This is a genomic window from Thermosynechococcus sp. HY596 (genome assembly GCF_030518715.1).
In the GTDB taxonomy this organism is placed as follows: domain Bacteria; phylum Cyanobacteriota; class Cyanobacteriia; order Thermosynechococcales; family Thermosynechococcaceae; genus Thermosynechococcus.
On sequence record NZ_CP130346.1, the window covers coordinates 563,708 to 620,926 of the forward strand.

Sequence of the window (57,219 nt, forward strand, 5' to 3'; positions counted from 1 at the left end):
TGAGCGGCAAAATCCTGCAATTCCCGTTGCCGTTGTTGCCATACTCGGTAGGCGTCTGCCACCCGCTGCCGCTGGCTCATTAAGGCCTCGCCCCCATAGCGATCAAGCCAATCCCGCTGTTGAGAGGCACTGGCCAGTTGTCCTGCCTGTCCTTGAGCTGTCAGGCGCACAAGGTGCCGCCGCAATTCCTGAAGTTGCTGGCGATTCACTAGCACACCATTGACGCGGCTGCGACTGCGAAAGGTCTCCCCCTTGAGACTAAACTCGCGGCTACAGATCACCTCATCCCCTTCAGCATCAATTTCTAGGGTGGCCAGCCAGTCTCTCACTGGGGGGGTCAGGGTGAAAGTGGCTTCGATACAGCCCTGCTCTGTCCCCGATCGCAATTGCCGCGCCGAGAGCTTCCCCCCAAGGAGAGCATCAATGGCATCGAGGAGAATCGACTTGCCTGCCCCCGTTTCCCCCGTGAGGACATTCAACCCCCGCTGAAAGGTCACCTCTAGCTCCGCAACGAGGGCAAAGTTCTGAATCCGCAGCGTTTGTAGCATTGTGGCTCCACTAGAGCAACGGTTCTAGGGCCATCCTTGAGCAAAGGGCGGTGACCCACTTTTGGAATCGTGCGACTTGATTTTGTACCGCTGATTAGCCTACATAGTATGAAGGTAACATTTTGCAACAATGTGAGGAGCGACCGCGCGGATGATCACGGAGGCAGCGATCCCGGCCACGGTTCCCAAGGAATTTTTAGGTCCCCCGGTGGGCTTTAATCCCACCTTAGTGATGTTTTTTGCCGCATTTGCGATCGCCATTTTATCCACTTGGGGCTACTTTCAAGGTCACTGGCCGGGCTGGGTCTCATTTGTGGCCAATATGCTGGCCTTGCACCTCATGGGCACAGTAATCCACGATGCCTCCCACAATGTTGCCCACAGTAACCGCATTATGAATGCAATTATGGGTCATGGCAGTGCCCTGATGTTGGGGTTTGTTTTCCCTGTCTTTACACGGGTGCACATGCAGCACCATGCCCATGTCAATGATCCCGAAAACGATCCCGACCACTATGTCTCCAAAGGGGGACCCCTGTGGCTGATTGCACCCCGCTTTTTCTACCATGAGGTGTTCTTTTTTAAGCGGCGGCTTTGGCGCAACTATGAACTTTGGGAGTGGTTTCTCAGTCGCTTGACGCTGGTGGGCATTGTGATCTTTGCGGCGTTTAATGGCTATTTAGACTACGTGCTTAATTATTGGTTTTTGCCTGCCGGGGTGGTGGGTCTGATGTTGGGGCTGTTTTTTGACTATTTTCCCCACCGTCCCCATACCGAGCGCGATCGCTGGCACAATGCCCGCGTTTATCCCAGCCGCCTCCTAAACATCCTCATTTTTGGTCAAAACTATCACCTCATCCACCATCTCTGGCCGAATATCCCTTGGTACAAAGTGCAGCCGGCCTACTACGCCGTTAAACCCCTCCTCGATGCCCACGGCTGCAAACAGACCCTTGGTATATTGGAACCAGGGAATTTCTTGCCCTTTCTCTATGATGCTTTGGTGGGTTTGCATTTCCATCGCCCTCGTTCTTCCTGAGGTGAATCTCCGGTATGCTGGCTGACGCTGCGGGCGATCGCCCCCCTGTGGTGGCGGTTGAGAACTTACAAAAGTCCTACCGTAGCGGATTTTGGCTGCGGACGGTGCTCACGCCCCTCAAGTCTGTCTCGCTGCGAGTGTACAAGGGGGAAACCTTTGGCCTACTTGGCCCCAATGGCGCCGGTAAAACCACCCTGCTGAAGATTCTCTTGGGGCTAGTGCAACCCAGTGCAGGGCAGGGTACGCTGCTGGGACATCCCTTGGGGGATCGCGCCGTGCGGCAGCGGATTGGCTACCTGCCGGAAAACCCCTACTTTTATGACTATTTGACGGCTTGGGAGTTCCTAGAGTTTACGGCGGGACTCTTTGGCCTCAGTGCCGCCACCTGCAAAGAACGCATTCCTCTGCTGTTGGAAATGGTGGGCCTCAACCTCAAGGATGCCCGCAAAAAGCAAATGCGCCGCTACTCGAAGGGGATGGTGCAGCGGGTAGGATTGGCGCAAGCCCTGATTAACGATCCCGAAGTGGTCTTTTTGGACGAACCCATGTCGGGTCTCGACCCCCTTGGCCGCTACCAAATTCGCGAGATCATTCTTTCCTTAAAACAGCAGGGCAAGACGATCTTCTTTAATAGTCATGTCCTAGCGGATGTGGAGGCCATCTGCGATCGCATTGGTATTTTGGCGCAAGGGCAATTGATTTGCGCAGGCGGTGTGGATGAACTCCTTGGCAGTAGCGAAGCCTATCACGTGGTGGGCAAAGGCGGTCATGTGGATGGCCTTCAGGAATGGCTCTATTCCTTAGATATTCAGGGCGATCGCTGGCAAGGCGTGATCAAAATTCCCCTACAACGCTTCCTCACCCTCGTTGAAGAAATGGGCGGTAAAATCCTCCAACTGCGCCTTGCTCGCCCCACCCTCGAAGAGTTTTTTGTGGAACAACTGCGTCAACAGGGGATTCAAGTGAGCCATTAGGGATGCAATCCATCTGAAGCCCTCGTCGCAAAAGGTCATCATCTATGCTGAACTGGCGCCGTTTTCTCTGGTTGAGTTGCTTGGCCGCTCTCTTAGTGGTTGCCTGCGGTACCTCTGCCTCTTCTGTGGCCACTGATACCCTCAGCCAGCAAATTGAGCAATTGCGACAGGCGCCCCTCACCGTCGTCGTTGAGAATGCCCAAGGCCGTCCGATTCCCCATGCCCACGTCCAACTGCTGCAGCAAAGCCATGCCTTTCCCTTTGGCGTTGCCCTCGATACGGAGATGTTTCGCCCCAGCCCACCTCCGGCTGCTGACTGGTACAAACAAACGGCTCAGGCAAACTTCAATGCCGCCGTCCATGAAAATGCCCTCAAGTGGTATCAATTGGAGCCAGAGCAGGGCAAGCTGGACTTTACTATGGCTGACGCCCTCTTCAGCTGGGTGCAGGCCCAAGGCTGGCCAATGCGGGGGCATACCCTCTTTTGGGAAGTGGAGCAGTTTAATCCCCCATGGCTGAAAACACTACCGCCGCAGCAATTGCGCGCAGCGGTGAAAAACCATGCCATTACTGTCTGTCGCCACTATCGCGGTCGGATCAACGAATTTGATGTCAACAATGAGATGCTCCATGGCAATTTTTTCCGCAGTCGCCTTGGGGAGGGCATTGTTAAGGAGATGTTTGCATGGTGCCGCGAGGGCAATCCCGATGCGATTCTCTATGTCAACGACTACGGCATCATTGAGGGCGATCGCCTGAACGACTATGTTGAGCAAATTCGCAGTCTCTTGGCCCAAGGGGTGCCCCTTGGCGGGATTGGGATTCAAGCCCATCTGGAATATCCCTTAGATGAGGCCAAAATGCAGCGTGCCCTCGATACCCTCGCCCAGTTCAATCTCCCCTTGAAAATTACCGAAGTGAGTGTGAGTTTGGCCGATGAGCAACAGCAGGCCCAGACCCTGCGCCAAATTTATCGCATTGGTTTTGCCCACTCCGCAGTCAAGGAAATTTTGCTTTGGGGCTTTTGGGCGGGGAACCATTGGCGTCCCCAAGCCGGACTCTATCGCCAAGACTTTTCCGCCAAGCCAGCGGCGATCGCCTACCGCAAACTGCTGTTTGAGGAGTGGTGGACAAAGGTGACGGGTCAAACCAATGCCCAAGGCCAATGGCAAGGACGCGGCTATCTTGGTCGCTATCGCTTAACAGTGACAGCCCAAGGCCAAACCCGCACACAGGAGTTGACACTGCCTCAAGGGGGGACAACCGTCACCGTTCGGCTATGAGCCTAGCCCCGCATCGCCCCCATCAAGAGGGACAGCCAACCCAAGGGATTGCCGCCAGCGTAAATGTCCATGACCGCCTGCGCCAGTTGGGGTAGGCTGCGATGGCCATAGAACCAAGGGGGCGTCACCGGTAACTGGAAGGGAACACGCACCACGGCTTTTTCGGGATAGTCAAACAGGAAGCTATTGTGAACCACGCCCACCCCAGAACCAATGGCCGCTGGTGTATGTCCGGGAAAGGCCCCCCAAGGCGTACAGCCCAACCCATAGGCCAAGGAGACCCACGCATTAATGGCAATAGAACCGTAGCGCAGTTGGGCGATCGCCTGTTCCAGCACTTCTGCACAGCTGGCCTCAGTGCGCGGATCAACGATTAGACTACAGCCGAGGGTACCCCAGAGCCGCTCATTGACAAAGGGCACGGCAGTGGTGAGGTAGGCGGCGGCATCGCTAACGGGCAGTTGCACCTCTGCCAACAGACCACAAAAGACCTCTTCTTGGAAAATGCGGGGATTGGCCGTGGGGGTGAGGCCTTCAATCAGGGTCCAAGGAATTGTGCCTTCGACAGCGGGACTCAGCACCGTGGCTTGGGGATAATCCGCCAGAAACGACTCATAGCGGGCGATCGCCCCCGGATAATAGGCAGGGCGAGGGGGAATCGCTTGCAGTTGTGCCTTCAGGGCGTTGAGGAATGCCTCTCGCTGCGGCCATCCCGCAGCCGTGACGAGGATTTGCGCCCCAATGCAGTTAAAGCTGGCGTTATGGACAAGGGCACTGGCCACTTGGCGGGCTTGGTAGGTCAGTTCTGCTGCTGTCCATTCGCCGGGAACGATCAACAGGGGAGTGACATTTCCCAGTTCTGCTGTCACGGGTTTGGTTAGCTTCCGTTGTTGGCGAGCTTTGCGAATGGCCTGCTCGGCCGCCGTTTCTCCCCAAACAAGGCGATTGTAGGTGTGGTGGGAACCGGTAATGTGAATGTGCTGCGTCAATGGATGATGGCAGAGGGCTTCCCCTAGGGCGGCATCTCCTTCAACAATCTCAAGGAAACCCGCCTCAATTAAGGGCGCACAAATCTTGCGAAAACACTCCGTCAAGGGCGCCAAGAGGGGATTCATCTTCAGTAGTGCCACTCGATTGGCCGCCACCAGTTGATAGAGGGCATCCGCCAAGCACAATGATGTGATATTGCCCGCCCCCAGCACCACAACGACCCCCGGCGGCGGTGGGTTACGGTGGGCACTGCCCTGACTTGGGGGTTGATCGGGTTGGAGCCAAACTTCGGCTTTCACCCCAAACCAAAGTAAACGCTCTTGCCAATTGCGCGGCAGAATGTCAGCGATCGCCTGACCGGTGGGGGCGGTTCGCCAGCGGGGCACTGGGGGGGCGGCTTCGTGACGCAGGGCATAGAGATAGTGATCCAGCTTGAGGATGAGTCCCAAAGGACCTGTTGTCCACTCTTCCCCTGCCCAAACCCCTTGGGGATCAATGCCTTTGATTTGACAGGCCAAGGTCACCCATTCTGAAGCATGGCGACGGGCAAGGGTTTTCATTGCTTGGAGATAGCCCATGCGCTCTCGCGGTGCGAGGGATTGCCAGCGGCTGGCCTGCTGATGGAGGCGTTCCAGTTCGGGAATGGTGGTTGTTGAGAGTGTCATAAAAGGTGGTTGATTTTCTCCTGTGGGCATGGTTTGACAGCGGTGCCGGTGTGCTGTTGTCGTCAATACTCCTCTGCCAAGAAACTCAATCGCGATCGCCAGCCCGCTGCGCTACATTAAAAAATTATGAACGATGCAAGGGAGGTAAGGCGTGATTCGTCCCGACAGCGAAGTCATTTTAGAGGTGCGTGATCTCACGGCCAGTGTGGAGGACACCCCCATTCTCAAAGGCCTGAATCTGACGATTCGCGCTGGGGAAATTCACGCCATCATGGGTCCCAATGGCTCCGGCAAAAGCACCTTCTCCAAAATTCTCGCGGGTCATCCCGACTACACCGTAACTGGTGGCAAAGTGCTCTACAAAGGCAAAAATCTCTTGGACTTGCCCCCAGAGGAACGTGCTCGCGAAGGCGTCTTTTTGGCGTTTCAATACCCCCTTGAAATTCCGGGGGTGAGCAATCTCGACTTTTTGCGGGTGGCCTACAACGCCAAGCGCAAGCATCAAGGTCTCGAGGAACTGGATGCCTTTGACTTTGATGATCTCGTGCGACAGAAAATTGAACTGGTGAAGTTGGATGAAGGCTTCCTCAATCGCGGGGTGAATGAGGGTTTCTCTGGCGGCGAGAAAAAGCGCAATGAAATTTTGCAAATGGCTCTGCTGGAGCCGACTCTAGCCATTCTCGATGAAACCGACTCTGGGCTTGATATTGATGCCCTGCGCATTGTTGCCAATGGGGTCAACCAACTGACTCGTCCTGATAACTGCATTCTGCTGATTACCCACTATCAACGGCTGCTGGACTACATCGTGCCCGACTATGTCCATGTGATGGAGGGGGGACGGATTATCCTCACTGGCTCGAAGGAACTGGCGCTAGAACTGGAAGCACGGGGCTATGACTGGGTTCGCGAAGAGGAGGGGGCTGTATCATGACCATTACAGTCAACGCCAATTCCGATCAAGCGGATCTGCCCAAGGCCAGTCGCGCCAATGAACTCAATGATCTATTGAACTGCGCACCGCCCCCGCGCCATGCTGAGTTAGAAGCACTCCGCCAAGCAGCCCGCGATCGCCTCCATGAGCAAACCTTGCCCACCCCCCGCGATGAGGATTGGCGCTTTACGGATTTATCGGCTTTACGGACGCGATCCTTCCAAGCCCCCATTGCCCCCCTCAATCCAGAAATTGTTGCCGAAGTGCGGCATCTGCTGTGTGAGCGCAGCTTTCCAACCGTTGCCCAAATTGTTCTGATTGATGGCTATTTTTGCGGAGAACTCTCCCGTGTGAATGCCGCTGGGGTTGAGCTATTGCCCCCTTCCCTGCCAGCGATCGCGCCCCCAGAGGTCTTTAGTGATCTCAATGCCGCCATGCTTGCGGATCGGGTTTGTCTGCGTCTATCGGGGACTCTCCCTGAACCGGTGGAGGTGTTCTGTGTCAGTAGTCGGCAGCAGCAGAGTGTGGTGTCACCGCGTCTGACAGTTCAAGTTGCTGCCCACGGTCAAGCTACCCTGATTGAACGCTTTTTGTCCCTCACGGGCGATCAACAGTTCACCAACAGTGTCACGGAACTCTCCCTAGGAGCCAGTGCCCGCCTGCGCCATGTGCGGATTCAACACCAATCACCAACGGCGATTCACATTGGCTGTACAGCGGTGTGCCAAGCCCAAGACAGTGACTACGAGGGGCACGCCGTTGATTTGGGGGGATGCTTGAGCCGCCACAATTGGCAGGTGCAGATCCAAGGCAGTGGCAGCCAGACAATCCTGAAGGGACTGGCGATCGCCATGGATAGCCAAATTATGGACACCCACTCGGCAGTGTTCTTTAATGCTCCCCATAGCGGCAGTGAACAGATTCACAAGTGCATTCTTGGCGATCGCGCCCACGGCATTTTTAATGGCCGTATTGTTGTGCCACAGGTTGCCCAACTAACCGATGCCAGTCAACTGAACCGCACCCTGCTGCTTTCGGACAAAGCCCGCGTGGATACCAAGCCCCAACTAGAAATTGTGGCTGATAACGTCAAGTGCTCCCACGGTGCCACTGTCAGTCAACTGGCGGCAGAGGATATCTTCTATCTGCGCAGTCGTGGCCTTGATGAGCGCCAAGCGCGGGATTTACTGGTGAAGGCCTTTGCCCTTGAGCAACTGGTGGAGATTGAGCCAGACCCCCTGCGGCAGGAAATTGAAGAAGCGCTCTTGGCTAAGCTACACTAACCCCTGTTCTTTGGGCAGCATGAATCTTGGCCAAGAAGAATCAGGTGGCGATCGCGCCCCCACCAGAGCCGCTGTTGCTGACGAAGGTGGTGGAGTAAGCGGGTTACGGTCACCCGAGTAATGCCTGTGTAGCGGGACAGTTGGGCATGGGTGAACCGCACAGGGAGGCGAACACCCGCGGGGGTGCTGACCCCAATCATTTGCCCCAAAACCACTAAAACTTCATACAATCGCTGCACAGCAGTGGGATAATGACCGGCCTTCAGTAACAGATCACTGTAGTACTGCCGATACTGTTGCCCCTCGCAAATGAGGCGTGGCAAGTGGGCAGATGCGTGTACCTCAGCGGCCGTAAATGAGAGGAGGCGACTTGGGCTCAGCGCCTGTATTTCATAGCAAAGATCAGGGGAGCCACAAACGGCCATTCCCGCCGTCCCTAACCCAATAAAACAGAGGTTGCCGTCGCTGTCGACGAGGTTGATCTCAATAATCCCTGTTTCAATCAGCCAAACACGCTCCCGCAGCACGAGGGATGCGTTGCGGCCTAGCTCAAAAGCTGGGTAGGCTTTCGCCACAGTTGTGGCTGGATCAATAGGTGTGTAGAGGGGGACGGACATCATTCCCATACCCAAAAACGGAATGATTACTATTATCAAAATTCAAAAGAGAGGCAACCCCGCATTCACTGAGTTGCCCCAAAACCATCTAGAGACCAAACTCTTGCTTGAGTTGTGCGACCCACTGCTGAACGCGTTGATCCGTAAGATCGGACTGGTTGTCTTCATCAATGAGTAGACCCACAAACCGATCTCCCCGCAGCGCTTGGGAGGCATTGAATTCATACCCCGCCATCGACCAGTATCCTACCGTCTCACCACCCCGTTCACTGATTTTTGCCTCAAGAATACCAATGGCATCGCCAAAGTTGTCAGCATAGCCCACTTGATCTCCTGCGCCAAAGTAGGCCACTTTTTTGCCAGTGAAATCAATGCTGTCTAGCTCCTCGTAAAAGCCCTCCCAGTCGGCTTGAAGTTCGCCCACATTCCACGTTGGACAGCCGATAATCAGACGATCGTAGGCTTCAAAGTCAGAGGGACTTGCTGATGCTATATCATGCAGTTCTACCACCGCAGCATTGGCAAAGGCGGACTGGATTTTCTCTGCAATCATCTGGGTGTTGCCAGTTTGGGTTCCATAAAATAAGCCAATTGTTGCCATCGATAACATCCTCGTAAATTTTTGCTGGCGTTCTCCTAGGATGTTCTGGGGCGATCGGCAGGATTGGGGAGCCTGTGAACACTGTCGTGCTCCCCTATTTATTATTGCAAATTTATTTCAATTGGAAACCTGTTTTAGAAGACTCGCTGTTGATCGTCCAAAAATTTCGAGCCTCTGTTCAGCACCGATTGTGCCCTCAATGGAGTCGTCGTAGTTGGCAATCAAAGCTCCCTTGTACTGAAGCAGCTATGGTCAAGAGGCCAACCAAGGGCAGAAGGTTCTTAGGAATCTGAGTAAGCGATCCCCACCATCTAGGCGGTGCTGCTGGCGAGATCACCCGAAGCGCTTACCGCGCATTTTCCAGCCCGTTAAAAACATCAGGAGCAAGACGCCACTGAGCGCCAAGATGTAGAGAGGCTTGAAGGCAACACCCAAATAGGCTCCTTCATGGATCTGGAGTAAGACAGCCAGCTGCTGTTTTGGCAAATGCAGCCACTGTTGACTCAAGTGGTAAGCAACTCCTGTGATGGCACTCACCAAAAGCGGCAGCAAGACAACAGTAGCTCCATACTGATGGATGAGTCTCAGGGTGCTACTTGGCTGAGCCAGCCTGCGGTACTGCTTGAGTCGTCTGGGATTGATTAACCTAAAACCACTGACGGTCAGTACGACCACCCCTAACCCCAAGCAGAGCACATAGAGCAAACTGAAGGACTCCCCCAAAAAGGTGCCCGTGTGGATTGTCATCATCAATTTGCCAAAGTCTTTGGATAGTCCTAACCAACTGCGACCCAACCGATAGGCCAAGCCTGTCCACATCGTTAACCCCAAGGGCAGCCACAGCGCGATCGCGACTTGACGATGCAGTTGACGTATTTTCATTCTCGCCCGTCCCCATTCAACTCAGTAGATGACTGAAAGGAATACCTTGGCTTAAATATCTGCCCATTTGCGCAGTAAATTGGCGTGCACCTTGCAGAGCAGGTCAAACTCAATGGCTTTCCCCTGTTTTTCAAAAATGCTGCGACGAACAGTATCCAGTTCAAACAGCAGTTCTCGTTCCAAGGGATCGCGAATTAAACTTTGCACCCATGTGACTGCTACAAGGCGAACACCCTGACTCACTGGTTCCACTCGATGCAAAAAGATGGCTGGATACGCAATCATTGAGCCCGCAGGCAACCTAAAGGACTGTTCGCCCAAACTGGTATCGAGAACCAAGGCTCCCCCTTCATAGGTACAAGGATCACTCAGAAAGAGGGTGAGGGACACATCAGAGCGACTCAACTGCTCACCGCTACCCATTAGGGCATTATCCATATGGGTGCCATAGACCATGCCGGGTTCGTAGCGGCTAAAAAGGATGGGACGGATGACCTTAGGTTGTACATAGGCTTGGAAGAGATGATTTCTTGTTAAGGCTGCAAGCACGATTCCTGAAGCCAGCGCATACGCCTCACTGTCTTGCGCCAATTGTTGATTGTCTTTAACCGTTCTTGCATAGAGCCCGGCAGTCAATTTGCCATCTACAAAGACCCCTGCCTCAAGGATGGCATTTAGGCGATGCAGTTCTTCAGAGGTTAAGACTTGATGGACTTGCAGTAGCATTGGCTCGCTTTCCTAGGGGCTGACCCATAAAGACAGCAACTTGGGGGGAGGAAAAACAAGGTTGACCTCCTCCCCGGCCTGAAGGCTGTAGATTCCTTCTTCCTGCTTTAACTTTACGAATGGGAATAGGACCACCAGCGTCGGCGTCGATAACGACCCTCTCCACCTTCCTCGCCTTCGCCCCATTCACCTCCTTCGGCCATCAGGTAAATGCTGGAGCCAATGGTTCGGTTTTTCGTAGCAGCGACAGCAGAAGCACTGGCAGCCGGCGCTGGGAACTCATAGGACACCCCTCCCTCTTCAGTACCGGCACTGGGATTGCTGCAACTCGCCATTGTGCTTGCCAAGCCTAGGGAGACAAATAGGCAGAGGGCTTTTGAACCGTAACTATTCATAGGTTGCTCCTTGTTCAATGGGCTTTTACCCCATGATTGTGCTCAAGAAAAGTAACAATCTAGGGAAGGTTGCTGTACTTAGGAGCGGGCGGGGAGCTTGACTGTAAAGGTGGTTCCCTGATGCCGCTGACTCTGGACGTCTACCGTGCCCCCATAGTGCTCAACAAGCGCCTTCACCACTGCTAAACCTAGCCCTGAGCCTTGGGCATGGTACAACTGTGCCTCCTGAGAACGCCAAAAGCGATCAAACACTCGGCAGATGTCTTGGGGAGGAATACCGATGCCAGTATCCTGAACCTCAACAATCGCAAACACGCCCCTTTTTCTGAGATCAATGGTTACAGCACCATGGCTAGGGGTATAGTGAAGCGCATTATCTAAAAGATTGCTAAAAATCTCATAAATTTGTTCAGGATTGCCATAGACATAGACATTGGTATCACAGTGATAAGTCAGATGAATCTGTTTTTTCTTAGCGCGATCCTGCTGTAGCTCAACGAGTGACTCCAATAGCTCATCCAAGTCAACATTGACCCATTGACTCTGATCAAGTTTATGATGATCCATACGCGCTAGGAGCAATAGCTGATTGATCAAGGTATTCATCTGGTAACAGGCGGATAAAATTACTTTGAATTTATTTGATTGGGATGGTTCAAGATTCTTGGAGTATTGCTCTAGCAAGGAAATCGAAGATTGAATTGCCGTTAGGGGATGTCGCAATTGATGGGAAGCATCTGCAGTGAATTGTTTCAATTGATTGAGTGAAATGAGAATCGGTTGAAGACTTTGATTAGTTAACCAAAATGCTGCCAAAAGGGTAATAATACTAATGCCGAGAATATTCAATAGAAAGATAGATTTTAAGTATTCTAGCTCCCGATCTAACTCAGTGGTTGATTCTATGACACAGACATAGCCAATGGCTTGGCGATGAGGCTCCATTTTGTTTGCTCTGGCATATACCGGCAGAAAGAAATAGCGATATTGATCTTCTTTGACAATTGTTCCAGCGTCAGAAAGATGATTCGGTATACTCACTTGATCCATCTTTCTGCCTTCATAAACAATTAATTTCCTATCCTTGTCATACCATTGAACACTCTGAGAAAAATGACTGGGGAAGTTTGTCATGACTTCATAGACAGACTCAAAATAATACTTGCCCATTAATTGAGAAACTGTAATTGGTTGCAAGTCTCCTGAAACATTTTTAGGAACATACCCTTTGTATTTTGGTTCTTTCTTTAACTCTTCATACTCGTGCTGCAGGATTTCCAAGATACTTGCAGACTGGGTGCCTACTTCTTTTAGATGATCGTCGAGTTGATTGTAGCGGTGATAAACAATCAGAGAGTAAATTGAGAATGAAGAGATAGATAAAATTCCAGTAATCACCAAAAAGTATATAAAAAATAGGCGATGCCGCAGATTACTAACTCGGCGATTCAAAGTTGGGATTAAGCCGATAGCCAAAACCATAGACAGTTTCAATAAAATTAGGAGGAGCCCCGCCTGCGTTCAGTTTGTGCCGCAGTCTCTTTAAGTGTACTTTAACGGCTTCTTCCCCTGGCACTTCCTCCAATGACCACGCATGATCGATAATTGCTGAGCGGCTAAGGATGCGACTGCCGTTACGCAACAACACCTCCAAAATGGCATACTCTTTGGGGGTCAGCTGGAGCTCTTGGTTGTTATAGGTGACTTTGGCTTTGTCTAGATATAGGGTGAGGGCGCCCCACCTAAGGACAGAGGAAAATGGTAGCGACTGACGCCTCAGTAGGGCACGCACCCTAGCCAACAGTTCGGCCAGATCAAAGGGCTTGACTAGGTAGTCATCGGCGCCGGCATCAAGACCCATGACTTTGTCAGTACTGGTGTCTCGAGCCGTTAGGATCAAAATAGGCAGCTGGTAGGCTCTCTGGCGAAGGATTTGGCACAGTCTTAGGCCGTCCATGCGCGGTAAGCCTAGATCTAAAATCAGTAGGTCAAAGGCAGTGGCCTCTAAATACTCAAGAGCTGATTCGGCATCATGTACCACTTCAGGGGTGTAGCGCTGATGGGCCAGGGATTCGGCAATTAAGTTGGCGATGGTTTGATCGTCTTCAACAATTAAAATTTTCATTAAGGCCGGCGGCGTGGGGACACCCCTGTGTTCGTTGCCGAGCTGTAGGACTAGGTGGTGTACTCGGCATTAATTTTAACGTAATCATAGCTGAGATCACAGCCCCAAGCGACACCTCGACCACTGCCATGACCAATACTGACTTCAATCACCACCGGATGGTCGAGGGACTGCTGGCCACTGGGATCGCTACTAGCGGCGGCTTGATTGACTAAGTAGGCATTGGCAGCGGCGCGATCGAAGGGTAAGGGTTGACCGTGGCGCATCATGGCAATCCCCCCAAGGGAAATGGCCAGATTACTGGCATCAAAGGGCACCCCAGCGCGGCCAGCAGCGGCGGCAATGCGTCCCCAGTTGGGATCCCGTCCATAGATGGCTGATTTGACGAGCATTGAACCCGCAATGGTTCTGGCCACTTGACGGGCAGCGGCATCATCACTAGCACCACTCACCTGAACTTCAATGAGACAGGTCGCCCCCTCGCCATCACGGGCGATCGCCTTCGCTAAATGGACACAGACCGCCGTTAACATTTCCTCAAGGCGGCTGGCCACTGCGCCCGGCTCCGTAATCGCAGGGGTACGCGATTGTCCATTGGCCAAAGCAATCACACTGTCATTGGTGCTGGTATCACCATCAACGGTAATTTGATTGAAGGAGCGATCGCAGGCGCGTTGGAGCATCTCCTGCCACAGATGGGGCGACACAGCAGCATCGCAGGTAATAAAGGCCAGCATCGTTGCCATATTCGGGTGAATCATCCCTGACCCCTTGGCCATGCCACCAATGCGAATGGGCTGCCCCTCCCACTCGGCTTCGAGGGCAATTTGCTTGGGCACCAAGTCTGTGGTTAGAATGGCTCGGGCAGCCGCCTCTCCACCGCCATCACTCAAGTTTGCCGTTAGCGTTGGCAGCGCTTGGCGCATCTTTTCAAGGGGAATGGGTTGACCAATGACCCCCGTCGAAGCCACGAGCACCATCTCTGGACTCACCCCCAAGGCCGTTGCCACCATATCCGCTTGGGCTAAAACCGCCTGCCAGCCCTGTTCTCCCGTAGCCGCATTGGCCTGACCCGAATTACACAAAATCGCCTGCGCCGCTCCCTTCGTTTGTAACCGCTGACGACAGTAGGTGACAGGTGCCGCACACATGTGGTTCGTCGTAAATACCCCAGCGGCGATCGCCGGCACATCGGAAACAATCAAGGCCAAATCCAGTGCCCCTGAAGCTTTGAGTCCTGCCGCAATGCCCGCAGCTCGATAGCCTTTGGCGGCAGTCACACCACCCGTAATCCGTTGCCAGTGGCTCATAGCGTCGTCAATAAGAGAATCGTTGCGATTATATCAAGGGTCTTTCCCAAAACAGCGACTGTTAAGGTTTTTGCAGAAGTCTAGGGGAAAATACGACTCAAGGGGAGCTGTTGTTCAGTGATCGGCAGAGCGATCGCTCCCGTCGCGGGCACAATTCGCCGATTCAAATACCCAAAGGTTGTCGGTGTAATTTGCGCTGGTTCACTATAGGCTTCGAGAGTGCGATCCACCAAGTTAAAAAGCCAGTAGTGGGGAATCCCTGCCTCAGCATAGAGCATCAATTTCACAGTGCGATCGTACTCTAGGGAAGAGTCCGCCACCTCAATTAGCAATTGCACTGCCGCTGCTGTCGGATGCGCCGTGGCGTAATCATCCTCCCGATTGTCGACAAGGGTAATGTCTGGCTCAGGTTCACTGTGATCTGCAATTACAATCGGCGATTGACAGCGTAGGGTTGCCCGCTCACCCACCATTGGCATTAAGACCCGCAGGAGTCGGGTGATACAGGTTTCGTGGGCTGTCCCCTTAGCCGCCATCTTAATCAGTTCCCCCCGCACTAATTCGATGGGATCATCCTCGCCCAAAAAGCCGAGTTCAGCTAAACGGTGATAGTCCTCAATGCGGAAGTGCAGCGGGGATGGTGTTAATGTGCGGGTCGTGGGGTTCATGATTGTTTAGCCCGTATTGCGCATACCTGCCGCCACACCATTGATCGTCAAGAGAGCGCCCCGCAGCAACTCACCCCGGCCATAGCGGGAGCGGAGAATCGCCCCAGAGGTGGTTTGGCTGTTGTGCTGGCGTAGCCGTTTCAGGAGAGATACTTGCAGGAACCCCAAGGGAACAATGGTGCGATTGCGCAGTTGCACCGATCGCTGGAGCGCCGGATCCCCATCGAGTAGCCGCTCATGGCCAGTAATCGTGAGCACCAGTTCCGTGGTCAGGCGATGTTCCTGAGCAATCTGATCGTAGAGGCGGAAAAAGGCTTCACGGTTTTGGGGTTGGCTGAGTTCTTGGACATAGTAGCGGGCAATCTCTAGATCCACTTTGGCAAGGGTCATCTCAACTTTGGAGATCACCATGCGGAAGAAGGGCCATTTGTAGTAAAAGTAGCGCAACAGGGAGAGATGCTCAGCGGGTTTTTCCTCAAGGAATTCCTTCAGGGCAGTGCCCACACCATACCAAGCCGGCAGCAGGAAACGGGTTTGCGTCCAACTAAAGACCCAAGGAATTGCCCGCAAACTCTCAAGGGTTTTCTTACCTCCCCGCCGCGTGGGTCGGGAGCTAATTTGCAGTTGGCTAATTTCTTGAATCGGAGTAACTTCGTTAAAGAATTCAATGAATTCTGGCTGCTCATAGATGAGATGGCGATAGCATTGGCGCGATCGCGTGGCCAGCTCCTCCATAATCTCGTGCCAAGGCTCAATTTCATCAATACTACTGCGCAGCAAACTCGCCTGAATCACGGCTGTGGCCACTGTTTCGAGGTTAAAGAGCGCCAATTCCGGCAATGAGTATTTAGAGGCCAACACCTCGCCCTGCTCAGTAATCTTGATTCGTCCTTTGATCGTTTGCTCTGGCTGTGCCAAAATGGCTGCGTAGGCAGGCCCACCCCCCCGTCCCACAGAGCCACCCCGGCCGTGGAAAATCCGCAGTTGGAAGCCAAAGTTTTCAGCAATTTTTTGGAGCCGTTGTTGTGCCTTATAAATTTCCCAGTTGCTACTGAGGAAGCCCGAATCTTTGTTGCTGTCGGAATAGCCCAGCATCACCTCTTGCAGAAAGGGGGTACTGTGGCTGCCCAAATAGCTATGGCAAAAGGGCAAAGAAAAGAGTTCCGTCAGCACTGCGGGGGCGTGTTTGAGGTCTTCAACCGTCTCAAAGAGGGGAATCGCCTGTAGGGTACTGGTGCCTGTGGCGGGATCAAACAGTCCAGCCTCCTTGGCAAAGAGCAGCACCTCCAAGAGATCACTGACCTCGTGGCTCATGCTGATGATGTAGGTATTGCACAAATCCGTGCCAAACTCTTGTTGGAGTTGTCGCACCATACGGAACGTTTCAATGATTTCATTGGTGCGATCGCTAAAGGGGAGTTCCCCCGGAATCAAGGGGCGACGGGTGGAAAGTTCACTGAGGAGCCAGCGAGTGCGCTCCGTTTCCGACAATTCCGTATAGGGACAGGGGAGAATGCCCAAATAGGCGGTAATTTCATTAAGCGCCTCAGCGTGACAGGTGCTTTCTTGGCGAATATCCAAGGCTGCCAAATTAAAGCCAAAAACCTCCACTTGGCAAATCAAATCATCCAGTTCGCGGCAGGCCAGTCCCGTTTCCTTCAGGTTACGCTGAATCAGCAGCAGCTCTGCCAAGAATTCTTGACCGTGGCGGTAAAACTGTCCATTATTTAGCTCTTCCGCATCATTGCGGCGAATGCAGTAGGTTTGCAGCGCTCGGTTGCGATCGCGGGTATTTTGCAGCCGTTTGAGCACATAGGTGAGTTTCAGACGGTAGGGTTCCTGCCGATAGCGCACCGCATACTGGTCATAGACGCTAGGGAGTTGCCGTTGATCCTGCTCAAGGGAATCCAGTAAATCCGGCAGCACATCACACCAGTGCAGGGACAAGCTCAGCAGATTAATCAACCGCTCAACGGATTTAATGTACTCCTCAAGAACTAAGTTGCGCTGATAGCAGGCGGTTTGCCACGTCACTTCCGGTGTCACGTAGGGATTGCCATCGCGATCGCCCCCCACCCAAGAGCCAAAGCGACAGAAATTGTGCCGCGGGGGCTGCAAATAGGGAAATGTTTCATGGAGCGATTGCTCAAGGCGGCGATAGAGCTTGGGAATGACGGCAAAAATGACCTCTTTGAAGTAGTGGAGCGTGTATTCCACCTCATCGAGCACTTCGGGCTTAAATTGGTGCAATTCATCGGTGCGCCACCAGAGGCGAATTTCTTCCATCAGTTGTGCCCGCAGGGTTTGGACATTCCAGTCTGTCAGGTGCGGAGAAGCCCCCTCTAGCACATCCAGTTGCTCGAGTAAGCGGGCAACCCGCCGCTGCTTATCGCGAATCGTTTGCCGCACAATTTCCGTCGGGTGAGCGGTAAAAACCAGCTTAATGTCGAGTTGATCCAGCAGCTTTTGAATATGGCGCGGCGGTACATTCAGTGTATGCAGCCACGGAAAAAGCCAAGCAAAAGAACCATACTGCTGAGTGGCCGGAATGGCTTCGTAGAGACTATGCTCTAGGCGTTCACTCGGCCCACTGCGCACGTCCGTTGCATTGGCAGCATTATGGGGCAAGGGAAAGCCTTCACCACTGACACCGGAAATCGGTTCACTCATGACACTGCGGCGTTGCAATCCCTCTTGGGCAGCTCGTTCGCGATTATATTGTTGCTCGTAGTGCTGCTCGACAATGTTGATAATTTGAAAGTACAGGTTAAAGGCACGGGCAGCGCGAATCGCTTGATTCAGTTCTAGGGACTCAATGACCTTCAGGAGTTCTCCCTCTGGGGCATGGAGGGCATGACCTTCCGGCGAAGAGAGGGCACCCAAGCGCCGCAGTAGATCAACTAATTCCTGACCCGATTCTGCCGCCAAGACATCTACCAAGACCTCTTCCACCAGTCGCAAACGTGCCTGTAGGGTGCGAGCTGCTAAACTTTCACTTTCAATCAAGCGATCGCGATTGGTCGCATCGAGGACTGATGTCATATTTACCCCAGTCTGCAAACATAATACTCCCTACTTTACCCAATCCTGAGCTAGGGCAGTACAACAATTGATAACAGGCGTATTAAGGATTTATTAACAGTTCTAATCTTTTTTGCTGCTGAGAATCAGTTCTAGGTGTTGCAAGCGATCGCGCACGCCATAATTCACCAAAGTCATGCTTTGCAGACGTTCCAGCCAACCAGCACTAATGCCATTGAGATACTGAAGTAGCGGCCAACGCTGGCTCAAGGGAGCAAATAGCTGTGGCCAACGGGCATAGACCAGCCCACGAATCCCTTGCCGCTGTCGCAGGAGGTTCTCCGGCAGCCAAGACACGTTTTTATGCTGGCTAGGGGACAGTACCGATAGGGAGGATGCCAAGATCAGGCGATCGCCCCGTTGCTCATAGGCCGCGGCCACATCAGAGACCAAGCCTTCACTGGTCTGCGGGTCAAGAATTAATTTCACCCAAGCAGTGACGGGTTCTTTATTCAAGACCAAGCGATTCACCGCATAGCCATTGGCCCGGGCAAGATCATCCAATTGTTGCAGCACAGTTGCCGCCTCTGGGGTATTGCGCGTCTGCCACCACCATTGCCACTGTTCATCGCCTTGGCGCCAAAGGGCAAGGCTAAAGCGATCGCTGGCCAAGGGAAAAATTTGCCTCGTCACGTCCAGCGGTATCTCTGCCGTCAAATCCCGCAGCAGTTGGCTGGCAATCTCATCCCCTTGGGGCGTTCTGCCAAAGCGGTAGTCTGCCAAAGCCTCGGTGAGTTGGCTATAGCCCTCTGGCAAGTGGGAACCCGCAACCACCACCGTCGGCATCGGTTCTTGGGCACGGAGGAACTCAAGGTCAAGGGGATCAGCCGCCAATGTCGGATCACTGGTGCGGTGCAGCAGCGTTTCCAGATGCAGCTCGTTGTTTTGCGCCTTCACGGCCAATAGCAGGCGATCGTAGGTGGGTGCCAGTTCGCGATCCTCACGACTTAGGGATTGCAGGTTGACATAGTAGAGGGCCGTAGGTTGAGTGTCTAATTGAGGTCGCGCCGCTTGATAAAAACTCAAACCCGCCAGATTGCCATCCCCAGTCACCGCTGACCCCAAGCTAGCGATCATGGTCTCCACATCGGCAGCGAGGAGCAGGCGATCGCCCAGCCGTGCCGTCACGAAGTCCTTACCCACTTGGAGGGGGATATTTTGATAGACTTGCGCCTCAAAAGGATGGCTCTGCCAGTAGGTCTCTAAGAAAGCCGTTGCTGCGTCTGGGCGCTTCAGGGGCAGAATCCACAACTGCCGCGGGGATGGACACACTTCAGAACAGGGGAACTGGGCAACCGTCACCCCCTCTCCTACCCAAGTACTGACCTCAGACCACGACCAGCCCCAATCAGCCAGTTGGGATGTCCAAAAACGCTCCCAAAAAAAGCGCAGCGGATCGCTACTGGGACGTTGATCGAGCTTGAGGACACTCTGGGCTTGGCGGGGGACAAAGATCAGGTCATCGCTATCGGCAGCGAAGGCTGGCTGGCCACAGGTTAGAACCCACCAGCAGAGGATAAAGACCAAAAACGATGACCATAGCGATCGATGGTGCGGTTGCATCAGTGCCCTCAATGTGGCAGGCCAAATTAGCGGTTGGTGACAGTGGCCACATCCCGCGAGGTCAAGCGCTCATAGGTCGCCCGCATTTTCAGCCCCGTCAGCACTTGGAACAGACCCGAACCATTATCGGAACCCGGATAGTCACGGTGCTTCAGCAGCAGTTCCGTCATTTCACCATAGTGCTTGGTGGAGGTATTGCTCAGGTGACTTTCGATGTAGATCAGTTCATCGAGTTTTTCAAAGCGACCGTCCACTTCTAACACCGAAACGGGGTGACCATAGTATTCATCGGGGCCATAGCTGAGGCGGATGCCCGGATAAGAGCAGGTGAGCTTACGACCGCAGGGAATCCAAGTAATTGTGGAGCCTTCATCAAAAAGATAGACTGGCTCAAAGCCAGGGATGCCTTCCCGTTGCAGCATCCGTACCCGCAGGATATTGCCGACTTTTTCCTCTTTGACCAACTGGGTCGGCAGAATTTGCAAGACCACGTCAGCGTACTGCTTTTGGGGATCGATATAGGCCATGAAGTCGGGGCGACGGGCATTGATCGAGGCAATCACGTCTTCGTAGCTGTGACCCCGCTCGGCCATGTCGCGCTTGATCTTCCAAGCAATTTTTACATCGTCGCTGATGTCGAGATAGACACTAAAGTCAATCAGCGATCGCACCCGTTCATCGTAAAGGGGATGCAGCCCTTCAATCACAATCACGTGGTTGGGATCAACCCTCTCTGGCGGATCAATCGTCCCCGTTTCGTGGTTGTAGATGGGTTTCATGATTGATTCGCCATTTTTGAGAGCCTTGATCTGCTCATACATCAGATCAAAGTTGTTGGCGCGGGGATCAAGAGCCGTAATCCCCGTTTCTTTCCGCTGCTTGCGATCCAGACTGTGATAGTCATCCAAGCAAATCACAGTCATAAACTCTTCGCCAAACAGATCGGCCAGTCGGCGCAAAAACGTTGATTTACCACAGCCGGAGTCTCCAGCAACGCCGATGAGAACCACACGGTCTGGCTTACTGCTCATAGCTGACGATTCCCTTTGCTCGTAGAAGTGGACATCCCCTGATGGGGTGGTTCAGTATTCCCTTACTGATATTACAAGGGTGGTGTCCCTCTGTGATAGTTTTTTGGGCAAAAAGAGGAACATTGCCCTCCATAGGGGGGATTGGTGGTTGCCCTAGGGAAGCGTTTGGGATATACTAGTAGATTGCGAAAGTTAGTCCTAGGGATCATCATGGCCTGCCCCAAGAAAAAAACCTCGAAGTCCAAGCGCAGTATGCGCCGTGCGGTCTGGAAGCGCCAAGCTGCCCTTCAAGCGCAACGTGCCCTTTCCATTGGCAAGTCTATTTTGACCGAGCGCGCCCAAGGCTTCTACTTCCCTGAAGCTGAAGAAGAAAACGAAGACGAGCAGGAGTAATCCATGGCCACTCCCACGGAGCCAAGCCGCACCCCAAAACTGGAAACCCCCAAGTACGGCTTTAATACTTTTGCTGAGCGGATCAATGGTCGTGCTGCTATGGTTGGTCTTGTGGCGCTTTTGTTATGGGAATATTGGACAGGAGAGGGCTTGCTCCACTGGTTGGGCTGGGTCTAGGGGACGCATTTAGCACTTGTTTGCATGATTCCCTACAACCTCAGTGACCCCCGCCTCTTTGGCATTATGGTTGGGGTCATGTTTTTGATGGTGGTCAGCCGCCTCGTGCTGGTGGCCGGCTTTTTTTCGCTTGTATATGTGGTGGCTCGCTGGACGCCCCTGAGGAAACGGCGGGTCAATTTGCGCCCCTACCAGCGGGGGCAGTTTTGGCAGGAGTTTGGCTGGTCGTTGGTGACAGCGGCTATTTTTGCGTTGGCGGGGGCGATCGCCGCAGTGATGTGGCAGCGGGGCTGGACAGCGGTTTATCTAGAGTTAAATTCCCTTTGGGACTACATTTACTTTCCCTTGAGCATTGGCCTTGTGCTGCTGCTTCACGAAACCTATTACTATTGGCTCCATCGCTGGATGCACCAACCGAAAATTTATCGCCGTGTCCATCGGGTGCATCACCATAGCATTGTGGCCTCGCCCTGGACGGCCTTTTCATTTCACCCGTGGGAAGCGTTCCTACAGGCCATTTTCCTGCCGCTGATTATTGTGCTTGTGCCGCTGCACCCCTACGCGATCGTGATTCAGCTCAGCCTGATGACGGTCTCCAGTGTGATTAACCATTTGAATTTAGAGATTTATCCCCGTGGCTTTGCCGAGCATTGGTTGGGACAGTGGTTGATTGGCGCCACCCACCACAGTTTGCACCATAGTCAGTTTCGCTGTAACTATGGCCTCTATTTCACCTTTTGGGATCGGTGGCTGGGGACAGAGAGCCGCGATTACCTACCCCTGTTTCGCGATCGCACCCAAGGCTAAGGCAACGATGAATTCTGCATAGGCCAATCGGCAAAGGCGTAGGACAGTTCGTCTAGTTCAGTGGCAGTGAGATGGTCAAGGCACTTTCCTTTCCGATGATGGCGGAGCGGCAACATCCTTTAATTCAGCCGCTACTCACTTGGTCTGATGAAGCACTGATCAAGGCCTTTCAGGAGGAGCGCGATCGCGGCTGCTACTTTGTTGCCCTTTATTGTCGCTATGCCGCCCTTGTCTATAGTGTGCTGCAACACCACGGGCGATCGCCCGTACAAGTGGACTATCTGTTTGCTAAGGTGTGGCATGGGCTATTTTTTAGCCTTGACCGTTTGGAATTTACTCCTGAAGGGGTGAAAATTGGCGATGAGGAAGCTCGCTCCCTGCGCAATTGGATTGTCAACCGCACCGCCACCCTGATTCAAGAGGAACTCCCCGGCATTGAGCACATTACCTATGTCCTGCAGGATGCGCCACCGCCCCTTTGGTGCTACTTAGAAGGCAGCCTTGCCTACTTGAGTCCCCTGAGCCGCCTCGTGCTAGTGACCACCCAGACCTTTCACTGGAGCCTTGAGCGCCTGCGTGCCTACCTAGAAGTTCAAGGAGAAACCTACAGCCTTGAGGAACTCAACCAGCATTTAGAAGAGGGGCTAGTACGCATCGCGGAGTATCTGCCGCCGGATATTCGCCAAATTTACTTAATGCCCGATCTCGCTTCAGAGGAACCCCCCACCGTTCAACCCACTCTCGAAGAACTCTTTCCCAATAGCGTTGAGGAAGTGGGCACCCACCTTGAGAGTAACCCGACGGACGCTAGTATTGATAACCTACTGGCAGAGTGGGAGCGGATTCTCTCCAGCTAAGATTATTTTTCCACAGATGAATCTCACAACGATCTGGGATGCCCCCAAGACCGTCCCTTGTATGCTAGACTCAATTTGTTGAGAAAAATTTCTAACAAGGTTTGACGTTCATGGGTCTGGGTGTTATTGATTTGCCGACATTTTGCCTTGAGGGCACTGTCGAAGAAGTCTTTTATAAGAAGGGGCGACCCAAAGTCGTGATTCTAAAAACCGCCACAGGAACGGTCTGGATTAAGCTAGAAAAGTCCCTGCGCCGTGAGTTACAGCAAGTTCCCACGGTGGGCGATCGCCTGCGGCTAGAAGGAACGATCAGCGATAAGTACGATGGCTGGGTCAAGCAATACAAGGCCAGTCATTTAGAATTTTTAGCAACGGCTCAACCCTCAGCGGCAAAGCGTTCTCAGCCCTGTAAGGTGCTCATTTGTCAAAAATCCTCCTGCTGTCGGCGGGGTGCCAAGGAACTGTGGCAAGAGCTAGAGGCACAACAGCTCCCCATTGCCCTGAAGGCGACGGGCTGTATGGGGGAATGCAAACGGGGGCCAGCGGTGGTTGTCCTGCCCCACAAGAAACGGCTGACCCGCGCCAATGCCCAACAGATTCGCGAGCTAGTTTGCTCGACTGAGGCTTAGGGAATTCAGGACAACGGCAATCGAACTCACGGCCATACAAGCGGCAGCAATTCCGGGGGTGAGACTGAGGCCCCATAGGGGTAATCCAACACCGGCTGCAAGGGGTAAACCGACGATATTGTAGGCCACTGCCCAAAGAAGATTCTGCTGAATTTTGCGGAAGGTGGCGCGGCTAAGGCTCAGCACAGCGAGCACATCCTCTAGATGATTGCGGGTGAGGATAATATCCGCTGCTTCAATGGCCACCTCTGTACCCGTACCAAGGCTAATCCCCACCTGAGCTGCCGTTAGAGCTGGCGCATCATTCATACCATCCCCGACCATGGCCACGGTTTTGCCTTGGGCTTGCCAACCTTCAATGAGGGCGAGCTTTTGTTGCGGCTGAAGATCGGTGTGCAGATGCGTTGGCGGTAGGCCAAGCGGTTCTAGGAGTTGCTGTGCGGCTTTAGCCGTGTCTCCCGTCAGGACATGGATCGCATAGCCTTGGGCTTGCAGGGCTTGAACGGTGCTCACTGCCTCTGGGCGCAGGCGATCGCGAAAGGTCACAACGGCAATCAACTGGCGATCGCAGGCCAAGGCCACATGGGTTTCCACTTCTAGGGAAGGACAGTCAACCCCCTGATCACGCAGCCAACTGAGGCGACCCGCCTGATAGTAATGCCCCTCAATCCAACCGCTGATCCCCAGTCCGAGGGCAGTTTCCACCTCTGTCACCGTTGCTAGCTCTGTTGTCTGGCCGGTCGCAGCCCACGCCTTCTGAATCGCCACTGCAAGGGGATGGTGACTCTCGCACTCTAAACTGGCTAGCAGATACAGCACTTCCTCTGAAAAGTAATGACCATAGAGGTTGATCTCGGCCACTGCCAGTTCACCGGTCGTCAGTGTGCCCGTCTTATCAAACACAATCGTGTCCAACTGCTGACTGCGCTCAAGAACATCACCGCCTCGAATAATTAAGCCTTTGGCAGCGGCGTGACTGGTGCCCACAAGCAGCGCGATCGGGGTGGCAAGGCCAAGGGCACAGGGACAGGCAATCACCAGAACACTCAAGGCTAGCTTTAAGGGCAATAGGGGTGTGCTATTGGTCATTTCTGGGAAGAAATGGGGGGCGATCGCGCTCCAAAACAGAGCCGTTGCTGCTGCCAAGGCTAGCACCCCATAGCCAAAATAGCCGGCTACCACATCCGCCATTTGCTGCACCGGTGCTTTGCGATTTTGTGCCTGCACCACGAGGTCTAGAATCTGCCCCAAAAATGAGGCACGACCACAGCGTTCCACCCGTAGGGTGACCGCAGCACCAACATTGCGACTGCCCGCCAGAACGGATGCCCCCACCCCCTTGGCCACCGGTAAAGATTCCCCTGTGAGCATGGATTCATCCACCAGGGTTTCCCCGGTCACAATCGTGCCATCGGCAGGAAAGGGTTCTCCAGCATCTACCCACAGCCAGTCCCCGACTTGGATACGACTGACGGGAATGGGCCAGCGATCGCTAGCAGTCAAACTGGGTTGCCATAGCGCCTGTTGTGGCTGAAGCGCAAGGAGCGATCGCAAGTCCCGTTGTGCCTGTTGACGTACCCGTTGCTCCAGCGATCGCCCCAGCAAAATAAAGCCAAGGATCATCACCGGTTCATCAAAGAAACACGCCCACCCCAAGGCCGGCCACAGCCACGCCACCGTACTAATGAGGTAAGCCCCCAAGGCGCCAAGAGCCACCAGCGTATTCATATTCGGGCGACGTTGGAACAGGCCTATCATTCCTTCCCGCAGAATCTCCCACCCCGGTAGGACAAGGGCAATGGTTGCTAGCCCCCAATGCCAGATCATCGCCTCTAACATGGACCAGTGCCCCGGCAGCAGATCAATCCCGTGGCCGACACTAGAGAGAACAAGGAGCACAAGGGCGATCGCTAACCTTGGCAAAGAGGTTTCCTCAGAGGCCGTGGGCAGTTCCAAAAGGGCATTGGCTTCTGCGAGGGTGGCTTGAAAGCGGCCTTGGTTTAAGCTCTCGACAATGGCACTGGGGGTTGTCTCAGCGGGGGAATAGGTGACAACGGCGGTTCCCGTGACCAGATTGACTGCCGCAGCATCTACGCCCGGCTGCTCTTTTAACTGATTTTCCAGCGATCGCACGCAGCCAGCACAACGCAAGCCGCTCACCCGCAGGATGGCTACCTCAGGGGCGTGAGAATCAACACTTGAACTTAGGGACACGTCGCACCCTCTCCAAAAAGAACTACGTTCAATCTCCTAACTGCGTCCCCACCGCCTATTGTGGCACGTTGGCTTTGGGATGTCAGGGAAAGGGCGAGCTATGCTAAAGGAGTGAGGTTTTCACGAGAAATACAGAGAATGGTGACTGCCAAGGAGACGGGCGATCGCTATTTCACACCAGAAGAATACTTCGCGTGGGAAGAGCAGCAGTTAGAAAAGCATGAGTTGATTGATGGTCGCGTCTATGCAATGGCGGGTGGTAGTAAGAACCACAGCATCATTAAACTGAACTTCGGCAATCTGATTAAACCCCATCTACGGGGTCGTGGGTGTCAGGTATTTAACTCTGACTTGAGGGTGAATATCCTTCATACGACCAACTTTACTTATCCTGATCTGAGTGTCACCTGTGACGATCGCGATCGCCAGAGTCCCTTTTTCATCACTTATCCCTGTCTCATTGTTGAAGTGCTCTCACCCGCCACCGAAGCCTACGATCGCGGCAAAAAGTTTGATCTCTACCGTCGTAATCCCAACCTCGTGGATTATGTGCTCGCTAGCTCAGAGGAAATGGCGATCGACATTTACCAGAAAAATGAGGTGGGGGATTGGCTGCTGCGCTGCTACCGCGCGGGCGATCGCGTTGAGTTGAGGAGCATTGACCTCAAAGTGCCTATTGAACAGTTTTATGAAGACGTTGACCTCTCTGCCCCCGCCGTAGATACCACTGCTCCGTGAAACAGCAAGCGGCTCTCCCTATGAACGCCGAGGCTATCGAAAAAGCAAAATTGGGTATTCTTTGAGAGGAGAGTAAATTCAAGGGGTACCAGACATGTTGCCGTTAACGGTGAGTCGCCTCTGGACAATTAGCCGTAATGTTTTCAATGAAATACTGCGGGAGCGGGTTCTTTACGTCACTGCTGTTTTTGCCATTGGCCTCGCCTTAGCGGTTGTGATTTTGGGACAGGTGTCAGCAGGCACCCAAGACAAAATTAGCCTTGATGTGGGAATGGCAGGAATTTCTCTCTTTGGCTTGCTGATTGCTGCCTTTGTCGGGGGTGGTTTGCTCAATAAAGAGATAGAAAAGCGCACGATCTTAGTGATGTTGGCGAAACCCATCAGCCGTGCGGAATTTATTATTGGCAAACATTTGGGCCTATCGGCGGTTCTGCTGGTACTGGTGGCACTGATGACGCTGATTCTGTTTATTCTGATGAGCTTGAATCAGTTTGCCTATCCCGCTGGCCCTTTGATGGTGACCTCCCTCTACATTGCGCTGCAGCTGAGCCTGTTGACGGCAGCTGCTTTGCTGTTTGGCAGTTTCACTAGTTCATTGATTGCCACGCTGCTAACGGTGGCACTGTACTTTATGGGGCACTTTAGCCAAAATCTGGTGATCCTCAGCCAAAAGATGGAGAGTGATGCCGTACGGCAACTGATGCAGTTTCTCTATCTGATCTTTCCCGATTTATCCCGCTTGGATTTTAAGAATACAGCGGTCTATGGCATGCTGCCCTCTGTACCGGAACTCGTGGCCAATGCCTTCTATGGCGTGATTTATACGGTAGCACTGCTGGCGATCGCCACTTGGATTTTCTCTCGTCGCAATTTTTAGCAAAAACTCGCAGCCAACTGTGCAATTGTTCCCCCAATGGGCTATGATAAAGCTCTGGGAATTTTTGCCCGTGTAGCTCAGTGGTAGAGCACACCCTTGGTAAGGGTGAGGCCACGAGTTCAATCCTCGTCACGGGCTTTGTTTGGCAAATCTCACGGCATTTTCCATCTCTGGTGGGGTAGTTTATCGCTGTCGCAACCAGTAAGTGATCGCCAGCACAACGGCCAAAAGAACCACTGTACGGCGTAACAGCAGCGGGTTAACCGCACGGGCAAATTTACCCCCCAAAAGTCCGCCAACAATGGTAGCGATCGCCATCCCCAAGGCAACGGGCCACACCACTTCCCCCGATACAACAAAAAACGCCGCTGCGGCGACATTGATCCCAAAAGCCAACATTTGCTTCAAGCCATTGAGGCGCGTCAAGCTTTCCCCGAGAACAATGCCCAGCACGGCGAGTAGAATCACGCTCACCCCCGCGCCAAAATAGCCGCCATAGACCGCCGCTAGAAACACAAGAGGAATGGCTCCCACTTCAGATACGGCTGGCGCACTGATCCGCTGCAGCAACCAAGCCCGCACCTGCTCCTGAACCCCCAAGAGGACAGCGGCCAAGAGGAGCAAATAGGGAATCAAGGCATTAAACAGTGCCTCGTTAGTGTGCAAGAGTAACATCGCCCCTGTGATGCCCCCGGCCACCGCACTGGGAAAGAGCCAACCAAGGCGCCGTTGCTGACCCTTCAGATCCTGCCGTTGTGCCACGGTCGCCCCCAAGTAACCGGGTACCAAAGCCACCGTGCTGGTGAGATTGGCAACCACTGGCGGCAAGCCGATCGCCACCAAGGCAGGAAAACTAATCAGTGTTCCCCCACCGGCAATGGCATTGACAAAGCCTGCCGCCAGACCTGCAACGGTCAGCAGTCCGATCTCGCTGATCATGCCCTTGACTAGCTAGAGCCTAAGCAAGGTAGCGTTGGATGGTCTCGCGGTACTGACTCTTGGGTTTCATCCCCACGATCACTTCTAGGAGTTCTTTGTTTTTGAAGAGTTGAATCGTGGGTGTACTGGTAACCCCTGCTTGCTCGGCGATCGCGCTATCTTCAGTAATGTCAATTTCAATGAGCTGTACTTTGCCATCGAATTCATCCACCAGCCGATCCAAAATGGGCTTGAGGGTATGACAAGGGCCACAGGTGGGGGAAACATATTTCACTAGCAGCAGGCGATCGCTCTCGTGAAAGAGTTTGCGCAAGGCATAGCTGCCGCGGTGTTTGATGGCATTGGGATCAAACGCCTGTTCTGGGGATGTTGTAGGTGGCGTTGTTTCTGCGGGTTTGGTTTCGGTTTCCGTTTGGTGAAACTCCTGAATTAGCCCCCGCGCCGACAGCCAACGTTCGGCATCAAGGGCGGCCATACAACCACTGCCTGCCGCCGTTACTGCTTGGCGGTATTCATGGTCTTGAACATCCCCTGCGGCAAAGACCCCTTCCACATTCGTTTGTGTCCCGTGGTGGGTGACGATATAGCCCACACTATCCAATTCCAGAAAATCTTTGAAGAGTTGGGTGTTGGGGGTATGACCAATGGCGTAGAATAGGCCGCGCACCGGCAGGACGGATTCTTCCCCTGTGGCTTTATTGATAATCTGCAGACCCGTCATTAAATTGCCATCGCCAAGGATTTCCCGTGCTTCAGTTTGCCAGTGAACCGTAATTTTAGGATTGGCAAACACGCGATCCTGCATCGCCTTACTAGCGCGCATTTTGTCACTGCGCACAAGGAGATGGACATGGGAGCCATATTTAGTGAGATAGACTGCTTCCTCCGCTGCACTATCACCGCCGCCAATCACCGCCAACTCGACATCCTTGAAAATCGGCGTTGCCCCATCACAAATGGCACAGGCGGAGACCCCCTTGGTCCAATACTGTTCTTCCCCCGGCAGATGGAGTCGTTTGGCCGTGGCACCCGTACAGATAATCACACTGTGGGCATAGACCTGCCGCTCGGCTGAGCTAATGAGAAAGGGGCGTTGACTAAAATCCACCTGAATCACATCTTCAGTGACCATTTCTGTGCCCCAGCGCTCCGCTTGCGCCTTCATCCGTGCCATCAGTTGCGGCCCTTGAATGCCTTCCGGAAAGCCGGGAAAGTTTTCCACTTCGGTGGTGGTCATGAGTTGTCCCCCCGGCAGCCCCCCAATTTGATAGCCTTCAAACATAAAGGGCTTGAGGTTGGCGCGAGCAGCATAGATGGCTGCTGTGTAGCCCGCAGGGCCAGAACCAATAATGACAACGTTTTCAATCCGTGGCGGTGTCATGGCTAAAACAAACTCGAAACGACTATGAGTTATTTGATTTTAGCTTGATTTTCCGTGGCAAACAAGGGGAGCATCTTTAGGCATAATGAAACGGTTAGGCACGCTCCTTGGCTGTGTATATCAAGCAGTTGGAACTCACGAATTTTAAGTCCTTTGGCGGCACAACCGTGATTCCGCTGCTGCCGGGGTTTACGGTCATTTCTGGTCCGAATGGCTCTGGAAAATCCAACCTGTTGGATGCGTTGCTTTTTGCCCTCGGCCTTGCGGGGTCTAAGGGGATGCGGGCAGAACGGCTCCCAGATTTGGTGAACCATAGCCAAACGCGGCGCGGCCATAGTGTTATTGAAACGCGAGTCACGGTGACCTTTGCGCTGGATGCTGAAACGGAATGGCGGGTGACGCGGCGACTGCGGGTAACCAAGCAGGGCACCTATACCTCGACCTATGCGGTAAATGATCAACCCTGCACGCTGAATGAACTGCACGACCAGTTGCAGGCGTTTTGTATCTATCCCCAAGGCTATAACGTGGTCTTGCAGGGGGATGTCACCAGCATTATCTCGATGAATGCCAAAGCACGGCGGGAAATTATTGACGAATTGGCGGGGGTGGCGGATTTTGACCGCAAGATTGCCCAAGCTCGCGAAAAATTAGATACAGTCAAGGAGCGCGCAGAACGCTTTCGCATTGTTGAGCAGGAACTCATCCAACAGCGCGATCGCCTGCAACGGGATCGCCTGCACGCGGAAAAATATCAAGCCCTACGACTGGAACTGCAAGAGCGAGAGCAATGGCTGCTGGTGCGCCAATGGCAAGCCCACGAAGCGCAAAAGGTGCAACTACAAGCACAGATTCAGACGCTACAAAAAGAACAAGCTGAACGCCAAGCCCAACTGCAACAAAAGGCACGGGAGATTGAAGCGGCAACGGTTACGCTAGAACAACTCAATCAAGAGGTGAAAGCCCTCGGCGAAGAAGCGTACCTCCGCCTGCAAGCAGCGTTGGCGGATCTCCACGCCCAAGAGCGGCAGTGTCAACGTCAGCAAACGAGCTACCAACAGCAGCAGGCACAGTTGGCAGAACAACTCCAGCAACGGCAAGCCCAGTACCACAGTCAACGGTTGCAGCAACAGCAACTTGCTCAAGAGCTAGAACAGCAACAGGGCGATCGCCCCCCCTTAGTGACAGCCGTTGCCACCAGCCAAGCCACCCTCGACGCCCTACGGCAGCAAGCTCAGGAGTTGAATACGGCAGCCCAAGCTTGGTTTCAGGAGCACAGTCAGCGACGGCAGCGGATTGATGCCCTGATCCACGAACTGGAACCGAGTCGCAGTGAACTCTCTCGCCTGCAGGAGCGATCGCAACAATTGCGGCAACGGCAGGGGGAATTGCACCAAGCAGCCACCAGCTTAGAAGCTCAACAATTGGAATTGCAAGACGCGCTCACAAAAGCTGCAGCAGCAGTCCAACAAGAGGAGCAGCAACTACAAACCCTCGCCCAACAACTGGCCACAGCGCAGCAACAATTGAGCTTAACAGAAGAAACCTATCAACGCCTTGAGCGAGAACAGCGCCAAAAGCAGCGGGAGCTGGATCAACTGGAAGCACGGCAACAGGCGGTTCAGGAAAGTCAAGGGAGTTTTGCGGCGCGGCTCATTTTAAGTGCTGATCTCCCCGGCGTGTTTGGGCTGGTGGCACAGCTCGGTCAAGTGGAACCCCGCTATCAACTGGCCTTGGAAATTGCGGCCGGGGCACGCCTAGGCAATATCGTTGTGGCGGATGACAGTGTGGCGGCAGCAGCGATCGCCATCCTGAAGCGGGAACGGGCCGGTAGAGCCACATTTTTGCCCCTGAACAAGATGGCACGTCCCAAGACCCTACCCCTTATCTCTTTGGCAGGCTGTATTGACTATGCCTTGAATCTTGTGACCTTTGAGCCGCAATATGCCCCCATTTTTGCCTACGTGTTTGGCAGTACGCTGGTCTTTGAGAGCCTTGAGGCGGCGCGACTCTACCTAGGGCAATATCGGATGGTCACCCTAGAGGGAGACTTGCTAGAACCCTCAGGGGCAATGACCGGGGGTAGCTATAGTCGCACCAATACCCTCCGTTTTGGTCAGGGGGTCACCCCCCAAGAATCGGCAGAAGTCCAACAGGTGCGCGATCGCCTTGGGGAACTGGAACGCCTGTTAGATTGCCTCATTCAAGAGCGCACGCAAAAACAGGGGAGAGTGAATGAGCTGAGCCAAGCCCTGAGTGAAGCCCGCCAAAGCCATCGCGATCGCCAGCGGCAATGGGAGCAACTTCAGCAGCAACAGCAGCACCTCAACCGCCAGCAAGCAGACTTAGCGCGCCAACAGCAGCACCTTAGCCAAGAGTTAACCGCCGCAGAGACTGAACTCGCGCACCTAGAGGCTCGTCTTCCTGAACTCGAAGCAGAACTCGCCGCCGAACGCCTTACCCTCAATGCCCTTGAAGCCAATCCCAGCCATCAGCAGTGGCAGCAGCTTCAGGAACAGCTTCAGGCACAGGAAAAAATTCACGCCGACCATGTGGCCGCCCTGCAAGCGGTGGATCAAGCCTTGGGCGATCGCCACCGTCAACTCGAGCAACTGGGACGAGACCTAAAACAAACAGAACAGGAGATTCAGCGACTGCGCCAAGCCCAACAGGAGACGCTTTGTCAGCAGCAAGCCCTCGATCAGACGCTTGGGGACTTAGCGACGCAAATTCAAAGCACGCAAACTGCCCTGAGGGAATTGGACGCCCGCCTTGGCCACCTCAAGGGCGATCGCGATCGCCAAGACTACCAACTACGACAGCAGCAAAAGGACTACCAACAACTGGAATGGCAATACCAAAAAGCCAGCGACACCCTCACCACGCTGCAAGCCCAACTTCAGGAATTCAGCACCATCGAGGCACCCCCTTTACCCCAGCCATGGCCGGAAGTGCCCGCCAATCTCTCCCTCAGCGACATTCAACAGCAGTGCCAAGCCCTCGAAAAACAGCTGCGTGCCATGGAACCCGTCAATATGTTGGCGATTCAGGAATTTGAGGAGACACAAGGGCGGCTTAATGAGCTACAGGAGAAGCTCGCCGTTCTAGAAGCGGAGCGCACGGAGATCCTACTGCGGATTGAGAACTTCACCACCCTGCGCCACCAGTCCTTCCGTGAAGCTTTTGATGCCGTCAATGCGAACTTCCAAACCATTTTTGCCACCCTTTCCGAGGGTGATGGCTATTTACAACTGGAAACCCCTGAGGACCCTTTTGCCGGAGGCCTGAATCTGGTGGCGCATCCTAAGGGTAAACCCGTACAGCGCTTAGCCTCAATGTCGGGGGGAGAAAAATCCCTCACGGCCCTCAGTTTTATCTTTGCCCTACAACGCTATCGCCCTTCCCCCTTCTATGCCTTTGATGAGGTGGATATGTTTCTCGATGGTGCCAATGTTGAGCGCCTTGCCAAAATGATTCAGCAGCAGAGCCAAGAGGCACAGTTTATTGTTGTCAGTCTGCGGCGACCAATGATTGAAGCGGCTCAGCGCACGATTGGCGTCACCCAAGCGCGGGGTCAACATACCCAAGTGATTGGCCTCGATTTGACCGCTCACCATTGATGCCTGACGGTGTCTGAAAAATAATTCCTAGAATTTTGATAGTTGCTCGGCGTGGATCGTAGAGGAACAGCAGAAGCCATTTAACTGTCAAAACCTCCGAGTTCTGCTGAGGAGTGTCCCTATGAAATACTGGCAAAAATTTGGCCTGAGCTTACTGACGGTGGCCTGTTTGGGAACAATTGCCCCTCGGCCTGCCCAAGCCAGCATGTTTACACAAACAGAAGTGGATCAAAGCCGCTATGTGGTGATGGCTGTGCCCCTTGCCCGCGGTGGCTATCGCCTCCTAGTGGTGGAGCAAATTAAGGATACTCGTCCCTGCTGGAGTGAGTCGGGCACCAACCCCGTGGTGATTGATCCGTTGCTGACGACCTTTGACTTTACAGGCATTTGTGGGCGGGCTACGGATAGCAATGGCTACTCGATTCGGGTGGCGCAACAGGATTTAGGGTTGCAGTATGGTCTGCGCATTGAACAGGGGGAGGGTGAGTTACTCCTTGTTGGCAGCAGCAATCGCGGTGGTCCGCGTATGGTCATTGGCCGCACCCACGGTATGCAGGAAGGGCAATTTCTCAAGTTTCATCTGGAGCCCACTTGGCGGCTAACGCGGCGCACCTATGAGGGGCAAGTGCTGGGTCATGTGTATTTCACCAATGACTCTTGGGAAGCAGCAACCGGGAGTATCCCTGCCCCTGCAACGCCCATCGGCACGGAAACCAACATTGATCCCATACCCACTCCCCAAAGCTAGGTTTACCGCTGCTTCATTGCCCGCTCCATTTCCCGCTTATCTTGGCGCCGCTTGAGGTCTTGGCGTTTGTCGTGGAGCTTCTTACCACGCGCCAGCCCTAGGGAAACCTTAACGCGACCATTTTTCAGGTAAAGCTTTAGGGGCACAAGGGTTAGCCCCTTTTGTTCCACCTTGCCCACTAGCTTGCGAATTTCCTGTTTGTGGAGAAGGAGCTTGCGATCGCGCAGGGGGTCATGGTTATAGGATGGGTTGGTACTCCCGTGGGGCGAAATGTGCACATTCATCAACCATGCTTCACCATTGCGGATGCGGGCAAAGCCATCCCGTAAATTCACCTTGCCAGCGCGAATGGACTTGACCTCAGTGCCGAGCAACACGAGACCACATTCATAGGTTTCCAGAATTTCGTATTGGAAGCGCGCTTGGCGATTTTCACTCAGGACTTTGATGCTATCGCCCATCAAAAACTCCGCAAGGGTATTGCCAATATACCGTAGTTTAGGGGTAGGGGAAATTTTCATCTTATCACTGCCCTCCCACCCCCCTGCTCAATGGTTATGACGCTATGCCCAAGCCGCAGCAGTTAGCGTTTCTGCAAGGCCTGCCCTTGATTGCAGTGGTGCGTGCTGCTCATCCTACTGCAGCGATCGCCCGCGCTCAAGTGTATATTCAAGCGGGCTTCACCTGCCTAGAGGTGACTTGGACAACCCCCGATGCTGCTGGCGTCTTGCAACAACTCCGTCAAGACGCTCCCCACTGCACCATTGGCGCTGCGAGCCTGCAAAACCCAGAAATGGTTAAAGGAGCGATCGCCGCTGGCGCACAATTTTTAGTGACCCCCCATGCAGCCCTAGGGGTGGTGCCCCTTGCAAAGGAGGCCAATTGTCCTCTGATTTTGGGGGCATTGACACCAACGGAAATTCTCCACGCTTGGCAAGCGGGAGCAACGGCAGTGAAGGTTTTTCCAGTGATGGCGGTGGGGGGGGCGAGCTATCTACGCGCCTTGCGACCCTTGTTGGCTGAGATTCCCCTGATTCCCTGTGGCGGTATTGGTTGGGAGGATGTGGTACCCCTCTGGAAAGCGGGGGCGATCGCCATTGGTATGGGCAGTCAACTGGGTACGGATGTCACAATGCTCAAGCAGCAGGTGGCTCAGGCTCGTCAGGCGTATCAGGCACTGGCGCAGGGGTAAGGGTGCGCACCCGCTCAGCATGGAACCGTTTGCGGCGCCAGCGTTTGCCCAAATCGAGGCCAATGGTTTTGTGGAAATCATCCTGCACCTTTGCCGTGAGGCGGTAGGACACTTGGCGGACAATTTGAGCCAAGACGCGGTTGCCTGTCCCCTGAATCAGGCCATGGGGCAAACGGTAGATAAACCGCGGAAAGTACATTTCCACCCGCAAATCCAATTCCCAATTGACCCGCGTGTAATCAATGACATTCAGCGCCAACAGGTCCCTATCCGTCTCAGGGGTGGCTCGCATCGGTACCAAGGCCATGGCCGCTTGAAAATTCACCTCATAGTTCAAAAACGGCTGTTCGGGCACAGGAATTGTTTCAATGCGATAGACCCCCTGCTCTTGGGGCAGTAGGTGCAGTCCAATTTTGGGTTCCACTTCATAGCCATGGGAACCATAGCGGCCAATGGTGAGAATGTAGCCATGCTTGCCCACAGGTTCTGTTTTCATGGGATGGGCGCAGCGGTGAAACCATTCTTGGTGATTGTTCAAATAGGTCTCGTAGCGTTGAACGGGCGCATAGACTTCCATCCAGCCTTGGAATTGGTTGTGAAAAATAAAGGGGGGTAGCTTTGTCCCCTCTTGGGCATCGGTCATAGTATTAGATCAGCATTTGGTGATTTTGATCCTGACATACGGCTGGGGGCGATCGCTACTGCGGGGAACTTTGGAAATATTGTCCCTGTCCAATGGTTGGTTTACATTTCGTTACATTACTATTCAGTTGCTTGAGGCTCCAGCAATGCCCCCTGTCCCTCCTTGGCTCGCCATTGAACACTTGGACAAGCCGTGGATTTTTTGGCCATTGTGCTTGATGGTGCTTCTTAGCAGTATTGTTTTGCGCTGGGGAAAAGTGCAGCAGCAGTGGGCGCGGGTCATTGTCGTTGGCAGTTTAATGGCCGTGATGCTGCATTATCTGCTGTGGCGATCGCTCGCTACCCTCAATTTGCGCACTCCCCTAGAGGCCACCTTTAGCCTACTCCTACTGGCGATTGAAGGTTTTATGATGGCGGGCTACGGCCTGCAACTCTACCTGCTCTTGCACATCAAAAATCGTCGTCCTGAAGCGGATGCTGCTGCCCTTGCGGTCAAAAGTGGCCACTATCAGCCTTGGGTGGATATTTTTATTCCGACCTACAATGAACCCCTGACAATTTTGCGACGCACGATTGTTGGCTGCCAAACCCTCGACTATCCCCACAAACGTATCTATGTTCTTGACGATACCCGTCGCCCTGCCCTACGGGAATTGGCCTGTGAACTGGGCTGTGAGTACCTCAGCCGTCCCGACAATCGCCATGCCAAAGCGGGCAACCTGAACCATGCCCTTACGCAAACCAAGGGTGAACTGATTGCGGTCTTTGATGCTGACTTTGTTCCCACTCGTAATTTTCTCACCCGCACTGTGGGCTTTTTCCAGACCGCTGATATTGGCCTTGTCCAAACCTACCAGAGCTTTTACAATCCCGATCCCATTGCCCGTAACCTTGGCCTCGAGGATCACCTGCCTCAAGAGGTGGAAATCTTCTCCCGTCATTATCAAGTCCTGCGGGATGGCATTGAAACAGCGCTGTGCTACGGCAGTTCCTTTGTGGTGCGGCGATCGGCCCTCGGAGCCATTGGCGGCTTTGTTACTGAATCCCTCAGCGAGGACTACTACACAGGAATTCAATTGGCGGCAGCAGGTCATCGGTTGATTTACCTGAATGAAAGTCTCAGTGCGGGCTTGTGTGCAGAGGAAATGACGGCGCATATTCGTCAACGTCAACGCTGGGCACGGGGCACCCTCCAAGGATTATTCATTGCGGCAAGTCCACTGCGGGTACCCAATCTCACTGGGCTTCAGCGCCTTGCCCACCTAGAGGGGATCACGCAATGGTTCCATAGTCCCATGCGGTTGCTATTGCTGCTGTTGCCCTTGATTGCCGCCTTTTGGGGTGTCGTCCCCCTTGAAACCACCCTGCGGCAGTGGCTCTACTATTTTGTGCCCTACTACTGGCTGCTGTTGAGTACGTTCCGCTGGCTCAATGGCCAAAGTCGCTCTGCCTTGGTATCTGATATTTATGCTGTGCTTCAGTGTGTGCCGTTGACATTGACAGTGATTGACACGTTGTTGCGTCCCTTTGGTCGCGGCTTTTGGGTCACCCCCAAGGGGAGTTATCGCGATCGCTACCATTTTCAGTGGCACCTAGCGGCACCGCTCCTCGTGCTTTTTCTTCTCTCTGTGGCGGCTGCTGTATTAAATTGGCAGGCATTACACACCAAGGGGCTACTATTGGCTTGGGTCTGGAACCTCTACAATCTGGTAATTCTCGCCCTTGCCCTCTACAGCCTCATCGAACGCCCCCGCCCCGATCCCTATGATTGGCTCAATGTCCAGCAAACCGTTGAACTCCATCTCGCTTGGGATCAAACCACTGCCCTGTGGGGCACGACAATTCGCCTTTCTGAAGGGGGGGCGATCGTGCATCTGCATCAACCCCTCCCCCCCTCCGCAATGGGTGTACCCCTCACCTGTCGGCTTTTGGAGGCAGGCATTGACCTCAGCGGCCAAGTTGTTGATATGCCCAATCCAACGACCCTAGAGATTTACTTTGACCCCCTGACCTTGGCTCAATACCGCCAATTGGTCACCTTACTTTTTTGTGAACCCAACCGTTGGCAATGGCAAAAAGCCCCCAGTGAATTACAAACCCTGTGGCTGCTTCTGCACACTCTCGTCTCGCCTCCCCTGAGTCGTCACTGGATGCGGATCACCCGCCCTAGTCAGGCAAAAGCGTGGCATCGAGCCTACAGCTATGCCAATGAAAAATGATTTTTGCCAGCTCTTTGTAACATTAAGCTTATAGGTCTTAAACGAGGGGACTATCCATCCAAAAGCCGTCCACAAATTGCCTAGTTGCTCCATCGCAACGAGTCCACCATTACTCGCTGGCTCAATGTCTATCGTCCAGTGTTGAATTCGGCATTGGCAGTCACTGTCTCTCCTCTGAAAAAACACTTGAATGGTGCATTGGCTAAGATAAAGCTTGGCTAGAGCGACAACACTTTCTTGGAACACTAAAGATGCACCGACACCTCCTCCGAATCTGTATTGCTCTAGTGTTGGTGCTGTCTCTTCAGTCCATTGCTCAAAGTGCCTTACCCGCTGGTGCAGGGGAATTTCTCACAGGTCGCGAGGCCACTTGGCAACGGGAATATGAAGTTTATTTTCAAAATCAATTTACTAGTCGGCGACTCAATCCCTCTGCCATTCAGCGCATTCTCAGGCAAATGTCCAAGCGTACGGGTCGGCGCACAGCTCTTTTGCACTTGGTACCAACGGCAAACGAGATTAAGCTCTTCGTTACCTCTCTACAGGGAGAGCCACTGTTGCTGACTGTGCCAGCGGTGTCGCAAGCTGACCTGATGGCTACGGTTCAAGACTTTCGCCGCTCAGTGGCGGATCCACGCCAACAGTTTTTATCTGCCTCCTTTGGCAGTAGTGAGCAGCTTTATGACTGGTTAATTGCGCCCTTAGAAGCCAAACTCAGGGCTGATCGGATTGACACCTTGCTCATTTGTGTTGGAGCAGGCCTGCGATCGCTCCCTTGGGCGGCTCTCCGAGACCGCAGTACCGGTCAATTTCTGATAGAAAAGTACGGTGTTGCCTTAATTCCAGCGTTTAACCTGATCAAAACTGACTATGCTCCCCTCAAAAATGCCACGGTCTTGGCAATGGGGGCTTCAGAATTCGATCGCCTCAGTCCACTGCCGGCAGTCCCCCAAGAATTAAGTGCCATCCAACAACTCTGGGGCGGATCCACCTTCCTCAATCGTGACTTTACTGTTGCCAACCTAACGCAACAACGGCAGCAGGGTAACCATTCCATCGTTCATCTGGCTACCCATGCCTTGTTTCGCCCCGGTCAAGCCCAAGAGTCCTTTATTCAACTGTGGGGCAGTGAAACAGTCACGCTGCAAAACCTCCCCCAACTTAATCTAGAGCAACCCCCTCTCGAACTGCTGGTTTTGAGTGCCTGTCAAACCGCTCTGGGAGACGATCGCGCGGAGTTAGGCTTTGCGGGTCTTGCCCTTCAATCGGGTGCCAAAAGTGTCGTCGCTAGCCTCTGGCAAGTGAGTGATGCGGGTACCCTAGAACTCATGGAACACTTCTATAGCCATCTGCACCACACTGCTAGTAAAGTTGCTGCTCTGCAAAAGGCTCAATTACACCTTCTGAGACATTCAAGATTCCAAGCACCTTACTTTTGGGCAGGCTTTACACTCGTGGGCGCTCCTTGGTAAAGCAATTGTCTGGCCATCGTTTTAAGATTTGTTAGAAGAAAATTTATTTTTGCAAGCAACATCTGAGAAAATTGCATTGAGAGATACAGGATTAAACACAGATGCATTGGCAAGTGGCTTGGAAAAACGGCATTCGCTATCTTTTGCTGGCACTACTCGCTACTACGTTGTGGGTCACCCCCGTCTGGGCAATCAGCGCGATCGATATCCCTTTGCCGGAAACAGCGGCCGGGGTCGTTGATGAAGGTAATGTGCTTAGTGCCGTCACCCAAGGCAGTGTCGGGCGATCGCTCCAAGACCTCTCCGAGGCAACGGGCATCAATGTTCATGTAGTTACACTGCACCGCCTCGACTATGGTGAAACCCCCCAGAGCTTTGTGGATGACCTCTTTAACCAGTGGTTTCCCGATCCTGAGTCCCAAGCCAATCAGGTGATCATTGCCCTCGATACCGTTACCAATGGCACAGCGATTCACTATGGCGAGGCCGTGGCCGAACGCCTGAATCCTGAAACTGCCGAAAGTATTGTCCAAGAAACGATGCGGGTGCCCCTACGGGATGGCAACTACAATCAATCAGTCCTTGACACCGTCGATCGCCTTGCGAAAGTCCTCAAAGGCGAACCGGATCCAGGCCCGCCCGTAGTACGCGAAGTGGTTGTCGAGAAAACCTACAAGAGCAAAGAGGAAACCGACGATCGCTCCGCCACAATTATCGTCGTTGCCCTGCTAATCGCCGCTACAGTGATCCCAATGGTGACATACTTTATGTATCAAGGATCATCGTAGCCAAGCTCCCCTTCCATTTATGAAAATCTATACCTACCACACACCAGAGCGTGTACCAGCCGACTGGCAACCCGACTGTGCCATTGCTGTTGATGTCCTGCGGGCAACCACTACGATCGCCACTGCCCTTGCCGCTGGCGCAGAAGCCGTTCAAGTCTTTAGTGATCTAGCAGAGCTAGAACAAGTGAGTCAGCAGTGGCCGGCAGCCAAGCGGATTCGCGTTGGTGAACGGGGTGGGAAAAAAGTTGCTGGCTTTGACATGGGCAACTCTCCTGCTGAATGCTTGCCAGAGCGGGTAAAAGGATGTCGCCTCTTTATGAGCACCACCAATGGCACCCGTTCCCTTGAGCGAATTCAAGCCAGTCCCCTCGTTCTTGCCGCCGCCCTTGTCAACCGTGCTGCCGTTGCCGAGTTTGTCCAAAAACATCAACCGGAAACCATCTGGATTGTTGGTTCGGGCTGGGAAGGTAGCTATTCCCTCGAAGATACCGTCTGTGCTGGGGCGCTGATTCATCACCTCTGGGGTCAGCAGGATGCCCCCCTCGAAGCCCTTGCGGGTAATGACGAAACTATTGCTGCCACTGCTTTGTACCGCTACTACCAAGATGATCTATTGACCCTCTTTCACCATTCCAGCCACGGGCAGCGCCTGCTCAACCTTGGCAATGAAGCCGATCTCAAATATTGTGCCCAAGTGGATATTCTGGCAATTGTGCCGTGGCAGGTTTCCCCCAAGCTTTTGACTAAGGCCTAGGGCACCACATCCCCACCCAGAGCAAAAAGCCCAACCAGACATTTTCATTGAAGTAACGACCATAGGTCTGAATGGGGAGCGTTGTGGTTTGGGTGTCACGGCGTTCGTGGGTATAAATTTGTAGAGATTGCCGCAGCCAAAAGTAGGTGGTCACGGCCAAGGCCAGCCAAAATCGCCAAGTGAGTCCCGCACTCCAGCCAACAATGATCAGGAACACCACCGTCAGCCCATAAAATAGCGCGATCGCCAAGGGCGCATAGGCACCGAAAAATAAGGCACTGGAATTTACCCCCAGTCGGCGATCGTCGGGGCGATCGGGCATGGCATACACCGTATCAAAGGCCAATGTCCACATCACCACTGCTGCCCACAACCACGCGGTGGTCAAGGTTAAGCGTCCCTGTACCGCTGCCCAAGGAATGAGGACAGCAAACCCCCAAGCCACTGCCAAAACGAGTTGCGGAATGGGAAAGACTCGCTTCGCCAAGGGATAGAGCAGAATCACCGGCACTGCGGCCACCGCCAGCCAATACCCCAAGGGAGTGAGGTAAAACGTCAATCCCCAAGCACAGAGGAAAGCAATCACCATCAAGCCCAAGGCCACACTGAGGGAAAGGCGGCGACTGGCTAGGGGGCGGTTTTGAGTCCGCTGCACATGGGGGTCAATATTGCGGTCCCAGCAGTCATTGACAATGCAGCCCGCCGCACTGGTGGCGATCGCCCCCACCGTGATAATCAGCAGCAACTGCAACGACGGCAAGCCTTCACTGGCCAAGGTTAACGACCACAGCGCCGGAATGAGGAGAATCAAACGACCCGCAGGCTTATGCCAGCGCAACAGTTGGGCAATGGCCACCCAAGTTGGCACTGAGGTTCTCGAAACTTGAGAATTCACCACACCGCTCCCACCGTGAATGCCACTACACTTAAAAATCTTAACTTTTCAGGCGATTTTGGAACGTTACCGCCCCATTTGCCCTAGGTTTCTAGTTAGCCCGTTTGCACTCTGTCGATTTCCCCCTTTATGGCCAGAAAACCCTTTCACTTTTTCCGTAGTGCCCCCCCGCCAGACCCCACACCCCCCGCCGAGGAAGAAGATAACTATCTCGAAGATTACTTCTTTGATGAACCCGGCGCCATGCCCGGTACCCTCAGTATTGAGGCCGATGCGCCACCACCGACCATCATTCTCATTGACTATCAGCCGGATCAGGCCAGCCGTCGCGTTTTAGAAACGCCGGAAGAATGTGGCCCCTACCTCAGCAGTCCCTCCGTCAGTTGGATAGATGTTCAAGGGATTGGCGATGAAGACGTGATGCGGCGACTCGGCCAAGTTTTTCACCTGCACCCCATTGTCCTTGAAGATATTGTCAATGTCCCCCAGCGCCCCAAAGTTGAGGATCATGACGATTACCTTGTGCTGATTACCCGCATGGTCACCCCCAAGGAAAATGAACACGGCTTTTACACTGAACAAGTGAGCTTTGTCTTGGGGCCGCATTTCTTGCTCACAGTACAAGAAGAACCCGAACGGGATTGTTTTGACATGGTTCGGCAGCGGATTCGCACCAGTCGCGGCATCATTCGTCGCTATGGCCCCGATTATTTAGCCTATGCCCTTTTGGATGCCATTATTGATGGCTTCTACCCGGTTCTAGAAGACTACGGCGAGCGCATTGAGGAATTAGAAGATGCCGTAGTTACCCGTCCTAGTCGCGCCATTCTCGAAGAAGTCCACCAAGTGCGCCGCGAATTACTGGCGCTGCGTCGGGCCATTTGGCCACAACGGGATGCCATCAATGCCATGATTCGCGATCCCAGCCCCCTTCTCTCCGAGGAAGTGCGCATCTACCTACGAGATTGCTATGACCATGCCATTCAAGTGCTAGATATGGTGGAAACCTACCGTGAACTAGCGGCCAGTTTGATGGATGTGTATCTTTCTTCCGTTGGCAATAAAATGAACGAAATTATGAAAATTCTGACGATCATTTCGACCATTTTCATACCGCTGACCTTTATTGTCGGTATCTATGGCATGAACTTTGATCCCGATACCTCCCCTTGGAATATGCCTGAACTGGAGTGGTATTGGGGCTATCCAGCCTGCTGGGCGGTCATGCTTACCGTGGCGGGCAGTTTATTTTTCTTTTTCTGGCGCAAGGGCTGGTTCCAAAGCAGCACCAGTATAGGCTCCCTAGATACTGAACGCTAGTTCCCCATCGACTTTAGAAACTTGCCCCTTGTCCCTTGCGTCAAATTGGCTTAGGGTGGGAAAGCAAAGGGAGTACTTCATATGTAAAAATACTCACTTGTTACGTGCATAAGTTTTGGTGTGAGTTAGGTACTACAGGGCGATCGCCCCTCTCTCCACACGTGAAGAATGGGATTGGGAGAGTTAACCGACTGCAATAAAGCATGAATTAGGAGACTGTATGAAAAGATTGGCACACTTGGGTGTTTTGGCAGGGTTAGTGAGTAGCCTGTGGCTAGCACCCGCCATCAGCCGCTATGACATTGCCACTGCCTTGCCCGAAGAACAAGTGCTGCGCATCCTCAACAATGTGCCCGTTTTTATGATCACCAATGATAAGGGGGAACCGCTGACCTTTGAGATGCCCAATCCCCAAGATCAAAGCAAGAAAATTCAAGTTTTTACCTTCTTTGTCAATCAGCAGGATGCCCAAACTGCCCTGAACACCATTAAAACCCAGCAGCCGGAGGTGGGTCGCGTGGCTCGGGTCTCGGCAGCCGCTCTCAGTGGGGCGGTGAAGATTGCCCTCGAAAGCCAAAAAAATCCTGCCATTGGTGTGGACATTATCCCCTCAAGGCCGCAACTGGAAGCAGCGGTGAATCTGCTCAAACAAAGTGGCGATCTAGTGGAACGCGATGGCAAAATTCTCACCAAGGATGGTAGGCCGTTCATGGGCGGTACCCCCCTCTTTTTCCTAGCAGATAGCAAAACAGGCAACCCCATCGCCGTAGAAGCACAACTGCGCGAAAACGGCCAGACCCGCACCCAGCGGTTTATTCCCTTTTACTTCGATAAAACCCAACTCCAACGGGAAGTGGATCAAGCCCGCCAGCAGCGTCCTGAACTGGCCAAGGATACCGGGATTCGCGTCGTCATGCTGGATAATTTGGTGGCAACCATGTTGAGCACCAACGATCCCGTGGCGGGTCAAATTCAACTGGTACAAACCCCTGAGGCGATTCAGTTTGCCGTGCAACAGAGCGGTGGCAATAATGCCCAGCGACCGAATCAAGCGAATCAACCCGCGTCTCCCCAGCGCCCAAATCAACAGGGGGGCGGTCAAGGCACAAACCGCAACCGCTAAGACACACCCATGCCTTGGCGACACCTGCTGACGGCAATTCTACTCCTTGGCTTCCTGTGGGGATGTGCCCTGCCTCAAGTGCGAGCAGAGGAGCGCCTGTTTCTGAATGTCGGGGTGGAATTTCGCGCTGAAGTGCAATTGCCCGTCGGCAGCCAGTGGCAGAATACCGAGGTGGGGGGGCTGTCGGGTTTGACCTACGATCCGCGTCAACAGCAGTTCTATGCCATTAGTGACGATCGCCAGCAACCTCGGTTTTACACCCTCGAAATCACTCCCGAAACCATTACCCCCAAGGACGTAACCTTTCTCCAGCAGCCTAATGGTGAGGTGTATCCGCCCAACACTGCCGACACTGAGGGGATTGCGCTGACGCCTGAGGGGCACCTTGTAATTAGCAGTGAAGGGGTAACGGCCACGGCTAGCCCCCCTTGGATCAAAGAGTTTGAGCGCGCGAATGGACGAACCATTGCAGCTCTCCCTATTCCCAAGTACTATCTCCCCAATGGTCAGCAGGGCATTCGCAATAATCTCGGTTTTGAGGCACTGACGCTTTCGCCGGCGGGCGATCGCCTGTTTGTCGGCGTTGAATCGGCCCTTGCCCAAGATGTCCGCCCCAATATCCCCATTTACTGCCGCCTGCTCCATTACCTGCGGGGGGATGTTGCCCCTGTGTTGCTGGCGGAGCATCTCTATCCCTTGGAACCCTCAGAGGCAGTGTTTAATGGCCTCGTGGAGCTACTTGCCCTTGACAATGGTGGCCATTTTCTGAGCTTGGAGCGCACCTATAGTCCGGGAGCAGGGCATGGCATTCAGCTCTTTGAAGTATCCCTAGCGGGGGCGACAGATACCCTTGGCATGGCCACGTTACCGGTTGATCTGCGCACTCTCCGCCCTGTGCAGAAACGGCTGATTTTGGATTTCAAGAGGCTGGGGATTCCCTTGACCAATTTGGAGGGGATGAGCTTGGGTCCCCCCTTGGCCGATGGGGCGCGATCGCTCTACATCATTGGCGACAATAACTTTGATGGCAAGACGCCGACCCAAGTCCTGATTTTTGCCTTAACCTTCCAGCGCTAGGCCTCAACGGTCAAGAGTCCCAGTTGTGCTAACAGGCGATCGCCCTCCACATGCTCCTGCATCATTTGTTCGACGCATTTGACTTTAGCGATTTCATGGAGGCGCACCTGACCAAAGGCACGATCCACAATTTCCACGGCTGTTAGGGTGTCTAAGTCCACTGAGAGGATAGGAATTTCCAACTCTTCAGCACGGGCAAGAATCGCCGGGGAAGGCGGCAAATGCCCCGTGAGGATCAGACAGTGGGTGGAGGTCTCCAAGGCCGCCCATTGAATATCGGTGCGATCGCCCCCGGTAATCACCGCCATATTGTTCGCTTTACGGAAATACTTCAAGGCAGCACTGACGTTCATTGCCCCAATGGTGAGTTCCTCCACTAGGAGATCCAAGCGATCCGGACGGCACAAAACTTCGGCATTTAACTGGCGTACCAATTCCTTGACACTGACACTGCGCAGCAACTGACTGCGGGGCAACATCCCAAAAACTGGAATTTGGTGTGCCTCGAGATATTGGCGAATAGCAGGCAAGGGTTGGGCTTCGGGTTGGGGAATATCGTTGATGATCACCCCCAATAGGCGATCGCCCAATTCCGACTTGGCGAGGAGGAGCGATTCCACCACCAAGGGGGACTCGTAGCGCACCACCAGTAAAATGGGTGCATCCAACACCGCTGCCATCTGAGCTAACCCCAAATCAAACAGCCGCCCCTCGGCTAATGTGGCTGGCCCTTCGAGGAGCACCAAGTCTTCACTGTTGATAGTGTGATAGGCTGCTAGGGCTTGGCGATAATCCTGCTGATCTGTGCCCATCAGCCGTGCCTTGATGGCTTCTGGCGTCAGCGTGAGCAATGTCGGTCGCACATTCTCTAGGTTGAGGGTTTGCTGTAAAAAACTGACATCGGCTTCGGTTTCTTCGCTGTCGGTAGCGGGTTGGTAGGTGCCCAAGGGCTTACCATAGGCAATGCGCAGATGGCGATCGCGACAGAGCTTGGCCAAGCCTAAAACCGTTGCAGACTTACCGCTATAGGGCACAATTGAACCAATCAATAAATGCTTTGCCACCGTTTAGTTACTCCTCCCGCAACCCCAACCCTAAACACGCTATCCTTAGTCAAGCCGTAACAGCTTACGATAAAATGCTTTGGAAAAATCGGCAATACGATGTTTTTTATAGTTAATAATTACATCAATGAGATGATCCACCAGTTCAAACGTGGTGATAGACATTTCGTACTGTAGATCAGGCGAGTTATCAAAGGTTACCGTACAGCGGGATAAATCCGCCGGCAAATTGGCGATCGTCCATGTGGCAACAAAATCAACATTGTTACCGCCTTCAATCCCCCGTTGTCCCTCCAACTTCCCCAGACGGTAGAGGGCGATACCCAAGGGCAGCAGCGGACGTTTCTCAGCACGCATATAGGGGGCAAAGATATTGACGTCCCGGGGGTTGGCAGGCTGAAGCTGATCGAGGGCGGTCATGCAAGAATCCTTGTGTATTCAGTCTCACCGAGTGCTGAGGTCTATTCTACAGGCAGAGCAGGTAGCACGGGAGTCTTCGCTCTAGTAGCGCATTTCGGTTTGGTAACATATAGTTAACATAACTAACGAGCACTGCCTATGGTTTTTGATCCCGGAAACGCTAATTTCTACCAGTCTTCTACGGATGATGGGCAGCCCAATCTGCTCCTGAAGTACCTGCAAAGCCAATCGCCAGAAGTTTTGACCCGTATTGCCCGTTCCGTCAGTCCAGAAATTCGCCAAATTATCAGCCAGAATGTCCAAGGTCTCGTGGGCGGCCTTCCCTCCGAGGATTTTAATGTCCAAATTGCCACTGATCGCGACAACCTTGCGGGGTTATTGGCCTCAGCCATGATGACGGGGTATTTTCTGCGCCAGATGGAACAGCGCATGGAACTGGAAATGAGCCTCGGCGATCTACCTATGCCCTAGGTTCTACCGACATACTTATTGTGAGTCTTGCTTGTGTCCGATCCTTGGCAACAGTTTAAGGCACTGCCTTGGCGATCGCTGGTGCCCACAGGTCTTCTTGTTGCCCTGCTTGCAGCGCTGTTTGATACGGGGCTTTACTATATTGCCGGTGCCGTTGCCTCTGTCCGCGAGGCGTTGATCATCCTACTTCAGCCTCCTTTGGGTCTCCTAGTCCGCCTTGGTCTGAGCATTGGCCTTGGAATGGTGGCAGTGATCTCTTTGGAGGTGTGGTTTAACCCAGCGCCGATCTATAGCGGCACCCTCTGGGCGTTATTTCTGTGTGTCCTAATGGCCAGTGTGTTCTTGAGCTTTTTTGGCGGCACCTTGGGACTGCGACCCCTATTTTTTCCACTCACAGAGGTGTTCCTGATTGGCACAGCCGTGGGGATTTTTTGGCAAGGTCGTCGCTACTGGCGGTATTAATTCGCTTCCTCAAGACGAGACGCGGGGAGCTTCGGAACGACGGCACTAATCTCAGGATTGAAGGTGGCATCAAAGGCATCGGCTCCCTGAAACAAATACCACACAGCCTCAATCACACAGGCAATGCGAGCAATGCTACCCAGAGAACCGTAGGGCACTGTCGAAAAGAGTAGCCCCAGCATGAGGTAAACGCCACCCCACAGGGGTTGGCGCAAATAAAACTTATGGAGCCCAGGGAGAAAGATGCCGGCCAAGGCTAAGAGGATGGCGATCGCGCGATTACGGTAGCCCATTATTGCTCACTGTGAATGACTCTAAATGCGATATTCAGTTAATCTTTAGCAAAACGCAACCTTGAGGAGTCTGGATTGCCACAACCACTATCTGTTGCTGTCTTTATTTGCCTAGAATGGCAACCCAACGCCGGGGGACATGTCAAATGTTGGGAACGTTTTGCGGAAGCTGCCAGCCACTACCCAGACCGCGTTGACTTGACCATTTACTTCCTTGGCGCCAAACAGCAAACCCTAGAGGTAGCAGCCAATGTTCGCTACCAATTGCTACCGCCCCAGTTCAGCACGCACTCACTGGAAATTATGCGCCAAGGGGCAGGCATGACCGATGTGGCTCCCTTTCACTGGGCATTGCGCCGTTATTTACCCCAACATCAGGTGTTTCACATTACGGATACTTTTAGCTTTGCCCAAACGGTGCGCCGCTTTTGTCGCCAGCAGCATCGTCCGCTGCTCAGTTCAATTCACACGGATTTGCCCTTATTGACCCGCACCTATTCGCGGGAAATTATTTGGCGCATGAGTGGCCGCAGTTGGGGGCGGGAGTTTTGGCGGTGGCTATGGCTGGAGAAATTACAAGTGGATCAGTGGTTTGGTTACCGAGCCGAACGGAAATTAGCGGGCTTTATGCGTGCTAGCGATCGCGTCTTGGTCTCGCGACAGCAGGATGCCGATTGGCTGCTCACGTTTTTGCCCCCTGAGCGGGTGGCGTGGTTTCAGCGGGGCATCGATCGCGATCGCTTTCATCTGCGATTTCGCAATCCCCAATGGCTACGGGAGGAGTATCACCTGCCAGAGGTGCCGATCGCGCTTTTTGTCGGTCGGGTAGATGCCAGTAAAAATGTGCTCCTGTTGGCGCAGGCAGCTCAAGTGTTAGCCAATCAAGGAAAGGCATTCCATGTGTTGATTGTTGGCGAAGGGGCACAGGCTACCCTTGTCAAAGACCTTTTGGGCGATCGCGTCACCCTCACAGGCAAGGTACCCCAAGAAAAATTAGGGGCAATTTATGCCAGCAGTGATCTATTCATCTTTCCCTCAGAGTCAGAAACAGGGCCCAATGTAGTGGTGGAAGCACGGGCGGCAGGATTACCCGTCGTCATTTCTGGTTTTGATGGCGGGCGCAAATATGTCCAAACCTCAGGGGAGGATGGGGTGGTGGTTTACAGTCGCGACCCCCAAGATTGGGCAGCCGCCATTACCCTGCTGTTAGACGATGCCCCCTATCGCCAGCGGATGGGAACACGGGCACACCAGATCACCCAAGCAATGTGCCCCACGTGGCAGGACGCCTTTGAGCAGAGCATTTTGTGCCAATGGGAAGCGGTTGCCCAAGCCTACGGCTGGCCTCAAAAAGCCTGATCCTCTAGGAGAGCCTCTAAAATCAAGGCCATATGGGTCCAGTGGGTTCCCCCCTGACAAAAGACAATATAGGGTGGACGCAAAGGGCCATCGGCAGACAGTTCCGACGTGCTGCCGTCAATAAACGTGCCCCCAGCCATCACTAGATCATCGGCATAGCCGGGCATGGGCGCAGGTACAGGATCAAGATAGGAACCCACCGGGGAGTAGCGTTGCAACGTGCGGCAAAAGGCAATCAGCTTTTCAGGACTGCCCAATTGGATCGCTTGAATGACATCGCGGCGGGGGGCAAGGGGGGCGGGGTTGACGGGATAACCCAATTGGTCAAAGACATAGGCCAAGAGATGGGCGCACTTGAGGGCTTCGCCGACCATTTGCGGTGCTAAGAACAGCCCTTGAAAGAGCAGACGATGTTGATCAAATGTGGCACCCCCTTCGTGGCCAATCCCCGGTGCCGTAAGGCGATAACTGGCTTGCTCAATGAGATCAGCGCGTCCTGCTAAGTAGCCCCCCGCGGTGGCGATCGTGCCGCCGGGATTTTTAATCAGAGAACCCGCAATCAAATCAGCGCCCACATGGGGCGGTTCTTGGGTCTCGACAAATTCGCCGTAGCAATTATCCACAAAACAAACCACATTGGGATTTTGCCCCTTGATCAGTTGGATCATTTTGCCAATGTCCTCAAGGCTGAGGCTTGGGCGCCATGTATAGCCACAGGAGCGTTGAATGAGCACCATGCGGGTTTGAGGTTGGACACAGGTGGCGATCGCCCCCCAATCGGGTTCACCCGTACTCAGGAGGGGAATCTCGCGATAGTGGATGCCAAAATCCTTGAGGGAACCTTGGCCGCGACCCCGCAGGCCAATCACCTCTTCTAGGGTGTCGTAGGGGGCACCCGCAAGGGAAATCAGTTCATCCCCAGGGCGGAGCACCCCAAATAGGGCGGTGGCGATCGCGTGGGTACCAGAAACAAATTGCACCCGCACCAAGGCCGCCTCAGCCCCCATCACCTGCGCAAAAACGCGATCAAGCACCTCACGCCCTAGGTCCCCATGACCATAGCCCGTCATGCTACTGAAGTGATGCACCCCCAGCCGCTGCTGACGAAAAGCTCCTAAAACCCGCCGCAAGTTTTCCTTGACGCGGCCATCAATTTCGTTAAACGTTGGGGCAAGTGCCCCTTGGGCAGTAGTTAAGAGTAGATTCGTCACGCGCAAAGAAGAAATCAGCTATTGATGTAAAAGAATATGCAAGGGAATCACGACTAACTATGAATCCTCACTGAAAAACTCATTATCTTCTAGATTAACATCCAAGCCATCAACCAGATCATCAAGTTTGGGTTTGAAATCAAAATTGTATAAAAAGTCAATATCTAGTGATTCAAGCAAAGCACGAATGTAGATTCTCAATGAGACGTAACCTAGAGATTCAATAAAACTAGGGATATCTAATTTAGGGATCCATTCATAGCATGAAGCATGAATATTAACCAAGAAGTGCATTATTTGCTCTAGCTGTCTTGATTCTACTGGAAGGAGCTTAGGACATTGATTTTCATCTAATGCCTGCTCAAAAAAGTTAATCATTTTTCTTTCATCAGTCTCATCAAACTTTTCTCTTGCTAAATTAGGTATTAAAGTCTTATCAAAGACTTTAATTTGAGATGAAGTCTCTTTCTTTAACTCAGTGTTGATCCAACGAGTTTGGAGGGGATCGGCTGCTGCACAAACGCAGTAGATAGGGAATAAATTGTCATTTGACCAGTTTAAAAGCCAATTTAAATTTCTGTAAGCATTCAACCTAGCCACCTTACCTAAACGTGCAATAAGCTCAACTTCGTCAATTAGGATAACCCAACCTTTATAACCACACCAAGTTAATACATCGGACATTAGCTCACAGTAAGCACGACTATGATTTGCAATCTTAAAAACAGGTAATTTTGGAAAATCTTGGCCTCTTTTTTTATGAACTCTTTTAATCTCAGATATTGGTAATCGGCATCCAATCAAATCACCATACAGCAACTCACTTTCTTCTTCATTAGCGTAAAAATAATTTTCAAGAACAATCAGTGGTAATTCATGGGTGTATCTATTTTGGGCATGAATATAAATATCATTTAAATCATCTGCTCTTTTAGTATTCAACTTATGCTGAATACCAAACAGTTTAGAATCTGGAGTTCTGATAGATGAGGCCAGCTTTGCATACAAACGCAACATATGCTGACCAGATAATTCACGACTAAGAGTAACTCTACTAACGGCAAAACCCATCTCCAGAGCTTTATATTCAATATTGGTTAATTCGTGAGTTTTTCCTTGACCGTAGCCACCCCATATAAATCTACCCTTTTGTTTATTACCTACAGCTAGCTGTTCTAAATCTCGAATAATTTTTGTTGTTAGATCAGGTCTTAAATCAGGAAGTTCACGTATTGAGACTCTGGTAGGAATACCAGCACGAAGGGACTCAATAATAGCAATTGCCGTTTTTCTATCTAAATTAGTAACCATATATCACTCAAAATCCTGTATCTCCATAAATCAGTTTTTATTCATAATTCACGCTTTTTTTGATCCTTTACTGCCTTTACTACTGCCTCTATTACCACTTGTTGAAGTTGAGAAAAGTTCTTTAGATAGTTGCTAGGAAAATCAAGTTGATCATCCCTTAATGAAGCTTGTTGTAAGAGGCTATAAGTTTTTTGATTAATCTCAGGAAGATACTTGCTTTGTAATTCCTTTAGATGTTTATTAATGTCAAGCAAATCAGAAAAAGAATTAAATCTATCGCATTCCTTGAATCCATTTTGTAAACGTATCCAAAGAGCATCATAAGAACGAAAACCACGCTCATGATTTGTAACAAGATCAGAGTTGCCAGCAAAAATGAATAAGCAATATTCTAATACTTCAGTATCATCAATAAGCTGTCGAATAATTTCATAAACATCCGAAATAGCATTTTTAGTATAACTATATCTGTGAGTTTCAGGATTTTTCTCAGTTAGAACTTCAAGATCATCCACACTAATAACTAAACCTTTATTACCTGCAAGTCTTATTAGTTGAACAAGAGAGTTAATCCAGTCTCGAGCATTAAACTTTCTAATTTCTTCAAAAAGAAGTAAGGACTTAAATTCTTTTTTTTCTTCTTTAGTAATGTCATTGGTTGCAGAAAGCCACTTCTTTGCTTTTTCTATAGCATCCTGCTGATTAGCAATCATCCTATTGTATACAACTTGATAAACAAATGACTGAAATGATGGGGTAAAATCATATTTTTTAATTATTTTGGAAATTGCTTTTTTGATTTCACTAGTTGCAATTTGCGTATTGGGATATTGATCTCTAATCCTAGGAATGAACACTTCTGAACCATCATATTGATCATCAATAGAAAATTCCTGAGAAACTGTGCAGCAAATTCCTCTTACAATAAGCTCCAAGTCAATTTTTTTAAGTATTGATTGATAGAAGTCAACTAAGTTGTTTGGCCGGAAGTTCTTAGCAGATAAATAAACAGTTACATAGCCAGATGACTTTGCATCAAGCATAATCGAACGAATCAAATGGGTTTTCCCTGTTCCTTTATCCCCAACTAAAATTTTGACTTTACTGCCACCATTTGCAATAAAATAATCAAGTTGATATTTCTTAAAAAAATCAAGCCATATTTCTCGACCAACGGTCATTTTTTGAAGCAACTCTTCAGATTCAGGTGGTTGTCCATTACTTAGTAATTCAATATCATTGCGATTAATATTCACCTTGCCAAAACTCCAAATAATCAATCTAGTTATGCTCTATATTCTGACTTCTTGTGAATTGCTAAGATACCAAAAGACCTAGTATTATTTGGTGATTGAAATCTATAATTATTTTTTGAATCTCTATGAGAAGAAAATATAAAAATATAATCCTTATATTCTATGCTATTTTTTCTCAAAAGCTTTGATAAGTCGACCAAAAACATTGATTCAGTATATTTCTCTTTTGCTATTGACTTGATTGTCCATAGATTATAAATCTCTCTGATTAAAATGTTTCTACCCCATCTTACTTTCTGATCACTATTAAACCCAACGATGTATTGATAAGCGGTAAGTAGTTCTTGACAAATTTCATCTTCATCGAATCGCCTTGACCAAATGGCATTATATTTTTCACTAACCCATCGTACTATGCTTTCTGGATTTAAGTTGTAGTTTTTCTCTCGTATTTTATCGCCTACGATTTTTGCCTGCTTCTTTTTTATATTAAAGATTAGTCTGTAGGGAAAAATTTCGTATACAGGGAAGCGACCCAAAAATCCAATATTATGTTCTCCGAACAGTCTTTCTATAATAGCTGCATACTCTGGGCTTATAAATAATTCTTCTTTCTGCTTTACATTGTTTTCTAGTTCTTCTAGGTGATCTTTTATCTTTGAAAAGCTACTGCATATAGTTTCATGACAAGAATTAAAATCATGTATATTCCATTCTTTAGCTAGATTGACTAATTCTTCGTAACGCTTTTGAAGAACTTTAATATCTCTTTTAATATCTAGTTTAGATTCTAACATTCTTCCTTGATAACAGCAAGATCCGATTCCTTATCAATCATTATAGCACAAAAATCTTGTACTTAATCAAATTTAATATGGTATTCTCCATAAAAATTCTTCAATAAATATTATTGAATATTACTGATTATTTCTTTTGCTATCACTTTCAAAATTGTGAGTCTTGGCAGGATAAATGCGTCCTCGCCACTGCTTGGGACGTTGCCAAGAGGAGAGGGTAAGCCGCAGAGCCGCGAGGGGATCCGCAAGGGGGGACAGCCAAAAGAGCCAACGTCCTTGACCCACTTGCCAATCGTAGGCGGGGGCAATGGCCAGTGTCATGCCGCAGCGGATCAGCACCAGTAGGCCATTGAGCAGTGTCGCCATTTCTAAAGGAAGGGTGGGAGTAGTCACTGCCAGTGCCATCAAGCCCAAAACCAACAGGGGCAACGGTAATCCCTGTACTGCCCAGAGGAAATAGGCATCGCCCCAGAGCTGGGCGGCTGGGGTGGCATCCTTGAGATCCAGCGATCGCCCCCATTCTCGCCATGTTTCCGCCATACCCTCATACATCCGCACCTTAAGCACCTTGGAGCCATCGCGAAAGGCCACCCGTGCCCCCGTAGTCGCTATGGCTCGCACCAGTGTTACATCATCACAAAAGGAGGAAGCGGCAACTTGGTAGCCGCCCATTGCCTCGAGGCGCGATCGCCGAATGAGTAGGCACTGACCATTGGCCAGAATCCGCTCCGGCTGAGTTTCCACAGCGCGCGCTGCGCCAAAGCGGTAGATCAGCGTCAAGAGCAGCGCCGGTTGCAGCCACCATTCACCGCCGGTCTTGAGGATAAAGCGAGGCGAGAGAGAAATCAGATCCAGTTGCTCCTGCTCTGCTGTCGCCAAAAGACTAGCCACAAGGCCGGGTTGCGGTTGGGTATCCGCATCAATGCCCAAAATCCACTCACTCTCAGGATGGGCACGACAAAAGCCTGTATGTAAGGCCCAAGGCCGCCCCACCCACCCCGGCGGTAAGGGGGGATCAAACTCCAGTCGCAGACGCGGATCGCGGTGTTGCGCTGCCTGCACAATCTCAGCCGTGCCATCTTGGGAATGACTATCAACAATCAGAATTTCCCGCACCTCGTAGCCTTGACGCATTAAGCCCTCTAAACAGGGTTGCAACCGCTGTGCCTCATTGAGGGTGGGGACAACAATTGAGACTTTGGCTAAGTTCTCTGGGCGGGAGGGCTGAGGGGTTAAGGGAGTCGGTCGTCGCCAACCCGATCCTAAACGGGCGATTAAAACAGCTATCCAAGGTGTCTGGGCCAGGATCGCGGCGCTGGCGATCGCTGCTATGCCAACTGCAACGGTACTCAACTTTCTTCTGCCTCGTCCTCTGCTGGCGAATTTTCGGGGGGCGGAACGTCCTCTGGAGACAGTTTCAGCCGTTTAATCGGTAAATTGGCAATCAGGGCCGTTGTCCGCTGATCCGACTCTAGGGAAACCGCTAGCCCCTCCGTTTCTAGCTCCACATAGCGGGAGACCACTTCTAAAATATCGCGCCGCAGATTGTCCAAAATTTGCGGTGTCAGGGCCGTGCGATCGTGGGCAAGAACTAACTTCAAGCGCTCCTTGGCAGTGGTGCGACTGGGGGAAGTCCGCGTAAACAGCCGCTCTAACAGTTCACTGATCATCCCTTTGCCCCAAACAAGCGTCGAATGCGACTAAATAGTCCCCCGCTTGCCGCCTCTAGATCTAGAAACTCAACGGTTTCACCCTCCAAGCGACGGGCAATGTTCATGAAGGCCTGCCCCGCTAGGGACGGCGACTCTGCCAAGACCAAGGGTTCCCCTTTGTTGGTGGAAACAATCACCTTCTCATCCTCGGGGACAATGCCAATCAGGGGAATCGAAAGAATTTCTTGAACATCTTCCACAGACATCATGTCGTTGGCGGCCACCATTGCTGGGCGCAAGCGATTCAAAATCAAATGGCTGTTGCGAATACGGTAGGCTTCGAGCAAGCCAATCACGCGATCGGCATCCCGTACAGCGGCAATTTCTGGCGTTGTCACCACCAAGGCTTCCTGAGCGGGAGCAATGGCATTGCGAAATCCCGCCTCGATCCCCGCTGGACAATCAATGAGCACATAGTCATAGTGCTTGCTCAGGGCTGAGGCCAACTGTCGCATTTGCTCTGGGGTAATGGCATCCTTATTACGGCTTTGGGCGGCGGGCAGCAACACCAGTTTATTGAGGCGCTTATCACGCACAAGGGCTTGATCCAAGCGACATTGCCCGGTCAGCACATCAATGGCGGTGTAAACCACGCGATTTTCCAAGCCGAGTAGTAGGTCGAGGTTGCGCAAGCCGAAGTCTGCATCAATGAGCACCACCGATCGCCCCAATTTGGCCAAAGCCACACCAATATTGGCACTGGCGGTTGTTTTCCCCACGCCCCCTTTGCCCGAGGTAATGACAATCGTGCGCCCCATTGAACTCCCTAGGAATTGGCTTACTAGAATAGATTATCTCAAGGCGCCTCGGATACAGCGAAGGATCGTCCCCAAGTATCGGCGGAGGCAATCTGAATCCCTTGGTCAGTGGCGTAGGCCACCTCTGGATAGGGGGGATTTGGCGGATCTGGGGTACGTGCCAACAGATCAGCAATCCGTAACTGTGTGGCTGCCATTTCAAGGGTCATAATCCGTGCCCCCCGATTGCCCTTGGCACCGGCGTGGGCGATACCGCGTAATCGCCCCCAGACGATAATATCGCCGGCAGCAATGATACTGGCTCCTGCATTGACATCGCCAACAATCACCACAGTGGCGTCATGGTGAATTTCCATGCCTGATCGCAGGGTTGTTTTCAAGTAAAGGGGGTTGGCCACGGGGTCTGAGTCCCCCTCAGTCTCTTTTGCAATTAAGGGTGGCAGTTCCCCCTGCTGGACACTGTAGCCAAGGGTAGCGGCAGCGATCGCCGTCTGGCGGCGTTCGGTAATAATTTTGTCCAGTCGCAAC

At 52.5% G+C, this 57,219-nt stretch carries 56 protein-coding genes and 1 tRNA gene (2 of these 57 only partly in view); 26 read left to right on the top strand and 31 right to left on the bottom strand.

Going from position 1 to position 57,219, the window contains the following annotated elements; translation table 11 throughout:
- Window positions 1-548: the start of a DNA repair protein RecN gene (gene recN, locus QYC28_RS02870; protein WP_302679806.1), read on the bottom strand. 1,171 nt of this gene lie to the left of the window's left edge; only the first 548 of its 1,719 coding nucleotides appear in the window; the start codon lies at window positions 546-548; its stop codon lies beyond the left edge, outside the window.
- A 154-nt stretch (window positions 549-702) separates the two neighbouring features.
- On the opposite strand from recN, the gene crtR reads away from it, so the two are divergent.
- From crtR to QYC28_RS02885, 3 genes are read left to right on the top strand one after another with little or no spacing between them, the layout of a single operon-like run.
- Window positions 703-1,587, top strand: coding sequence for a beta-carotene hydroxylase (gene crtR, locus QYC28_RS02875; protein ID WP_399363178.1), 885 nt, complete (start codon window positions 703-705; stop codon window positions 1,585-1,587).
- 14 nt (window positions 1,588-1,601) lie between these two features.
- A complete protein-coding gene (locus QYC28_RS02880; RefSeq protein WP_149818013.1) occupies window positions 1,602-2,561 on the top strand; it encodes an ABC transporter ATP-binding protein in 960 nt (319 codons plus the stop codon).
- Window positions 2,562-2,605: 44 nt separating this feature from the next.
- Window positions 2,606-3,844 carry an endo-1,4-beta-xylanase gene (locus tag QYC28_RS02885; RefSeq protein ID WP_302679807.1) on the top strand — a complete coding sequence of 413 codons (1,239 nt, stop codon included), beginning with the start codon at window positions 2,606-2,608 and terminating at the stop codon, window positions 3,842-3,844.
- Window positions 3,845-3,846: 2 nt separating this feature from the next.
- On the opposite strand, the gene QYC28_RS02890 is transcribed toward QYC28_RS02885, so the two are convergent.
- Entirely contained in the window at window positions 3,847-5,499 is a 1,653-nt protein-coding gene (locus tag QYC28_RS02890; RefSeq protein ID WP_302679808.1) for an aldehyde dehydrogenase family protein, read from the bottom strand.
- A gap of 151 nt (window positions 5,500-5,650) precedes the next feature.
- On the opposite strand from QYC28_RS02890, the gene sufC reads away from it, so the two are divergent.
- Both sufC and sufD read left to right on the top strand, forming a co-directional pair.
- Entirely contained in the window at window positions 5,651-6,433 is a 783-nt protein-coding gene (gene sufC, locus QYC28_RS02895) for a Fe-S cluster assembly ATPase SufC (RefSeq protein WP_286649851.1), read from the top strand.
- Window positions 6,430-7,716 (top strand): Fe-S cluster assembly protein SufD, encoded by a 1,287-nt coding sequence (sufD, locus tag QYC28_RS02900; protein WP_302679809.1) that lies wholly within the window; start codon window positions 6,430-6,432, stop codon window positions 7,714-7,716. The genes sufC and sufD overlap by 4 nt, the downstream gene beginning before the upstream one ends.
- Here the strand turns inward: sufD and QYC28_RS02905 are convergent.
- The 12 genes from QYC28_RS02905 to QYC28_RS02960 form a co-directional block, all read right to left on the bottom strand.
- Entirely contained in the window at window positions 7,713-8,336 is a 624-nt protein-coding gene (locus QYC28_RS02905; protein WP_302679810.1) for a Crp/Fnr family transcriptional regulator, read from the bottom strand. The two genes, sufD and QYC28_RS02905, sit on opposite strands and share 4 nt — an antisense overlap.
- Before the next feature lie 85 nt (window positions 8,337-8,421).
- A complete protein-coding gene (gene fldA / locus QYC28_RS02910; RefSeq protein WP_149818024.1) occupies window positions 8,422-8,934 on the bottom strand; it encodes a flavodoxin FldA in 513 nt (170 codons plus the stop codon).
- Window positions 8,935-9,267: 333 nt separating this feature from the next.
- Window positions 9,268-9,816: a PepSY domain-containing protein gene (locus QYC28_RS02915; RefSeq protein WP_302679811.1), complete on the bottom strand. Its 549-nt coding sequence runs from the start codon at window positions 9,814-9,816 to the stop codon at window positions 9,268-9,270.
- A 51-nt stretch (window positions 9,817-9,867) separates the two neighbouring features.
- Window positions 9,868-10,542, bottom strand: coding sequence for a Fe2+-dependent dioxygenase (locus QYC28_RS02920; protein WP_302679812.1), 675 nt, complete (start codon window positions 10,540-10,542; stop codon window positions 9,868-9,870).
- 113 nt (window positions 10,543-10,655) lie between these two features.
- On the bottom strand, window positions 10,656-10,937 hold the full coding sequence (locus QYC28_RS02925; protein WP_149818031.1) for a hypothetical protein: 282 nt from the start codon (window positions 10,935-10,937) through the stop codon (window positions 10,656-10,658).
- A 78-nt stretch (window positions 10,938-11,015) separates the two neighbouring features.
- A complete protein-coding gene (locus QYC28_RS02930) occupies window positions 11,016-12,419 on the bottom strand; it encodes a cell wall metabolism sensor histidine kinase WalK (RefSeq protein WP_302679813.1) in 1,404 nt (467 codons plus the stop codon).
- Window positions 12,373-13,062, bottom strand: coding sequence for a response regulator transcription factor (locus tag QYC28_RS02935; protein WP_149818035.1), 690 nt, complete (start codon window positions 13,060-13,062; stop codon window positions 12,373-12,375). Before QYC28_RS02935 ends, QYC28_RS02930 begins: the two co-directional genes overlap by 47 nt.
- A gap of 50 nt (window positions 13,063-13,112) precedes the next feature.
- Window positions 13,113-14,372: a bifunctional glutamate N-acetyltransferase/amino-acid acetyltransferase ArgJ gene (gene argJ / locus QYC28_RS02940; RefSeq protein WP_302679814.1), complete on the bottom strand. Its 1,260-nt coding sequence runs from the start codon at window positions 14,370-14,372 to the stop codon at window positions 13,113-13,115.
- A gap of 80 nt (window positions 14,373-14,452) precedes the next feature.
- Window positions 14,453-15,040, bottom strand: coding sequence for a Uma2 family endonuclease (locus QYC28_RS02945; protein ID WP_149818039.1), 588 nt, complete (start codon window positions 15,038-15,040; stop codon window positions 14,453-14,455).
- A 6-nt stretch (window positions 15,041-15,046) separates the two neighbouring features.
- Window positions 15,047-18,082 carry a phosphoenolpyruvate carboxylase gene (gene ppc, locus QYC28_RS02950; protein WP_302679815.1) on the bottom strand — a complete coding sequence of 1,012 codons (3,036 nt, stop codon included), beginning with the start codon at window positions 18,080-18,082 and terminating at the stop codon, window positions 15,047-15,049.
- Between the two features lie 102 nt (window positions 18,083-18,184).
- Window positions 18,185-19,684, bottom strand: coding sequence for a DUF3352 domain-containing protein (locus QYC28_RS02955; protein WP_302679816.1), 1,500 nt, complete (start codon window positions 19,682-19,684; stop codon window positions 18,185-18,187).
- A 26-nt stretch (window positions 19,685-19,710) separates the two neighbouring features.
- On the bottom strand, window positions 19,711-20,715 hold the full coding sequence (locus QYC28_RS02960) for a phosphoribulokinase (protein WP_149818046.1): 1,005 nt from the start codon (window positions 20,713-20,715) through the stop codon (window positions 19,711-19,713).
- A gap of 210 nt (window positions 20,716-20,925) precedes the next feature.
- Here QYC28_RS02960 and QYC28_RS02965 point away from each other — a divergent pair, with 210 nt between their 5' ends.
- The 5 genes from QYC28_RS02965 (at window position 20,926) to QYC28_RS02985 (ending at window position 23,578) form a co-directional block, all read left to right on the top strand.
- On the top strand, window positions 20,926-21,108 hold the full coding sequence (locus QYC28_RS02965) for a 50S ribosomal protein L32 (protein WP_024124949.1): 183 nt from the start codon (window positions 20,926-20,928) through the stop codon (window positions 21,106-21,108).
- A 3-nt stretch (window positions 21,109-21,111) separates the two neighbouring features.
- Window positions 21,112-21,285: a hypothetical protein gene (locus QYC28_RS02970; protein WP_149818048.1), complete on the top strand. Its 174-nt coding sequence runs from the start codon at window positions 21,112-21,114 to the stop codon at window positions 21,283-21,285.
- A 24-nt stretch (window positions 21,286-21,309) separates the two neighbouring features.
- The gene (crtG, locus tag QYC28_RS02975) at window positions 21,310-22,092 is read left to right on the top strand and encodes a 2,2'-beta-hydroxylase CrtG (RefSeq protein WP_149818050.1); all 783 of its coding nucleotides are present in this window, start codon (window positions 21,310-21,312) and stop codon (window positions 22,090-22,092) included.
- A gap of 71 nt (window positions 22,093-22,163) precedes the next feature.
- Window positions 22,164-22,949, top strand: a complete 786-nt coding sequence (locus tag QYC28_RS02980; RefSeq protein ID WP_302679817.1) for a hypothetical protein — start codon at window positions 22,164-22,166, stop codon at window positions 22,947-22,949.
- Between the two features lie 110 nt (window positions 22,950-23,059).
- Complete coding sequence (locus QYC28_RS02985) at window positions 23,060-23,578, top strand: hypothetical protein (protein ID WP_149818054.1); 519 nt, start codon at window positions 23,060-23,062, stop codon at window positions 23,576-23,578.
- Here the strand turns inward: QYC28_RS02985 and QYC28_RS02990 are convergent.
- Window positions 23,555-25,792, bottom strand: a complete 2,238-nt coding sequence (locus QYC28_RS02990) for a cation-translocating P-type ATPase (RefSeq protein WP_302679818.1) — start codon at window positions 25,790-25,792, stop codon at window positions 23,555-23,557. The genes QYC28_RS02985 and QYC28_RS02990 overlap by 24 nt on opposite strands.
- Window positions 25,793-25,930: 138 nt before the next feature.
- Here QYC28_RS02990 and QYC28_RS02995 point away from each other — a divergent pair, with 138 nt between their 5' ends.
- From QYC28_RS02995 to QYC28_RS03005, 3 genes are all read left to right on the top strand, one after another.
- Window positions 25,931-26,530: a Uma2 family endonuclease gene (locus QYC28_RS02995; protein WP_149818057.1), complete on the top strand. Its 600-nt coding sequence runs from the start codon at window positions 25,931-25,933 to the stop codon at window positions 26,528-26,530.
- A 94-nt stretch (window positions 26,531-26,624) separates the two neighbouring features.
- Window positions 26,625-27,407 carry an ABC transporter permease gene (locus tag QYC28_RS03000; RefSeq protein ID WP_302679819.1) on the top strand — a complete coding sequence of 261 codons (783 nt, stop codon included), beginning with the start codon at window positions 26,625-26,627 and terminating at the stop codon, window positions 27,405-27,407.
- A 66-nt stretch (window positions 27,408-27,473) separates the two neighbouring features.
- Window positions 27,474-27,545, top strand: a tRNA-Thr gene (locus QYC28_RS03005).
- A 45-nt stretch (window positions 27,546-27,590) separates the two neighbouring features.
- Here the strand turns inward: QYC28_RS03005 and QYC28_RS03010 are convergent.
- Together QYC28_RS03010 and trxB are read right to left on the bottom strand one after the other, a co-directional pair.
- On the bottom strand, window positions 27,591-28,346 hold the full coding sequence (locus QYC28_RS03010) for a sulfite exporter TauE/SafE family protein (RefSeq protein WP_302679820.1): 756 nt from the start codon (window positions 28,344-28,346) through the stop codon (window positions 27,591-27,593).
- 19 nt (window positions 28,347-28,365) lie between these two features.
- Entirely contained in the window at window positions 28,366-29,727 is a 1,362-nt protein-coding gene (gene trxB, locus QYC28_RS03015) for a thioredoxin-disulfide reductase (protein WP_149818063.1), read from the bottom strand.
- Between the two features lie 113 nt (window positions 29,728-29,840).
- On the opposite strand from trxB, the gene smc reads away from it, so the two are divergent.
- Window positions 29,841-33,347 (top strand): chromosome segregation protein SMC, encoded by a 3,507-nt coding sequence (smc, locus tag QYC28_RS03020; RefSeq protein ID WP_302680054.1) that lies wholly within the window; start codon window positions 29,841-29,843, stop codon window positions 33,345-33,347.
- Window positions 33,348-33,468: 121 nt separating this feature from the next.
- On the top strand, window positions 33,469-34,095 hold the full coding sequence (locus QYC28_RS03025) for a DUF3747 domain-containing protein (RefSeq protein ID WP_302679821.1): 627 nt from the start codon (window positions 33,469-33,471) through the stop codon (window positions 34,093-34,095).
- A 2-nt stretch (window positions 34,096-34,097) separates the two neighbouring features.
- Here QYC28_RS03025 and smpB read toward each other — a convergent pair whose 3' ends face one another.
- Entirely contained in the window at window positions 34,098-34,556 is a 459-nt protein-coding gene (smpB, locus tag QYC28_RS03030) for an SsrA-binding protein SmpB (protein ID WP_149821620.1), read from the bottom strand.
- A gap of 104 nt (window positions 34,557-34,660) precedes the next feature.
- On the opposite strand from smpB, the gene QYC28_RS03035 reads away from it, so the two are divergent.
- Window positions 34,661-35,287, top strand: a complete 627-nt coding sequence (locus tag QYC28_RS03035) for a keto-deoxy-phosphogluconate aldolase (RefSeq protein WP_302679822.1) — start codon at window positions 34,661-34,663, stop codon at window positions 35,285-35,287.
- Here QYC28_RS03035 and QYC28_RS03040 read toward each other — a convergent pair.
- Window positions 35,232-35,930, bottom strand: coding sequence for a DUF1997 domain-containing protein (locus tag QYC28_RS03040; RefSeq protein ID WP_190278183.1), 699 nt, complete (start codon window positions 35,928-35,930; stop codon window positions 35,232-35,234). The genes QYC28_RS03035 and QYC28_RS03040 overlap by 56 nt on opposite strands.
- Before the next feature lie 145 nt (window positions 35,931-36,075).
- On the opposite strand from QYC28_RS03040, the gene QYC28_RS03045 reads away from it, so the two are divergent.
- From QYC28_RS03045 to QYC28_RS03060, 4 genes are all read left to right on the top strand, one after another.
- On the top strand, window positions 36,076-38,148 hold the full coding sequence (locus QYC28_RS03045; protein WP_286626548.1) for a glycosyltransferase: 2,073 nt from the start codon (window positions 36,076-36,078) through the stop codon (window positions 38,146-38,148).
- 251 nt (window positions 38,149-38,399) lie between these two features.
- Window positions 38,400-39,620 carry a CHAT domain-containing protein gene (locus QYC28_RS03050; RefSeq protein ID WP_302679823.1) on the top strand — a complete coding sequence of 407 codons (1,221 nt, stop codon included), beginning with the start codon at window positions 38,400-38,402 and terminating at the stop codon, window positions 39,618-39,620.
- Between the two features lie 101 nt (window positions 39,621-39,721).
- Window positions 39,722-40,408 (top strand): photosystem II repair protein Psb32, encoded by a 687-nt coding sequence (gene psb32, locus QYC28_RS03055; RefSeq protein ID WP_302679824.1) that lies wholly within the window; start codon window positions 39,722-39,724, stop codon window positions 40,406-40,408.
- 19 nt (window positions 40,409-40,427) lie between these two features.
- Window positions 40,428-41,162: a 2-phosphosulfolactate phosphatase family protein gene (locus tag QYC28_RS03060; RefSeq protein WP_149818073.1), complete on the top strand. Its 735-nt coding sequence runs from the start codon at window positions 40,428-40,430 to the stop codon at window positions 41,160-41,162.
- Here QYC28_RS03060 and QYC28_RS03065 read toward each other — a convergent pair.
- A complete protein-coding gene (locus QYC28_RS03065; protein WP_286668923.1) occupies window positions 41,152-42,030 on the bottom strand; it encodes a 4-hydroxybenzoate solanesyltransferase in 879 nt (292 codons plus the stop codon). The genes QYC28_RS03060 and QYC28_RS03065 overlap by 11 nt on opposite strands.
- A 156-nt stretch (window positions 42,031-42,186) precedes the next feature.
- Here QYC28_RS03065 and corA point away from each other — a divergent pair, with 156 nt between their 5' ends.
- From corA to QYC28_RS03080, 3 genes are all read left to right on the top strand, one after another.
- Window positions 42,187-43,377: a magnesium/cobalt transporter CorA gene (gene corA / locus QYC28_RS03070; protein WP_149818077.1), complete on the top strand. Its 1,191-nt coding sequence runs from the start codon at window positions 42,187-42,189 to the stop codon at window positions 43,375-43,377.
- A gap of 220 nt (window positions 43,378-43,597) precedes the next feature.
- The gene (locus tag QYC28_RS03075) at window positions 43,598-44,500 is read left to right on the top strand and encodes a Tic22 family protein (RefSeq protein ID WP_149818079.1); all 903 of its coding nucleotides are present in this window, start codon (window positions 43,598-43,600) and stop codon (window positions 44,498-44,500) included.
- Between the two features lie 9 nt (window positions 44,501-44,509).
- A complete protein-coding gene (locus QYC28_RS03080; RefSeq protein ID WP_302679825.1) occupies window positions 44,510-45,577 on the top strand; it encodes an esterase-like activity of phytase family protein in 1,068 nt (355 codons plus the stop codon).
- Here QYC28_RS03080 and QYC28_RS03085 read toward each other — a convergent pair.
- Together QYC28_RS03085 and ebsA are read right to left on the bottom strand one after the other, a co-directional pair.
- A complete protein-coding gene (locus tag QYC28_RS03085; protein WP_149818082.1) occupies window positions 45,574-46,641 on the bottom strand; it encodes a phosphotransacetylase family protein in 1,068 nt (355 codons plus the stop codon). The genes QYC28_RS03080 and QYC28_RS03085 overlap by 4 nt on opposite strands.
- A gap of 45 nt (window positions 46,642-46,686) precedes the next feature.
- Window positions 46,687-47,061, bottom strand: coding sequence for a type IV pilus biogenesis protein EbsA (gene ebsA, locus QYC28_RS03090; RefSeq protein ID WP_149818084.1), 375 nt, complete (start codon window positions 47,059-47,061; stop codon window positions 46,687-46,689).
- A gap of 138 nt (window positions 47,062-47,199) precedes the next feature.
- Between ebsA and QYC28_RS03095 the strand changes: the two genes are divergently transcribed.
- Window positions 47,200-47,532, top strand: coding sequence for a DUF760 domain-containing protein (locus QYC28_RS03095; protein WP_011057859.1), 333 nt, complete (start codon window positions 47,200-47,202; stop codon window positions 47,530-47,532).
- Between the two features lie 33 nt (window positions 47,533-47,565).
- Window positions 47,566-47,994: a hypothetical protein gene (locus QYC28_RS03100; protein ID WP_149818086.1), complete on the top strand. Its 429-nt coding sequence runs from the start codon at window positions 47,566-47,568 to the stop codon at window positions 47,992-47,994.
- Here the strand turns inward: QYC28_RS03100 and QYC28_RS03105 are convergent.
- Window positions 47,991-48,287 carry a TM2 domain-containing protein gene (locus QYC28_RS03105; RefSeq protein WP_225901511.1) on the bottom strand — a complete coding sequence of 99 codons (297 nt, stop codon included), beginning with the start codon at window positions 48,285-48,287 and terminating at the stop codon, window positions 47,991-47,993. The genes QYC28_RS03100 and QYC28_RS03105 overlap by 4 nt on opposite strands.
- 75 nt (window positions 48,288-48,362) lie before the next feature.
- Between QYC28_RS03105 and QYC28_RS03110 the strand changes: the two genes are divergently transcribed.
- Window positions 48,363-49,646 carry a glycosyltransferase gene (locus tag QYC28_RS03110; RefSeq protein WP_302679826.1) on the top strand — a complete coding sequence of 428 codons (1,284 nt, stop codon included), beginning with the start codon at window positions 48,363-48,365 and terminating at the stop codon, window positions 49,644-49,646.
- On the opposite strand, the gene QYC28_RS03115 is transcribed toward QYC28_RS03110, so the two are convergent.
- From QYC28_RS03115 to minC, 8 genes are all read right to left on the bottom strand, one after another.
- Window positions 49,634-50,857, bottom strand: a complete 1,224-nt coding sequence (locus tag QYC28_RS03115) for a methionine gamma-lyase family protein (protein ID WP_255451702.1) — start codon at window positions 50,855-50,857, stop codon at window positions 49,634-49,636. The genes QYC28_RS03110 and QYC28_RS03115 overlap by 13 nt on opposite strands.
- 57 nt (window positions 50,858-50,914) lie before the next feature.
- Window positions 50,915-52,168 (bottom strand): BREX system ATP-binding domain-containing protein, encoded by a 1,254-nt coding sequence (locus tag QYC28_RS03120; protein WP_149818092.1) that lies wholly within the window; start codon window positions 52,166-52,168, stop codon window positions 50,915-50,917.
- 41 nt (window positions 52,169-52,209) lie between these two features.
- On the bottom strand, window positions 52,210-53,424 hold the full coding sequence (locus QYC28_RS03125; RefSeq protein ID WP_302679827.1) for a BREX system ATP-binding domain-containing protein: 1,215 nt from the start codon (window positions 53,422-53,424) through the stop codon (window positions 52,210-52,212).
- 29 nt (window positions 53,425-53,453) lie between these two features.
- The gene (locus tag QYC28_RS03130) at window positions 53,454-54,221 is read right to left on the bottom strand and encodes a hypothetical protein (RefSeq protein WP_149818096.1); all 768 of its coding nucleotides are present in this window, start codon (window positions 54,219-54,221) and stop codon (window positions 53,454-53,456) included.
- A 120-nt stretch (window positions 54,222-54,341) separates the two neighbouring features.
- Entirely contained in the window at window positions 54,342-55,574 is a 1,233-nt protein-coding gene (gene cruG / locus QYC28_RS03135; protein ID WP_226971995.1) for a 2'-O-glycosyltransferase CruG, read from the bottom strand.
- Complete coding sequence (gene minE / locus QYC28_RS03140) at window positions 55,571-55,891, bottom strand: cell division topological specificity factor MinE (RefSeq protein ID WP_149818098.1); 321 nt, start codon at window positions 55,889-55,891, stop codon at window positions 55,571-55,573. Before minE ends, cruG begins: the two co-directional genes overlap by 4 nt.
- Window positions 55,888-56,691 carry a septum site-determining protein MinD gene (gene minD / locus QYC28_RS03145; protein WP_149818100.1) on the bottom strand — a complete coding sequence of 268 codons (804 nt, stop codon included), beginning with the start codon at window positions 56,689-56,691 and terminating at the stop codon, window positions 55,888-55,890. Before minD ends, minE begins: the two co-directional genes overlap by 4 nt.
- A 38-nt stretch (window positions 56,692-56,729) precedes the next feature.
- A protein-coding gene (gene minC / locus QYC28_RS03150) for a septum site-determining protein MinC (RefSeq protein WP_149818102.1) crosses the window boundary here: on the bottom strand, window positions 56,730-57,219 show its 3' portion. It continues 299 nt past the right edge of the window; only the last 490 of its 789 coding nucleotides appear in the window; its start codon lies off the right edge, out of view — the gene reads right to left on this strand; its stop codon occupies window positions 56,730-56,732.

Excerpts from the sequence above, each read along its gene's own strand:
- QYC28_RS02880 (WP_149818013.1), top strand. The coding sequence starts at position 1,602 with ATGCTGGCTGACGCTGCGGGCGATCGCCCCCCTGTGGTGGCGGTTGAG.
- QYC28_RS02885 (WP_302679807.1), top strand. The coding sequence starts at position 2,606 with ATGCTGAACTGGCGCCGTTTTCTCTGGTTGAGTTGCTTGGCCGCTCTC.
- QYC28_RS02890 (WP_302679808.1), bottom strand. The coding sequence starts at position 5,499 with ATGACACTCTCAACAACCACCATTCCCGAACTGGAACGCCTCCATCAG.
- sufD (WP_302679809.1), top strand. The coding sequence starts at position 6,430 with ATGACCATTACAGTCAACGCCAATTCCGATCAAGCGGATCTGCCCAAG.
- QYC28_RS02905 (WP_302679810.1), bottom strand. The coding sequence starts at position 8,336 with ATGATGTCCGTCCCCCTCTACACACCTATTGATCCAGCCACAACTGTG.
- fldA (WP_149818024.1), bottom strand. The coding sequence starts at position 8,934 with ATGGCAACAATTGGCTTATTTTATGGAACCCAAACTGGCAACACCCAG.
- QYC28_RS02915 (WP_302679811.1), bottom strand. The coding sequence starts at position 9,816 with ATGAAAATACGTCAACTGCATCGTCAAGTCGCGATCGCGCTGTGGCTG.
- QYC28_RS02920 (WP_302679812.1), bottom strand. The coding sequence starts at position 10,542 with ATGCTACTGCAAGTCCATCAAGTCTTAACCTCTGAAGAACTGCATCGC.
- QYC28_RS02925 (WP_149818031.1), bottom strand. The coding sequence starts at position 10,937 with ATGAATAGTTACGGTTCAAAAGCCCTCTGCCTATTTGTCTCCCTAGGC.
- QYC28_RS02930 (WP_302679813.1), bottom strand. The coding sequence starts at position 12,419 with ATGGTTTTGGCTATCGGCTTAATCCCAACTTTGAATCGCCGAGTTAGT.
- QYC28_RS02935 (WP_149818035.1), bottom strand. The coding sequence starts at position 13,062 with ATGAAAATTTTAATTGTTGAAGACGATCAAACCATCGCCAACTTAATT.
- argJ (WP_302679814.1), bottom strand. The coding sequence starts at position 14,372 with ATGAGCCACTGGCAACGGATTACGGGTGGTGTGACTGCCGCCAAAGGC.
- QYC28_RS02945 (WP_149818039.1), bottom strand. The coding sequence starts at position 15,040 with ATGAACCCCACGACCCGCACATTAACACCATCCCCGCTGCACTTCCGC.
- ppc (WP_302679815.1), bottom strand. The coding sequence starts at position 18,082 with ATGACATCAGTCCTCGATGCGACCAATCGCGATCGCTTGATTGAAAGT.
- QYC28_RS02955 (WP_302679816.1), bottom strand. The coding sequence starts at position 19,684 with ATGCAACCGCACCATCGATCGCTATGGTCATCGTTTTTGGTCTTTATC.
- QYC28_RS02960 (WP_149818046.1), bottom strand. The coding sequence starts at position 20,715 with ATGAGCAGTAAGCCAGACCGTGTGGTTCTCATCGGCGTTGCTGGAGAC.
- QYC28_RS02965 (WP_024124949.1), top strand. The coding sequence starts at position 20,926 with ATGGCCTGCCCCAAGAAAAAAACCTCGAAGTCCAAGCGCAGTATGCGC.
- QYC28_RS02970 (WP_149818048.1), top strand. The coding sequence starts at position 21,112 with ATGGCCACTCCCACGGAGCCAAGCCGCACCCCAAAACTGGAAACCCCC.
- crtG (WP_149818050.1), top strand. The coding sequence starts at position 21,310 with ATGATTCCCTACAACCTCAGTGACCCCCGCCTCTTTGGCATTATGGTT.
- QYC28_RS02980 (WP_302679817.1), top strand. The coding sequence starts at position 22,164 with ATGGTCAAGGCACTTTCCTTTCCGATGATGGCGGAGCGGCAACATCCT.
- QYC28_RS02985 (WP_149818054.1), top strand. The coding sequence starts at position 23,060 with ATGGGTCTGGGTGTTATTGATTTGCCGACATTTTGCCTTGAGGGCACT.
- QYC28_RS02995 (WP_149818057.1), top strand. The coding sequence starts at position 25,931 with ATGGTGACTGCCAAGGAGACGGGCGATCGCTATTTCACACCAGAAGAA.
- QYC28_RS03000 (WP_302679819.1), top strand. The coding sequence starts at position 26,625 with ATGTTGCCGTTAACGGTGAGTCGCCTCTGGACAATTAGCCGTAATGTT.
- QYC28_RS03010 (WP_302679820.1), bottom strand. The coding sequence starts at position 28,346 with ATGATCAGCGAGATCGGACTGCTGACCGTTGCAGGTCTGGCGGCAGGC.
- trxB (WP_149818063.1), bottom strand. The coding sequence starts at position 29,727 with ATGACACCGCCACGGATTGAAAACGTTGTCATTATTGGTTCTGGCCCT.
- QYC28_RS03025 (WP_302679821.1), top strand. The coding sequence starts at position 33,469 with ATGAAATACTGGCAAAAATTTGGCCTGAGCTTACTGACGGTGGCCTGT.
- smpB (WP_149821620.1), bottom strand. The coding sequence starts at position 34,556 with ATGGGCGATAGCATCAAAGTCCTGAGTGAAAATCGCCAAGCGCGCTTC.
- QYC28_RS03035 (WP_302679822.1), top strand. The coding sequence starts at position 34,661 with ATGCCCAAGCCGCAGCAGTTAGCGTTTCTGCAAGGCCTGCCCTTGATT.
- QYC28_RS03040 (WP_190278183.1), bottom strand. The coding sequence starts at position 35,930 with ATGACCGATGCCCAAGAGGGGACAAAGCTACCCCCCTTTATTTTTCAC.
- QYC28_RS03045 (WP_286626548.1), top strand. The coding sequence starts at position 36,076 with ATGCCCCCTGTCCCTCCTTGGCTCGCCATTGAACACTTGGACAAGCCG.
- QYC28_RS03050 (WP_302679823.1), top strand. The coding sequence starts at position 38,400 with ATGCACCGACACCTCCTCCGAATCTGTATTGCTCTAGTGTTGGTGCTG.
- psb32 (WP_302679824.1), top strand. The coding sequence starts at position 39,722 with ATGCATTGGCAAGTGGCTTGGAAAAACGGCATTCGCTATCTTTTGCTG.
- QYC28_RS03060 (WP_149818073.1), top strand. The coding sequence starts at position 40,428 with ATGAAAATCTATACCTACCACACACCAGAGCGTGTACCAGCCGACTGG.
- corA (WP_149818077.1), top strand. The coding sequence starts at position 42,187 with ATGGCCAGAAAACCCTTTCACTTTTTCCGTAGTGCCCCCCCGCCAGAC.
- QYC28_RS03075 (WP_149818079.1), top strand. The coding sequence starts at position 43,598 with ATGAAAAGATTGGCACACTTGGGTGTTTTGGCAGGGTTAGTGAGTAGC.
- QYC28_RS03080 (WP_302679825.1), top strand. The coding sequence starts at position 44,510 with ATGCCTTGGCGACACCTGCTGACGGCAATTCTACTCCTTGGCTTCCTG.
- ebsA (WP_149818084.1), bottom strand. The coding sequence starts at position 47,061 with ATGACCGCCCTCGATCAGCTTCAGCCTGCCAACCCCCGGGACGTCAAT.
- QYC28_RS03095 (WP_011057859.1), top strand. The coding sequence starts at position 47,200 with ATGGTTTTTGATCCCGGAAACGCTAATTTCTACCAGTCTTCTACGGAT.
- QYC28_RS03105 (WP_225901511.1), bottom strand. The coding sequence starts at position 48,287 with ATGGGCTACCGTAATCGCGCGATCGCCATCCTCTTAGCCTTGGCCGGC.
- QYC28_RS03120 (WP_149818092.1), bottom strand. The coding sequence starts at position 52,168 with ATGGTTACTAATTTAGATAGAAAAACGGCAATTGCTATTATTGAGTCC.
- QYC28_RS03130 (WP_149818096.1), bottom strand. The coding sequence starts at position 54,221 with ATGTTAGAATCTAAACTAGATATTAAAAGAGATATTAAAGTTCTTCAA.
- minE (WP_149818098.1), bottom strand. The coding sequence starts at position 55,891 with ATGATCAGTGAACTGTTAGAGCGGCTGTTTACGCGGACTTCCCCCAGT.
- minD (WP_149818100.1), bottom strand. The coding sequence starts at position 56,691 with ATGGGGCGCACGATTGTCATTACCTCGGGCAAAGGGGGCGTGGGGAAA.